This window comes from Colwellia sp. 75C3 (genome assembly GCF_002836255.1).
Classification (GTDB): Bacteria; Pseudomonadota; Gammaproteobacteria; order Enterobacterales; family Alteromonadaceae; genus Colwellia.
This window is the reverse complement of the sequence record NZ_PJAU01000032.1, coordinates 346030-403700: the sequence shown is the minus strand read 5'-3', so window position 1 is coordinate 403700 and position 57671 is coordinate 346030. Positions and strand designations below refer to the sequence as shown.

Here is a 57671-nt window from a genome sequence, read left to right as displayed (position 1 = left end):
GTAAGCCAACTTTCTCAGAAACCAGGATGTTAGTATTTTTGGGACTTATATTGGTTCCTTCACCAGCGACGAGTTCAATATCATTACCGGGTTCTGGAGATAGGGGAGTAGCAGTAACAGTGTAACCTTGTACACCTTGCGTTAAAGGCACTTTTTTTGCGAGCGGATCGCCAACTTTGACACAGATGATATCGCCTAAATCACGCATGTCGACACTTCCATCTTCGCATTTTTTAGGCTGTAATATCCTTGTTTGTGCGCTTTCTACTAAAGGTTTTATTAAAGCATCTTTACCATTAACCGCTATTTTTCCTGAAGCAATTTGCATATCAACGGGACTATTAGGGGCTTCTCTTGCAGCAAGTTGTGCTAGCTGAATCAAATGCTCTTTACTAAAACCTTTTTTTACGCCTGCTTCTTGTGCTGCGGTTAATATAGCTTTTGCAGATAGGTGTTTACCCCCTTGAGCGCTAGTAATTTCGGCATTAGCACCCATTTCGTCTGATTCTATTGTTATATTAATTGTCGCATCCACGCGTTCAAGCACTTGGTAGCGAATAGTTCTACCGGTATTATTCTCTTGCAGAGGTTTTAAAACGTCATTTAACTCGGCGACAGCATTTTTAACATTACCATTATTAATACGAAGTTTTATAAATTCTGAAGCGTCAATTAGCTCTTGAATGCTCAAGGCTGAGATAGTCTCACCACCTTTGATCGGCTCTAAGACTAAATCAATATTATTTTTATTATTACAGACTAAACTGGCTTTGGTCATTGCAAAGGCTCCCCCTAACCGTTAAGTACTGCTGAGCCAAGTAACGGTAAGGTGCTGTTCTTTTTTATAATTATTATGTGTATGTAAGCTAGATATTCTGTTACATATAATGATTTTGATGAATTTTGATAAAGCTACTACTGCCTTCTTTAGAGTAATCTATTTTATACTCTATTCCATCAAGGGCTTGCACAAACAATAATGTCTTTTCTTCACCAAATAATTCAGCAGAGGAAATATCGACAATATCTTGGTAAGCTTTTTTGGCAATGGAGCGTTTTTCCGGAATAGCACCTTTATATACGCCTATGCCGCGATGGCTAACAATAACAACGGCTTTATCACCATTAACTATAAGTAAATCGAATTTTTTTACTTTATGAATTACCGTATTACGGCCACTTGTTATAAAATTTTTCTCTATCAAAATAAGCTCCTGATATAAATTTATCGTTTCTAGTTTTTATTAGTCTTAATATATAAATATTTACTAAACTAAGCAATGACTAAGCGTCGGGTTATCCGCTTATATTCTTATTCTAGTTCATAATTTTGTTAATGTTTTATCTATTCTATTAACTCTACTGATCAAAAAAGGCTCTTTCTAGGACATAGTTCGGTATCGTCGTTGAGTTTTGTTGATAACGACGAAGTAAATCTATGCCTATTGCCGCGACATACTGTTGAAATTGAACTCTTTTGTAAGGTAATAATAAGCATTGAGTTTGAATGTTATCAATACTACCCCAAGCGAACCACACGGTACCTACTGGTTTATTATCACAGCCACCATTAGGTCCCGCAATCCCTGAAACGGCAATGGTCAGGTCTGCGCTAGATTTTTGTAGTGAGCCTTTTGCCATCGCAATAACGACAGCTTCACTTACCGCCCCATATTGTTCAAAAAGCCTAGTGGGTACATCCAACATTGCGGTCTTCATTTCGTTGCTGTAGGTGACAAAACCGGCTTCAAAACTTAACGATGAACCACTCACTTCGGTCAACTTGCTAGCAATTAGGCCGCCGGTACATGACTCCGCAGTAGTTACTTTAAGGTTAAGCTGCTGCAGTTGGTTTAAAAGGTGATCTGCAATTGACCTAGGTTTTCCTTGAATTTCAGCGATTAAGTGATCACCAAGCACTCTAGTTAGCTTCTTTTTCCATAGGGATTTAAGTGCTAAGCCTTGCTTAGTTGTAATGGTTAATTTGACTTCAAGTAACGGCATTCCTGCACGAAAGCCTAATTCAATTTCTGTAGGCCATTCGGATAGTTGCTCATCAATTATTTTTTGTAAACTTGACTCGCCAAGACCAAATACCTGTAAGCGTGTAATGTCTGTGGTCACATCTAGCGGTAAATCCTCAGAGATCGCTGGTATGATTTGTTCTCGAAGCATTGTTTTTAGCTCATGAGGAACACCTGGAGTACAATAAATATCGCAATCTTGATATCGCACTGAAAAGCCAACAGCACTACCGCTTCTATTTTCTATTATTTGGCAACCTTCTGGTAATACGGTCTGCTTTAAATTGGGAGCATTTAACTCTGCGCCTCGTTGTTGACACCAACGTGTTAAATGATCAAGAGCTTGTGAGTGTTGGCTTAACTCTTTTCCTATGGCAAGAGCGAGCGCTTGTGCAGTTAAGTCATCTACCGTTGGTCCTAGGCCGCCATTAATAATTAGAATGTCGCTTGTACTTGCCATATACGTTATTTCACTGACAAGTAGTGCTAAATCATCGGCGACAGTTACCTTGCGATTAATACCAAGACCAATGTCTTTTAATACTTGTGCCATCATGGCTGAATTACTGTCAACAATATCTCCAGTCATCAATTCATTACCAGTTAATAACAACTGTACTTTTGGAACTGACATCGTTCACTTTCCTAAAATTTTTTAATTGTCGATAAATTTAAACCTTTTTGCCTAAACTTACATCTAATTTTTTTGTGAAGGTAGCAATAATTAAAATATAGGGAAGAACCAATGAGTAAAGTAATTAAAAACAGTCTGTTAAGTTTAGTGGTGTTCACATCATTTAATTTACTTAGCTTGCAAGCATCAGCACAAATTAATGAAGAAATAGAACGATCTTTTGCGGTAGTAAGCCAAAGTGATTTTAGCCTAAATAACATTAACGGCACTGTCACCATTAATAGTTGGCAGGAAAGTAATATAAAAGTGCTGGCAAATATTAGCGCCCAAACGCAAGAGTCTCGTGATGACATGACCATTAATATGGCTCAGCACGGACAAAAAGTAACAGTCAGTACTGATTATAAAGAAAATGGCTATCGCCAAAATAAGCAGTCGGCTAAAGTTGATTATCAAGTATGGCTGCCTGCAGATTCCAACCTATCTGATATCGAACTTATTAACGGTAGTTTGATTATTAGGGATATCAGCGGAAAAGTTGAAGCACAAGTGGTTAATGGATCGATCAAGGCGAGCGGGTTAAGTGGTAATAGCGCTATAAGCTCTGTTAATGGTAGTGTCGATGTTATCTATAACCTAGATTCTACTAATGTTAATAACATCGAAGTTGAAACCGTGAATGGTAGTATTAAATTGTACCTTCCTGAAACTATAAATGCTGATATTACCGCAGATACTATGCATGGGAATATTAACACTGCTTTTGATTTGGAATCTAAAAAGAATAGCTTTTTTGGTCGTAACCTACGTGGAAAAATTGGTAGTGGCGGCAGTCAAGTTAATTTAGATAGTGTTAATGGCAGTATAAATGTGTTGAAAAGTGAATAGAAAATGACGGGAGTTTACTAGTAATAGCTAATGATAAGTCCTGATAACTAGAATATCTTTTCATATAGCCAGTTTTTACATTAAAATAACCACAAGCTTATTAATAAAGTTTGTGGTTTTTTTATGACTAATCGGTTTGATATAAGTCATAACTTATAATTATCATTCCACATGGCAAAACTTAAGGAAAAACAATGGTGAGTAAATCTAGTTACCCTCGAGCGTTACTTTTTGGCCGCTGGTTTCGAAATGATATTGATGAACAAGGTAATGAAACCATTGAATACGCTGAACTTAGTATTGATGGTAGTTTTGAGTTTACCTTTATAACCCTAGGCATAAAGGGGGAGATTATTGAACAAATCACCGAGTTAGGTGATTGGGGGCTAGTGGGTGATATTCATTTTACTATCACTAAAAATGAACTTATTAATGATGAACTCTATGCTGCAGACTTAAACAATGATGATAACTATCAAGCATATACGGTGTTAGCGTTGGATCATCAACAATTCCATTATCAACATAGGCTAACGAATGAAGAATATATCATGAGACGGGTTGTTGATACCCCCGGTCATTGTTAGAATGTTCGACAAGAATTTACCGTTTTTCCTTATTGAAGTTAAATAAAAGAATTAGAGATAGTTAATGAAGCGATTAAAAGCAGCAAGTTTAATTACCGCAGTAAAAACTCCTTATACTGAAAAAGGAGAGGTTTGTTTAAAAACGTATGATTTCTTAATAAAACAACAAATTGCTGCTGGCGTAGACGGCATAGTCGTTGGTGGTACTACCGGTGAAGGGCATTTACTTAGCTGGGAAGAGCATTTAATGCTCATTGCTCATTGTGTACATAATTTTGGTGAACAGCTCATTATTGTGGGTAACACGGGCAGTAATAATACGCGCGAAGCAATAAAAGCTACCGAAAATGGTTTTGCCATAGGTATGGATGCAGCACTACAAATCAACCCTTATTATGGTCGTACATCACTTAAAGGTGTTAGCGAGCACTTTAAGCGCGTGCTAGATATTGGTCCTGCTTTTATCTATAACGTACCAGGTAGAACGGGACAAGATTTAACACCAGCAGTGATTGAGCCTTTATCAACCCATAAAAACTTTATCGGCGTGAAAGAATGTTCAGGTAATGAGCGCATTGCTTATTATGAAAAACAAGGTATTGCTTGTTGGTCAGGTGATGACGAGGGGTGCTATGTGGGTCGTCACGCACATGGGTCTCACGGTGTTATTTCTGTTACCTCTAATATTATCCCTGGTTTAATGCGCAAATTAATGGATAAAGATTATTCGGTAAGTGAGTTAGAAGAAACAGCTAAGTTGAATGATAGTTTACAGGGGTTGATGAACTGGCTATTTTGTGAGCCTAACCCTATTGCCATCAACACCGCTTTGATAATGACAGATGCAGTGCCTAATAACTTCCGCTTACCTTATTTAGCGCTGACTCTAGAGCAACGTCAAGTTGGTTTTGAATTATTAAAAGCAGTAGCAACAAAAGATTTGGTTGGCGATAAGTTATCTCTACTTGAAGATAGTGACTTTAACTACTGTATTTAGCCTTTTAATTACGCGCTTTTCTCCTTTATGAATAATTTATAAAGTAGGTTATAAAGTGCGTTTATAAATAAGCTTATCTATAAATTTAAAGCCTCAGTGATAACTGGGGCTTTAATGTTTCTGGTAACTCAAAAAAACGTTCTTGTTCAATGACAGGCTTATCACTTGCTGGCGTAACTTCAGTTGTCAGTGGGCAAATAAAACGTAAACTAACCGCACACAACTGCAAATTACACTGCTCATTTATATCTGCCACACCATGTAATCTATCTCCAACTACAGGCATACCAATACTTGCCGCGTGCAGTCGTATCTGATGCTTTCTGCCACTGTCTATCTTTACTTTAATTAGCGAACGATCTGTACCGTTATCATAGGCCAAGCAAGTAAAAGTACTACGGGCACTTTTTCCATCAACGTCACAGTCAATAACTTCTGGCTGAGGCCTTTCATTATGATTGCCATGGACAATGATGTGATAATGTTTTTCTAGTTGATGAAATTCAAACATATGGGACAAGGCTCTTGCTGCTGTTTTACTGTGGGCAACAATAATTAAGCCCGTCGCTGCTCTATCTAATCGATGCACAATAAAAGCTGGACGTTCATTAGGTAAGTTTTGCTGAGCGAAACGAGCGATGGTGCAATGGTCACTCCATTTAGAGCCTTGTGATAACATACCGTAGGGTTTGTACCAAACACTGTAATCAATTAAATCGGCAATTAATAATGCTTGTGGAACAGGTGCTGAGAGTACAGCTTTATTGAAATAAAAGTGCAGTTCATCACCTACTAACAACTGTTTTTTTACTCGACGCAGTCGTTGTGTTTGTTTCTTATTTTTAGCGGGCGTTAACCATAATGCACCTTTGCTTATTGCTTGCTTTAATTCAGCTTTTGACAACGAAATATTTTGCTCATTAGCATAACTGACTAATAAGGTAATGGCAGTACAGTTTGCTTGTTCAGAGACATTTTTATCTGTGATAATAATATGCCATTCAAACTTTTCATGGCTTTGAGTTGGGCTTTGACCTTGCGTGTCTGAATAGGTTTGATCTACAGGCATATTTCAAATGAGTAACGTGGACTTTGTCGTTATTTTACTAGGTTTATTCACTTAGCAAAGCTAAAATATCGAAATGAGGATAATAATCCTAAATAATATTAAATATAAATAAATGAGAGTAACTATGACACGTGATTTAGCGCTTTACCCGGATGATGAAATTGGCAACACCCTTTGGCAGATGCAAGAAAGTGGGGAAGATTTAATAAATGAGCGTGAAATTGAATTCTCAGTATTATTTCCAGAACAGGAACTCGCGCTTAAGTTCGGTCAGTTATTATTAGAAAACAATCAAAAACTGTCTTTTACTCCATCAGAAGCACATGCCGATTTACCCTGGGAAATTACTGCTTACCCACAAATGCCGGTGAGCTATGAAAATATTAGCAGTTACCAAGAGCTGTTAGAGTCAAGCGCTGCGCCTTTAAAAGGTCAATTTGATGGTGTTTATTTTGTTGGCTAATGCCAATGCAAGATGAATGAAAAATGAAGTCACACTCTATAGGTGTGGCTTCATTATTAATGACTTCACTTTAGTGAGCTCCTATTAGTAAGTAATAAAGATTATGAATATTGATATTAAACAATTCGCCGCGTTACAAAAGGCAAGTAAAGAATCATTCTTTAAGCAACAAAAGTTACTTAAACAAGTTATGTCAGGGAAAACTGTGCCGTGTAGTACTTGCAAGCAACCATTAACCCTTTATACGCCAGAGCAAGGTGAGCTTACGGGTATTCGCTGCGCAAAAGGTTGCACCGATATAGCATTAGATTTTGCCTAGTTAAGGCTATCTATTACTCTATAAGTGCTTATTCTCTCTTATAGAAAAGTAGCTATATCGGCTAAGCTCTTTTTCACCTGCGCATGTGCAGGAACAGTAGCATCTTTACTCGGGTAACCGGCAATAAGTAACATATAAGCACGCTCATTATCACCACGTTGACAAACCTTGTTTAAAAAAGACATAGGTTTTGGTGTATGCGTTAAAGTGACCAAGCCAGCATTATGCAGTGCGGTAATCAATATTCCTGTGGCAATACCAACTGACTCATGTACGTAATAATTAGTATTTTTATCATCTTCAGTAATACCGCCTTTCTTTTGACTAAAAATAGCGATCAACCAAGGTGCATGCTCTAAATAGGGTTTGTTAGCATCAGTCCCTAAATCTTTTAAAGCACCAAGCCACTCTTCTCCTGCACGACCTTCATAAAAACCTCGTTCGTGAAATTCAGCTTGCTCTCTAATTTGTTTCTTTATATCGGCAGAGTTAACCGCAACAAAATGCCAAGGCTGATGATTCGCACCACTGGGTGCTGTTCCTGCGGCTTTTAAACAGTTTTCAATAACTTGTTTATCAACGGCTCTATTACTAAAGCTACGTACAGAATGACGACGTTTTACGACATCATAAAAATCTTGTGATCGGGTAAGCATTTCTTTTTTGGGATACTCAATGAAATCTGATAAGGGAGAGCTGTCATGTTCTTGCATGGATGAGATCCTTTTATTCTTGTTATTGATTAAATCGGCTTGTGGTAACAATATTTTAACATTGAAAAAAAGGCAATAAAAAACCGACAACTTGTGTCGGTTTTTATGCTCATTAAATTAATAAGTAAAAACTTACCAATCAATGTCCTTGAAGCTAGTTAAGCTAAGTTAGCGGAAAAAGCACGGAGCTGATGACTGTTATTCAATGGCATTATGAAAATGACAGGCAATAAAAAACCGGTAAATCTCTTAACAGAAACTTTCCGGTTTTATTTTATTGTTTATCTTGCCGCAGGTTAGGTCTAGTTCGAGGAGGTAGCGCGGAGTTGACGCTAGTCAATGAGCACTTCCGACAACGAAATCGACCTTATCAGCAAAAAGATTAGCCAATAAAGGCACGAGCGTTACGGAACATGCGAACCCAAGGTGAATCTTCACCCCAGCTATCTGGATGCCATGAGTTAGCAACCGTTCTAAATACACGCTCAGGATGTGGCATCATAATCGTTACACGACCATCAGTGCTTGTTAATGCCGTTATACCATCAACAGAGCCGTTAGGGTTCGCTGGGTATGTTTCAGTCACATCACCGTAGTTATTAATGTAACGCATTGATACCGTACCTGAGTTATTCGCAGCATCGATTGCTTCATCAGAGCTAAATTCAGTGTGACCTTCACCATGTGAAACAGCGATTGGCATACGTGAACCAGCCATGCCTTTAAACAATACCGATGGGCTTTCTTGAATTTCAACTAATGAGAAACGTGCTTCAAAACGTTCAGATTTGTTTTGTACAAAACGAGGCCAATGTTCAGAGCCAGGGATGATGTCTTTTAAGTTAGACAACATTTGACAACCGTTACACACACCTAGCGTGAAAGTAGTGTCACGTTCAAAGAATGTTTTGAACATTTCACGTGCGTTGGCATTAAATAAGATTGATTTTGCCCAACCTTCACCAGCACCTAAAACATCACCGTAAGAGAAACCACCACAGGCAACTAAGCCATTAAAATCAGCTAAATCAGTACGACCAGATAAAATATCAGACATATGAACGTCAACAGCAACAAAACCAGCTCTATCGAACGCTGCTGCCATTTCAACGTGTGAGTTAACACCTTGCTCACGTAAAATAGCAACACGTGGGTTAGTTATACCATTTGCAGAGTTCTGTGCATCTTTTACGATTAAATCTGCAACAATGTCTTCGTTGATATCAAAAGTAAGCTCAGTGTTTAAGCCTGGATCTTCAGTATCAAATTTAACATCATGTTCTTGTTGTGCACATTCTGGATTATCACGAAGTGACTGCATTCTGTAAGTTGTTTGTGCCCAAACAGTACGGTAATAAGTACGAGAGTTCTCTAGTACAACGTCACCATCACGAGTGAAACGAATAGTATCTTCGTTGTTAAGGTTACCAATGTCAGTGCAGTAATCAAGTACACCGTGCTCTGCTAGAATAGTGTTAATTGCTTCAACGTCGCTTGCACGTACTTGAATAACACCACCTAACTCTTCATTAAATAGCGTTGCTAAATCATCACTTGCACCGTTTGAAATCTTACTGATGTCAATATCAACACCGGTATGACCAGCAAAAGCCATTTCAGTAACCGTAGTAAATAAACCACCGTCTGAAATATCATGGTAAGCAATCACTTTTTCAGCGCGAACAAGTGTCTGCATCGCGTTAAAGAAGCCTTTTAAGGTTTCTGCACTATCAACATCAGGTGTTTCACTACCAAGCTGTTTGTAAACTTGCGCTAAACAAGAACCACCTAAACGTTTTTTACCTTGAGATAAGTCGATAGCAATAAGGCGAGTATCGCCTTTATCGGTTCTTAGCTCTGGTGTAACTGTTTTACGAATATCTTCAACAACACCAAATGCAGTGATAATTAAAGACATCGGAGACGTTACAGACTTTTCTGTACCGTTCTCATCCCATTTAGTTTTCATCGACATAGAGTCTTTGCCAACAGGAATAGTTAAACCAAGGGCTGGGCAAAGCTCTTCACCGATCGCTTTAACTGCTTCGTAAAGACCTGCATCTTCACCAGGGTGACCTGCTGGAGACATCCAGTTAGCTGAAAGCTTAATACGGTTTAAATCACCGATATCAGTACCGGCAATGTTAGTTAGTGATTCAGCTACTGCTAAACGAGCAGAAGCGCCAAAGTTTAATAAAGCAACAGGTGTACGTTCACCTAATGACATTGCTTCGCCGTGGTATGAATCAAGTGCAGATGCAGTAACACCACAATCGGCTACAGGAACCTGCCAAGGACCAACCATTTGGTCGCGGTTAACCATACCTGTTACGCTTCGATCACCAATAGTAATTAAGAAGGTTTTTTCTGCAACAGTCGGTAGACTTAAAATTCTATCTGCAGCATCGGTTAATGTTACAGTGCTTAAATCTAAAGAATCACCTTCAGCTGTTGCTGTTTTAACGTCTTTATAAATTTTAGGTGTTTTACCTAATAATACGTCAAGTGGTAAATCAATTGGTGTATTTAATTTTTCATCGTTAGCGAAATGTTCATCAGTAACGGTTAAGTGTAATTCTTCAGTCGCACGACCTACAACAGCATAGGGTGCACGTTCACGGGCACATATTTGTTCAAAAACAGCTAAATTCTTGTCTGATACGGCAATAACATAGCGCTCTTGAGATTCGTTACACCAGATTTCATGAGGCGCCATGCTGCGCTCGTCATTTGGTACTTTACGAAGTTCGAATACACCACCACGGCCGCCATCAGCAACTAATTCAGGGAAAGCATTAGATAAACCACCAGCGCCAACATCATGAATGAAAGCAATTGGGTTCTCTTCTCCTAGCTGCCAACACTTATCGATAACTTCCTGACAACGACGTTCCATCTCTGGATTCTCACGTTGCACTGAAGCAAAATCTAAGCTTTCAGCTGATTGACCTGAAGCCATTGATGAAGCAGCACCGCCACCTAAACCAATGTTCATTGCTGGACCACCTAAAGCGATAAGGTTAGCGCCAACGATGATCTCACGTTTTTGCACATGCTCATCACGAATGTTACCTAAACCACCAGCAAGCATAATTGGCTTGTGGTAACCACGTACTTCTTTTCCGTTAAACGAGTTAACTTCTTCTTCATACGTACGGAAGTAACCTAAGATAGCTGGGCGACCAAATTCATTGTTAAATGCTGCGCCACCTAATGGACCTTCCATCATGATATCAAAAGCAGTAACTATACGGCTTGGCTTACCAAAGTCAGTTTCCCAAGGTTGTACGAAGTCAGGAATACGCAAGTTAGATACAGAGAAACCCACTAAACCCGCTTTTGGTTTAGAACCAATACCGGTTGCGCCTTCATCACGAATTTCACCACCAGAGCCTGTTGCAGCACCAGGGTATGGAGAAATTGCCGTAGGGTGGTTATGGGTTTCAACTTTCATCAATATTTGAATGTCTTCATGGTTGTAACCATAAACATTCGTTTCAGGGTTAGGGAAGAAACGTCCACCTTTATTACCTACCATTACAGCAGCATTATCTTTATAAGCGCTTAGTACGTAATCAGGGTTGATTTCGTGGGTATTACGGATCATTTTAAACAAAGATTTTTCTTGTTTAACGCCGTCAATTGTCCAGTCTGCGTTGAATATTTTATGACGACAATGCTCTGAGTTTGCTTGAGCAAACATGTAAAGCTCAATATCGTGTGGATTACGGCCCAGTTTAGTGAAGTTTTCAAATAAGTAATTCACTTCATCTACTGCTAAGGCTAAACCTAATTCAATGTTAGCGTTAACTAGTGCTTCTTTTCCGCCATTTTCGATATCAATAGCCGTTAATTTAGCTGGCTCACTGCTAGCAAACAGCAAACTTGCCTGATCAAAGTCATTAAAAATACTTTCCATCATGCGGTCGTGTAATAAAGCGTTTAATTGTACTTCTTGCTCAGTGCTTAATTGTGCATCGCTATTTAATGATACGTAATACGCAATACCGCGCTCTAAACGAACCACTTTAGCTAAACCACAGTTATGCGCTATATCGGTAGATTTTGATGACCAAGGGGAAATAGTACCCGGACGAGGAGTCACTAATAAGAACGAACCAGTAGGTTGATGCTCTTCAATTGTTGGACCGTAAGTAAGTAATTGCTGTAAAACATTCTCTTCGCTTGTACTTAACTCTTCATTAAGTTGAGCGAAATGGGCAAATTCAGCATAAATATCATTTACTGGCAGTTGTAACTGTTCACATTGAGCTAATAGTTTTTTAACTCTAAAGTCAGAAAGTGCTGGAGCGCCACGAAGGTTTTTAATCAACATCGTCATAGGGTAATCACCAAGTTTTATGTAAGGCTTTGATTGGCTTTTAATTGCTAAATTTGCATAGTAAAAGCTAACCGAAAATTTCGCGCATATTATAGTTGAAAATAACGCTTTTGTTAACGGAAAAAATGAAGTAATAACTTGACAGAATGGTCAGGTAAAAAGTACTTGGCTAATAGATCAATACACGACACAATTGAGGACATGACAAAATATTTATCTTTTTCAATAAAATCTAAGTTCTTTACTATGTTAGAGAGTACGTTAGCGCGTAAGTTAGTGACTAAATTCACCTCGTTGCTCTTGGTTATTTTTGTGACCTCGTTGTTGAGTGCTTGTGATAAAAAAACTGATACGGCAAGTTTATCCCGCATTTTGGAGAGAGGTTATATCAACGTAGGCACTATTTTCGGCCCAACAAACTATTACACCACCGCAAATGGCTTTGCTGGTTTTGAATATGAGCTAGCAAAAAAGTATGCTGATTCGCTTAATGTGGAATTACGCATTGTCCCTACTTATAGTATTAATGAGCTTTTCATTAAATTAAATACCGGTGAAGTTGATTTACTTGCGGCGGGATTATCAATTACTGATAAACGTTTACAACGTTTTAGATTTGCTCCTAGTTATGAAACTATTAGCCAAAAGTTGGTATTTAAACAAGGTAACATTAGACCTAGGGAAGTGGCTGATTTAACGGGTACGTTAATGGTTACTTCTGGCTCAAGTTATGTCGAAAACCTTGAGTATCTGAAAAAAACAAATAGCGAATTGGCTTGGCAAGAAACAAGCGAATTTGATAGCGAAGAATTACTAAAAAAAGTATTAAGTGGCGACATAGATTATACCATTATTGACAGTAACAGCTTAGCCATCAATCGCCGTTACTTCCCTGAGATAAGTATTGGTTTTAGCATTGATAAACCAGAGCCTTTAGCTTGGATGGTAAGTCAAAATAGCCCGGATGACATTTTAGCAAGCTTGGTGGAATTCTTTGGTACGGTTCATCACGATGGCACTTTACTCGCTTTAGATGATAAATATTATGGACATATTGAGCAGTTTAATTATGTCGAAACACGGACATTTATTAAAGCGGTAGAAAGTACGCTGCCTAAATATAAACATTTTTTTGAAAAGTATGCACAAGAGCTTGATTGGCGTTTATTGGCCGCCATTAGCTACCAAGAATCGCATTGGAATCCCACAGCACGTTCATATACCGGTGTTCGCGGTATGATGATGCTTACATTAGCAACAGCGAAACAAATGGGTATAAAAAGCCGTTTAGATACCGAGCAAAGTATTAGAGGGGGCGCAAAATATTTTAAACGCATGATTGCAATGATGCCGGATAGAATACCGACGCCTGATCGTATTTGGTTCGCGCTAGCTTCTTATAATATTGGTTTTGGTCATTTAAATGATGCACGAATTATCACACAACGCCAAGGCGGTGATCCTGATCGTTGGGTAGAAGTTAAAACTCGTTTGCCGTTATTACAACAGAAAAAATATTACAAAAAGACTAAATATGGTTATGCCCGTGGCGAAGAGCCCGTGCATTACGTCGATAATATTCGCCGTTATTACGACACATTAAGTTGGTTAGATGAGCAAGCTAAAGAGCAGGCTATTGCTTTGAAGCTGGCACAAGAAAAGCTAAAAGCAGCATCGCTCATGAATGTGGTACTCATTGATGATTCATTGATTAATGAGCAAGTAGTGGAACAGTCATCTGAACAAGCTATTTCTCAGGAAAAGCCAAGCGAGATTATTTTAAAAGAAGGTGAAGAGAAAGCGAAAACGGTTCAATAAAATATCGGTAATTAGCTTTCATCAGCTTAGAATTTTCAATGTCATAAAACTGTCACTATAGCAGGCTATAGTGATCAGACTATTAAAAAGACAATTGGAATAATTAAAATGAAAAGATCATTAAAAAACAATCAACGTAAAAAGCAACTAAGCCGTCAGCATCATAAAATGACGTCACGTAGACAGTCTCACTTTAACCAAGTAATAAATGAGCTATGTGAATCGCAAGCCACTAGCCAAGTTCTCTCGTGAACTTAACTAATAATAATGGCGGTTTCATCAAGGTTAGTTGATTCTTTATCAATTAATTGAAATTGATTAAACCCTATGGTGACCATGTCATCATGATTGAGCTTTTCACGAGATACCTTACTACCATTTAATTCGATACCGTTGGTACTGGCAAGATCCTCTACATAAGTAATCAATTGACCCTCAATGAATGGATCCAGCTCTGTTACTAAACGCGCATGTTTTGAACTAACAGCAGCATCATTAATTTGAATATCATTACTACTTGCACGGCCTATATGTAAAACCCCCTCAACTAGTTGCCATTTATTAATGATTACATCTTCAACACTTAAGGCTAAGTAAGCCATATAAACTCCTAATTTACTTATGTTTGTTTTATTTATTTGGTTAAATTAATTAGACCTACCGTGAGGTTATCTCTACTATTTTGAGCTATCGCTTGGTTGATCATGTCATCACAAATATCTTTTTTAGTCGAAAATTCAGTTAGGTAGTGGCTAATTTCTTCTTCCGCTAAATAGTCATGTAAACCGTCGGTTGATAACATAATGGTCTCACCACACTTTATTGCAATAGTTTTAGTATCAACCGATATTTTTTCTCGAACGCCAATCGCTTGCGAAAGTAAATTTTTAGTATTGGCATTTTTTGCTGTTTCAGCGCTGATAGCACCTTTATTGACTAATTCTTGCAGCATGGTGTGATCAACCGTTTCTTGCACTAACTTCTTATCTTTTAAGCTGTATGCGCGAGAGTCACCTACCCAACCAAGGTGGCATTTATTATTTTCTATTACCATTAATACACCAGTAGTGCCCATTCCTTGTTGGCCTGCTGTGTTTTTTGCTTGCTTAAGAATGTTTGAATTTGCGGTGGTAAGTTGCTCTGTTATCCATGTCAGCCAATTAGCTTGGTTAGTTATAGATACTTTACCCCAAGCAGATTTGATATGGTCAACTAACATGCCGCTAGCAACTTCTCCTGCGTTGTGCCCGCCCATGCCGTCGGCAATTAGCATCCAAACGACATCTAGCTCTTTATGAATGCCATAACTAATAGCATCTTCATTATTGTCTCGGATTGCGCCCTGATGACATAGGGATTTTATGTGATAATTCATTGGGTAACTGTTTTCACCTTGCTCTAATTATGATGCGTAGCTCTTTAATCGATAATATTCTTGCTTGCTCTACTTGTTAGTCTGTCGTCACCTTAAAGTCTCTTTTAAGCGCACTTGTTAATGCGAACTTAAATTCAGCCATGGTTTGGTAACGTTTTTCAATATCTTTATGCATAGCCTTATTACAAATACGCATCGCACTTGTTGGCAGGCTTTTATTGTGTTGATTGACAGCAATAGCTTTCGCTTTGGTAATTTGATAAGCAACAGTAGCGATAGACTCGCCTTCAAAAGGTAAGTGGCCACACAGTAATTGGTAGAAAGTTACACCTAAGCTGAAAATATCGCTACGGCCATCTACCTTTAAACCCAATATTTGTTCTGGAGACATATAATATGGGCTGCCCATAATAATACCTGTACGGGTTTTACTGTTATCACTGACGTAGGCTATACCAAAGTCAGTGACGGTAACTTTGAGCAAGTCATCATCATAAATAATGTTGGCTGGCTTGATATCACGATGCACAACATTTTGTTTATGAGCATAATCGAGAGCATCTGTTATCTGAATTAATAATTGATAAACTAATGGTGTCGGCAGTGTTTGTCCCGGTTGGGTAAATAATGATAAGGGAGCGCCTGTAAGTAAATCCATGGCAATGTAACCTAAGTGATTGTCTTCACCGACATCATAAATAGTAACTATGTTGGCATGGCTCAAGCCACCAGCTGTTTGGGCTTCTCTAAAGAAACGTTCCTTAGCTTCACCAAATTCTGGGGAATCAATATCATCGCTTAGTTGCAATGTTTTTATAGCAACATGACGATTTATTTTAGGGTCGACACCCTGATAAACAATGCCCATAGCACCTTTTCCTAAAATACCTTCAACTTGATAGCGACCAAAATTTCCAACCGTAAGGTGATGACTGATGTTAGCCTGGCTCTGTACTTTATTTTGCACTCTATTTTTTACGGGGCTATCCAGTATGACTAAGGTTTGTTCAAGTTCATCTTCACTTTCATCGACTGATTGAGGGGATAACTGACTTACCGATGATTTGTGGTCATGACTTGCTGTAATACTTTTTTCTTGAAGTAATGAGGTACTTGTTTGAACTTGAGCAAGTTGCTCCTTTTTGTTGCTGGATGCATTGTTTGGCCTAGATGTATTTGCTCTGTTTAAAGGACCTTGATAATTAAGCGCAACGACAAAGTGCCTATATTCTTTTTGATAAGCAAAGAGTAAAAGCCATGTACCCATTATCGTAATGACCACTGGCAAAACTTCAAGCCATTGCTGCTGATTAAACAAAAAATATTGCAGCGTAAAAATGACTAAGGTGAAACTAAATACACTTATTAATTGCTGCTTTATAGGCAAATGACGAATAAACCAAGTTAAGATAATACCTAACAACAACAGAACCCAAGCTAATAATAAAACGAGGATACTCTGAGATACGTAATCGTGTTGAAGTAATTTACTGAGTAAAGGTGTGATTATTTTATCGTGTGCGTATTGATTATCGGTAATGATGATAACTTTATAATCATCATTTGAGTTAATCTGAGAGGCTGAAGAGTATTGTTGAATAAACTGACTGACAGAACTTAACCGAGATAAGTTAGAGGCTGACTTATCTCGGTTAAGTTGGTTTATTTGGCTTTCTTGAATTAATTGATGAACCGTGGGTAAGTTTTCTGAAATAAACACTTCACCGAAAAAACCCAAAGATGATTTTTTAGGTATTGAGGTGTTTCCTTGGCTTATTAAACTTAATTGCCAATCTTGTTTGATGAGTAGTTCAGTATTTGAGCTGAGTTGCTTTAAAATTTCGCCGGGTAAACTGAGGTGCATTTTACCTTGCTGGTGCCATACTAACGGAAAACTCTGTCGTTCGTTTTGTAGTAAAGGTGTAAAAATAAAGTACTTAGATCTTAAAATCTCAGCATTAGCTTTTGAAGGAAAGCGAAACCAATTGAGTAGTGGTGAAAAAGTCATGGTAGCTTGAGACTTTAGTGGCGGAGCTGAGGTTATTTGGCCTGAGTCGATAACAATTTTATTATTACGCGGTGTTAAGGATAAATACTGCTCAAGCTTTGTTATAAAAGCGTCTGATTGATGACCTAAAAGAGTTACCTGGCTATTCGGATGATATGTCAATAGTGTTGTCACTGATGTTACATCTCGTTCATTGAATCCAGATTGTAAGGTTAAAACATCCGTAGTCTTTAAACCCTGATTTTCTCCCGACAAAGTAGGTGACTGCTGAAGCTGACTTAGCCAATGAATATTTAATTGATTTAGTGGATTTAGACCGCCAATGGAGACATACCAATAGCTAAAACCCCAGAATAATAGAAGTAGATAAAACCAACCCGTTTGATAAATGGGTAGAATACGTTTGATCATATTTAGTGAAAACCTTTAGCTATTTTTTATTATTATTATTTTGCTGGTATTACCCTCTATTAATACCTTAATGTGCTTGGTATATCAAATTTAAGCTAACAAGTTATTAGCAGTAAAAGTAATTTTATTTTTTATAGTCACGGCCTAAAGCCATTAATATTCAATTATTTATAGTTAACTATCGACAACGTTCTCGTTGAGGCTTTGTTTTAATTCTTGTTCAAGTAATTGATAACTTAATTTCATTGCTTGGAATAAAGTTTCTACTTTATTTTTAGCCGGATCTGATTCTTTTACATATTGATTAAAGTCTTTGGTGTATTGCAGTAACACATGAGCACTTAAGTTTGCGGACATGCCTTGAATTTTATGACTAATTTCATGCTGAAGTGTATTATTTTCTTGTTCTATACTTTTAGCTAGTTCGTTAAGTTGTTTAGGTGTTTCTTCCAAAAATAATTCAACAAGTTTATGTTGAATTACCTGATTGTTATTTAAACGTTTACTAAACTCGTCCCTTTGCCATATAACCAGTTGCTCTGCTTCCGAATCTGTTTCATCAACAGGGGCGTTAACAACCGCGACAGTTGAAGCTGTTACTTCTGCTTTTGATACTTTAATCATCGTTTTTGTTTCTAAGGCTGGTCCTGAGTGGCTAATGCCCAGTTCATTTACACTCGTTTGTCCAAAGTACTGAGATAGTTTCTCTTTAATTCTTGCTGGGTCAATAGGTTTACTTAAATAATCCGTCATACCTGAGGCTAAGCACTTCTCTTTATCACCCTTCATCGCGTTGGCCGTCATAGCGATAATGGTTATCGCTTTATTATCTTCTCCAGCCTCACCATTTCGAATGGCTTTAGTGGCTTGATAACCATCCATTTCAGGCATTTGGCAATCCATTAAAATGATATCGTAGCTTGTTTTACTTCTGGTATTTTGTCCCTTTGTTGATTGAAGTAGGGTTAATGCCTCCAAGCCATTAACGGCAACGTCAGGGACTATGTCAAATTCAGCGAGAATGTGGCGAGCAACTTCTTGATTAATACGATTGTCTTCTACCAGTAATAACCGGCATTGGCTGAAATCTTTATTACTTATTTCCATGTCTTCAGGTTCAACTTCTTTTAAATAGTGGTGAGTTATTAGGGGAATACCTTGTGATAAAGCGTCACTATCTGATAAACACAAGCTTAAGGTTTTAAATAAATCTTTTGTTATGGCTGGTTTAGGAAAATAAGCAGCAAACCCCAATTCCATAAAGTAGTTAGCATCTCCACGAGCAGCCATAGAAGTCATCATCACTAATTTTATCTCTTTTAAGTGCTGATTGTTTTTGACGTTTTTAGCTAGTTCGGCTCCATCCATGTGGGGCATATGCATATCAAAAAAAGCTATTTGGATATTATCTTGCTGCTGTTCTAAAGCATTATTTTCAAGAACAGATAAAGCAGTTAAACCACAATCAGCTTCATAGACAATAGCGCCCCAATGCTCTAATTGAGCTTTCAATACGGATCGATTTGTCATATTGTCATCAACGATTAGCATGGGGACATTATTAATATCGACATTAGGTAATACAATATGTGCTTGGGAGCTTTTGGCTAAGTTAATGGTAAATGAAAAATTAGAGCCTTTGCCTAAAGTGCTGGTAACTTTTATATCTCCCTGCATTAATTGGCATAACTGTTTACAAATCGCGAGTCCTAACCCGGTACCACCATACTTTCTTGTTGTAGAGGCATCTACCTGAGTAAATGATTGAAATAAGCTAGAAATTTTATCTTGAGGGATACCTATACCAGTATCACTTACACTACATTCTAAGCTTAACTGATCATTTTCTTCTATTAATATTGCGGTAATAACAATTTCACCTTCTTGGGTAAATTTAATCGCATTACCTGTTAAGTTATTAAGAATTTGTCTGATACGCCCAGGGTCACCTTTAACATGACTTTGTTGGATGCCTCGGTCGTCTAGAATAATCTCAATGTTTTTTTCTTGGCTCTTTAACGCAAGTGATTCACTAAATTCTCCAAAGAGTTTTCTTAAGTCAAAATCTATTACCTCCAAGTCAAGTTTACCTGCTTCTACCTTAGAAAAATCGAGAATATCATTGATCAAATTAAGTAACGCTTCTGCACTTGAGTTAGCCAGTTCGACCCTATGCATTTGCTCTTCACTTAAGTCATTTCTTAGTAATAATCCTAACATGCCAAGAATACCATTCATTGGTGTACGAATTTCATGACTCATACTGGCAAGAAATTCAGCTTTATGTCGAGCGGTATCCTCTGCTAACTCTTTGGCGGCAATGTGTTCTTGTTCTACCTCGATGCGTTCGGTAATATCAAAGTTAACACCTGTAATTTCTACGGCGTTACCTTGGCTGTTTTGTTTTACTAATGCCATGGTTTTGATGTGTTTTATAGTACCTGTAGGGGTTATTATCCTAAACTCACTATCTAAACTCGATTTCATTGCTATGGCGTCGTTTATGGCTTTAGTCGCCGATTCAACATCCTCAGGATGAACGGCTTGCTGCCAATCATTAATCTTGCCAGTAAAGTCCTGTGGTAATGTGGCATAAATTTTATGCATCCATTTATCCCAAGTTAGCTTGTCATTGGCTATTTCATATTGCCAAATACCTATACTTGCTGCATCCGTGGCGAGGCTTATGCGTTCATTCACTTCCATCAATGATCGTTGATTTTTTTCTTGCTCTAATTCGAGTAATTCTTCTTTTGATATGTCACGAACAATTCCAGTAAAAACAATCCCTTGCTCACTGGTGACTTTTGAAATGGATAAGTGAATGGGAAACTTTTCTCCTGATTTTTTTTGTGCTTTCAGCTTTCTGCCAACACCCATAATACTAGCGATACCTGTGTTCTTATAGTCATTAAGATAGCCATCATGTTTTGAGCTTTCATTCAGTGGCATTAACATATTAATATTTTTATTGAGCGCCTCCTCTTCACTGTAACCAAACATTTTTTGGGCTGCTTGATTGAAAGAGATAATACCACCACGTTCATTTATCGTAATAAAGCCTTCTGCAGCGCTGGAAAAAATGGCACTTATTTGTTCCGAGCTTTGTTTTTCAAGTAGTGCGGAATGTTCTTGCTCTCGCAATGCAAACTGCATCTGTGCAAATAAATTATTAAAGCTGCGCGCGATCACGCCAATTTCAGTACTGCTTTGGATCGGCAGCTCGCCAAGTTGATTAGAGTTTTCATAGTTTTCTAGACTAAGCGTTATTTGCTGTAAAGGATTAGCAATGCGCCTTGCTGCTATGATTGCAATTGCTAGGGCAATTAAAGCCAAGGTACTACCAAGTAACAAACTACGCATTCTATAGGCTGCTAAGGTTTCTTCCATTTCGGTACTATTTTTGAGTACTAATAAGTTAAGTTGATGAAGACTATCGAAATGTTTTAATTCAACTTGTTGATAATGACCTAAGTACTGATTGTCATCAATGATGACGTTGCCAAGGTCATATTCTTTAATTTGTTTATTCATAACCGTTGATAGACTGGGGAACTCTTCTTGGATTAAGTACCGGCGCTGAAGATCAAAGCCAAAAGTCTTATTATTATCGGGATGTGATAAAAAATCGCCGGACTTATTGGCCAAGTAGAATGATAGTTGGCTCAACTCTCTTGTTTTCAATTGTGCGATAAACTCACCAAAATTCAAATTAATAATAATTAATCCAAAGATATTGCCGGTAACAGGATCGTATATTGGCGTTGCAATTCTTAATACTGGTTTGTGAGGTAATTCAACTTTACCATAATTTTTAGCCAGCTCTATTTTTGAAAAATATACTTGCCCAGGGTCTTCATCAATAGTTGCATTAAAGTATGGTCTTGCAGATTTTTGTTGTAAACGAGAGCTGGGAATGACAATGCTATAGTTATCGTTACGCACATTAATAAGCTCTTGGCCATTATTAGCTACCCCGATGTAACGAATTTGATAATAAAAGGACTTATTAATAAGGAACTGACTAAATATTTGCTCCATACGGCTTTTCCATAACTGATAGTTATGAATATCACCATTACCAGCTGACTTTAGCATGCCTTGAATGGGTGGAGTGCGACTAAGAAATAATATATCAGAATGAGCCTGGCTATAAAGTTGCTCGATCATTGGCTCAACTAAATTACTTTCAATGGCTACTTCATTACTAATTTGCTGAGTTAACAAGCGTTCTGTTTCAAAATAGAATAAAAAGCTCACTAGTGTGGCAACACTTAAGACTAAAAAAAAGGCAGCAATGGGGATTTGCATACTAATTGAGTGTCTAGCGTGGCCAACGGTTAATAATTTACTATGAAGTGCTTTATCTGGTTCTTGTTTGATACTGTTACGTAAAGCGGGCTGTGTAACGGTATTTTCTATCGAGTTGATACGGCCAACGCCTGTTTTATTTAAATCAAATAACACACCAAAAAATGCACAGCCATAGGCTAATATTTTCAAGCTATGGGCAATATTAAAATGATTATCAAACGATGCCGTGGAGCCGAATCCCATATGAAGTTGTGTGGTGATTGCGGGAATTAAACTAAGCAATAAACCATATTTTGCGAATGTGGGAAACTGTTTATATAAATGAATGACTAAGCTGGCGGAAAAAATAAAAAGTCCCAAAGGAAGTACGTCATAAGGCCGAGTGATTAAGGCGTGTGAAAATTGGATTTGAGGAAAGTTAGTACTATTAGCAGTAGCATAAATTGATACGTAAGCCATTGTAAAAAAAACAAAGCCTATAAATAATAATACCTGAATGTTTTTTTTATGCTTGCCCCTTTCTAAACCATTATTTTGAGATATGTACGTACTCAGTTGTCGCTTTTTGGCATATAAAACAAAGCAAGTGAGAGTACTAATAACCATAATTGAGGCATTAAAAATACGTGATAAAGCCCAAGTAAAGGGGATGAAGTCATTATTAATCACTTCAGTGGTAATCATTTTTGTCGCTGCCAATGCATGAAAAGCATCAACAAACCCTGAACACAAAATAGTGATACCCATAACAGGGATGGCAATATCATCATGAATCCGATAATGCACTAGCGCTATGACAAAGGTGAGTAAAGCTAATAGTACTGCTGACCATTCTAATAAAGCATGCTGAAGCGTACCTAAAATCGCATTAGATGCATTGTTTACTTCAACAGGAAATGAAGGGGGAAGTTTAATCACCGTTGAGGAAAAGTCGATGCCAAGAATATTGAGAATACTGGGTATTAAACAAAGAATTAATATTGAGAATAAAAAGTTTTTTTTATTTTTATCAAAAACTGGTTCTGGGACGGTAATATAAGAAGATTCTTGTATGGGGGAGGGTTCTGCGTTACTAGCTAAATTCGCCGACATAGGGTTCTTTCCATGAGCCAGGTATATAATTGATAACTTTTTAATTATTAATTAGTTATAGAACAAGAATAACCAATAATAAAAGGGATACTTATAAGTTAGCACAATGTTCAATATTCGCCATCAATTTAACAACTATTCCTAATCGTAATAGTTGATGACGATATTTAGCTTAAATTACGGTGTTGTTAGCGGCTTGTTTGGCTTGTTTCTTTTCTTTTCTACGTCGTTTAAAAAAGGAAGAAAGTAGCTGACTACACTCTTCTTGCAATATGCCTGAATGTACTTCTAATTGATGATTTAACTGTGGGTTATTAACTAAGTTAAAAGCACTGCCAGCTGCACCCGTTTTAAGATCGCTACACGCATAAACTAAGCGATTGATTCGACTATGTACCAGTAGGCCTGCACACATAGGGCAGGGCTCTAACGTTACGTATAATGTGCAGTCCAGTAATCGATAGTTATGAATAAACTCACCGGCCTGTCTGATGGCATTCATCTCAGCATGACTTGATGGGTCGTTAAGCATGATTGACTGATTAAAACCTTCACCAATAATTTTTCCTTGGTGTACTACAACAGCGCCAACAGGTATTTCATCATGTTGTTCAGCTTGTTGTGCTAATTCAAAGGCTCTTTGCATAAAAGCTAAATCAAGCTGACTTTGTTCTTCTGTGCTGACCGTCAATAGTGAATTTTCAGAAGACGGCTCTATCATAAGAATATTTCCAACAAGTCATTTAAATATCGTTGTCCTGTTTGAGTTACTAGCCAATGCTCTTCATTGTCTATCACTTCACAAACCATCAGTTCTCTTTGTTGCGCTTTTTTAAGCAAAGGTAATACCGAGTTTATATTAAGACCCGTACTGTTTTGAAACTGCCCAATACTAAAAGCACTGTGCAGTCTTAGTTGGTTCATCATGAACTCAAAAGGGCGTTCACTTTCATCAACTTCAGATAATTGATCTAAGAAATCACGGCTTGGATCTAAATAACCTTTAGGATGCTTTACTTTAATTGTACGCATTATTTTTTGTGTTCGACTATCGGTGATTTTTCCATGAGCACCGCAACCAATGCCAAGGTAGTCACCATATTGCCAATAATTTAAATTATGCTGACATTGATAGCCGGGTTTAGCGTAGGCAGAAATTTCATACTGCTGATAACCCGCCTCATTGAGTAGTTTGACACCCTGATCTTGAATCTCCCATAAAATATCATCTACCGGTAATTTAGGCGGCTTAGAATGGAAAATGGTATTAGGCTCAATAGTTAATTGATACCACGAGATATGATTAGGATTGAGACTGATAGCTGTTTTAAGATCATCAAGGGCATTATCTAATGATTGGTTAGGCAAACCATGCATTAAATCTAAATTAAAACTGGTTACGCCACTTTCAGTTGCTAATTTTGCTGCTACTTTAGCTTGGTCACTATCATGGATCCGACCTAGTTTAATTAATTTATCAGAAGAAAAACTTTGTACGCCGATAGAAAGCCGGTTAACCCCCGCATCAAAAAAACCAATAAATTTATCGGCTTCAACAGTACCAGGATTTGCTTCTAGAGTGATCTCTATATCTACTTTATGGTCAAATCGACTAAGTACCTGCTTTAGTATACTTTTAATCGAGGCAGCCGAAAATAAACTCGGTGTTCCGCCACCAATAAATATGGAATGTAAAGGTCTATTGCTTAAGCCAAAACGTTCAATATCTTCATCTAAATCGGCAATTAAGGCGGCGACATAATCCTGCTCAGGAATAGCACTTTTAACGGCATGTGAATTAAAGTCACAATAAGGGCACTTCTCCACACACCATGGAATATGAATATACAGCGAAAGGGGCTGATTTTCTAACAGTTCTAACATAAGTAAATGGCTCGGATTCTCTTTTATAATGCAGCTAGCGCTAGTTTTTCAACCAACTTAGCTAATGCTTGACCACGATGACTTAACTTGTTTTTCACTTCACGCGATAACTGTGCAGAAGACATTTGTAAATCGTTTTGCCAAAAAACAGGATCATAGCCAAACCCTTGTTCGCCTTGTTTGCTTCTAGAGATAGAGCCTTGCCATACACCGTGACAAATAAGAGGTGTTGGATCATTTTCATGTTTCATATAAACGAGGACACAATGAAAACGAGCCGTTCTTTGACCATCAGGGGTATTGGCTAATGCAGCCAATAACTTGTTGGTATTGTCATCATCTGTTACTGGACCTTCAGTGATATCTGCGGCGTATCTCGCTGAATAGACACCAGGTGCACCATTTAGCGCATCTACTTCTAAACCTGAGTCATCAGCAATAGCAGGTAAGCCGGTAATCTTTGCCGCATGACGGGCTTTAATAATGGCATTTTCTACAAAGGTAGTGCCAGTTTCGGCAACTTCAGGCACATCAAACTCACTTTGCGGTACTATTTCGATTGATTGCTCAGCGAGTAAGTGGGCTAATTCTTTAACTTTACCTTGATTTCCGGTAGCTAATACAACTTTGGACATGACGATTACCTGTGGCTATTTCGTGTTTTATTAATGGCGCTATTCTATCCTAGATACCGTTGATTCGCTAAATTTAACAATAAAAAAAGAGCCTGTTAAGGCTCTTTCATCATTAGCAAAAAATCACCTGCGGACTAATCTACATAGAAGGTTTGCGAAAATTTTAATTGTTGCTTTTCTTTGCCATCATTAATCATGATATCAAAATGAAGTGTTTCTTCATTGCTATAGTTGACTTGAGCAAGATAATAAATAGCACCGGCCTCTTTGACTTCTTTAAAGTCTAAATCTTTAAATTGTCCTAAGTTATTTTTGGCTTTACCGGTAATGCTAACTGTTTTCGCAGGGTTACCTTTTTGGCTATTATCTAATACGGAAATATTGATTAAACCATTGTAACGACTTCGTGTAATACCGTAGGCTTTAGCAATTTCAGGCGTAAAAAAGGTTGAACCGATAGCCATGTAATGTACATTCATCGAGCCTAGTTTTTTCATGTTTTCAGCGCTAACACTGGCCATAAAAAACACACTAAGGCTAAATGCAATAAGTAGTTTGATGATTGAAGTTTTCATGTGGATCCCCAAAAAAAGTACACAGGATTAGGTACTGCTCTATATCATTACTTTAGTATAGAACAGAGTCAAAAAAAGGTTTTCTATGCTAATACCTTACAACGCGCCCCAATAAGGTAACGAGTTAGAAAGTAAAATATTAATTACATTCATCGCCAAGAATGCCAACAACATGGATAAATCTAAACCACCCATATTTGGAATTATTTTGCGAATAGGATTTAAAAATGGTTCAGTTAATTGGCTAAGCACCATTAACGTTGCATTATAGCCTTGAACAACCCAACTCATAATGGCCATAATAATCATAAGAACAAACAGTAGAAATCCTGCTTGTTTTAATAACACTAATAAACCAATGTAAAAGGCTAAGAAACCTAAGCTTTCACCTGATAAAGCCGCGAGAGTAACAAACTTTAATGTTGCTACGATATAGGCTATTAGAATCGTAGCTAAATCTATACCGCCTAGACCTGGAATGATTCGGCGCAGTGGTATCACTAACGGATTACTTACTTTAACAATAAATTGGCTTAATGGATTATAAAAATCGGCTTTAACCCATTGTAGCCATACACGCATGATTAAAATCATTAACAAAGCATCGAAGGCGAATCTAAGCAAATAAATAAGTGCTTCCATTGTTTTTCCTCTAATTAATTTGAATTATATTAATTTATAACAGATTGTTTAAATTGTTAATTTACAACGTTTATTTAGCCATTTCTTCAGCACGAACAATGGCGGCGTTCATAGCATTTTTAACTATTTCATCTATACCGTCATCTTTAAATTGTTCAATTGCCGCATGTGTTGTACCACCTTTGGAAGTAACATTAGCACGTAAAGTACTTATATCTACATCGGTATTATGTGCAACCATTTGTGTCGAACCAAGTGCTGTTTGCTGTACTAACATACGACTTTCTTCTGGCGTAAAACCTAATTGTATTGCATGTTTTTCCATGGCTTCCATGAATAAGAAGTAATAAGCTGGCGCAGAGCCTGCAACCGCAATAATATCATTAATCTTATTTTCAGTGTCTAGCCAAATACTTTTACCTACCGCATTGGTTATTTTTTCTGCATTGGACTTTTGCTCAGCGTTAACTTCATTTGAAGCATAGAGACCACTCATGCCTAAACCTAGTTGAGAAGGAGTATTAGGCATAACACGTACAACAGGAGCAAGGTTTTTTGTGTTGTCTTTTGCTAAAGCAGATTGAATTTGTTCAACCGTTGTACCTGCCGCAACAGAAATAAATAACTTTCCTGCGATATTAATAGCCTGGCTTATTTGTTGACAAACATCGGCAATAAAGTGTGGCTTAACGCAAAGTACAATAATATCTGCGAACTCACTGGCTTTGATATTATCATCAGTTTGTAAAACGCCGAATTCTTTAGCTAGATTGAGTCTCTTAGCTTCAGAAGGGTTTGCGACTATAATGTCTTGGGGAGTAATGCCAGAGTTCACTAAACCAATAATGATGGCGCGTGCCATGTTTCCGGCACCGATAAAGGCTATTTTATTCATAAGAGATGTTCCTAAACGATTAATTGTTAAATTTTGTTTTCTCTGGCACCAAAAATGGCAGTGCCAATTCTTACCATGGTTGAACCGTGAGCTACCGCGCTATCTAAATCATTAGACATGCCTAGAGAGAGAGTATCAACGCTGGGATATTTTTCTTTAAGTTGGGTAAATAATTGCTGCATCCTTTCATAGCAGGACTTAGGAGCATTTTTTTCGGGAACAGCCATTAAACCCCGTAAGGTGAGTTTATCGCAATTATCAACAACTTTAGCGAGGGCAAAAACCTGCTCAATACTTACACCTGACTTTGAGTCTTCATTGCTAATATTCACTTGTAAACAAATGTTTAGCGGAGTATTGTGGCAATTATCATCTTCGAGGTGTTGATTTAAACGCAGTGCGATTTTCTCTCTGTCAACACTATGAACCCAAGAGAAATTACTGGCAATTTGCTTCGTTTTATTCGATTGAATAGGGCCAATAAAGTGCCAAGTCAGATCGGTTAAATGTGCCAATTCTGCTATTTTTTCTACGGCTTCTTGCAGGTAATTTTCACCAAAATCATTTTGACCAGCTAAATGAGCCTGTTCAATAAGTGCAGATGGTTTAGTTTTACTAACCGCCAGTAGTGATACAGGAGATGGCTTTGATAATTCTGCAGTTGGAATTAATCGGTCACTTTGTTGGCAAGCTTGTTGAATTTGCGCTTTAATTTTATCAAGGTTATTTTTAATGTTTATCATGTGAAGTTGTCTGAAGTTGTCTGAAGTTGTCATGTAAAATATAGTGAACTGTTTTAACTTATCTTATTTTCTGGTTAGTATAACCTATAACATTATTACCTATTAGATTATTACCTAGTAGATTATTACTTATTAAATAATTATCGATAAAAGATAATATGATTATTGTTTTTTATCGCCCTATACAAAGAGGCTTTTATGGATATTACCGAACTACTTGCATTTAGTGTGCAACATGACGCATCAGATTTACATTTATCAACAGGCACACCACCAGCTATTCGTGTTGATGGCGATGTACGTAAACTTAATATTCCGGCGTTTGATGCTAAAGATGTCAATGCTTTAGTATATGACATTATGAATGATCGCCAACGTAAAGAATATGAAGAGAACTTAGAGGTCGATTTCTCCTTTGAAGTACCTAACTTAGCACGCTTCAGGGTGAATGCCTTTAATCAAAATCGAGGCCCTGCCGCGGTATTTCGTACCATCCCAAGTAAAATCCTTTCACTTGATGATTTAGGCTGTCCTGACATATTCCGTGAAATATCCGATACACCACGTGGCTTAGTGTTAGTTACCGGGCCAACGGGCTCGGGTAAGTCAACCACGCTAGCGGCAATGGTTGATTACATTAATGATAATAAAAACGATCACATTTTAACTATTGAAGATCCAATAGAATTTGTCCATGAAAACAAAAAATGCCTAATTAACCAAAGGGAAGTTCACCGTGATACGTTGAGCTTTTCAGCGGCACTACGCTCTGCATTACGTGAAGATCCCGATGTTATCTTAGTCGGCGAAATGCGTGATTTAGAAACTATCCGTTTAGCTATGACCGCAGCAGAAACAGGCCATTTAGTGTTTGGTACCTTGCATACCACCTCAGCACCAAAAACTATTGACCGTATTATTGATGTATTTCCAGGCGAAGAAAAATCTATGGTTCGCTCAATGTTGTCAGAATCACTTCGCGCGGTAATCTCACAATGCCTAATTAAAAAAGTGGGTGGTGGCCGTGTTGCAGCCCATGAAATTATGATTGGGGTTCCGGCTATTCGAAACCTTATTCGCGAAGATAAAATTGCTCAAATGTACTCTGCGATTCAAACAGGGATGCAACATGGCATGCAAACTATGGATCAATGTTTACAAGGGCTTGTTAACCGAGGCATGATCACTAAACAACATGCAATGGAAAAAGCGACTGATAAAAATCAATTTTCAGGATTTTAAGACTCAGTTTTTTAAGAATGCGTGTTTTTGAATGTAGAACTGAATGGAATAGAGGATAATAAATGAATCTTCATGAATTATTAGAAAGAATGGTAAAAAAAGACGCCTCTGATATGTTTGTTACGGCTAAATTACCAGTGAGCGCAAAAATAAATGGTGAATTACAGCCTATAGATGAAGTGGTATTGACTGCTGAGCAGTCATTAGCATTAGTTTATGACGCCATGAATGAAAAACAGATAAATCAATTTGATACGGAAAAGGAATGTAATTTCGCCATTCAAATAGATGATATCGGTCGTTTTCGTATCTCTGCCTTTTGGCAACGTGATATGGCAGGTATGGTTGTTCGTCGTATTGTTACAGATATTCCCGACGTTGATGATTTAGGCTTACCTCCGATTCTAAAAGATGTGGTCATGTCTAAACGTGGTTTAGTGCTATTTGTTGGTGGTACGGGTACTGGTAAGTCGACATCAATGGCATCATTGATAGGCTATCGTAACCGTAATTCCTATGGCCATATTCTTACTATTGAAGACCCGGTAGAATTTGTTCATGAGCATGGTAAAAGTATGGTTACTCAACGTGAAGTTGGCTTAGATACCGTATCATTTGATGCTGCACTGCAAAGTTCTTTACGTCAGGCACCTGATGTCATTTTGATTGGTGAAATTCGAAACCAAGAGATAATGGAGCATGCACTTAGTTTTGCCGAAACAGGGCACTTATGTATTGCTACTTTGCATGCAAACAATGCCAACCAAGCGATTGACCGTATTATGCACCTTGTGCCTGCGGACCAGCATGGAAAACTGTTATTTGATTTAGCGCTAAATTTACGCGGCATTATTGCTCAGCAACTAGTACCGACAAAAGATGGTCATAGTCGAATAGCCGCTATCGAAATTTTACTGAACTCGCCTTATATTAGTGAACTCATCAAAAAAGGTGATATCGGTGGTATTAAAGAGGTGATGGAAAAATCAAAAGAATTGGGTATGCAAACGTTCGATCAGGCATTATTCAATCACTACCAGAATGGTATGATCACCTATGCTGATGCATTACATCATGCAGATTCGCCAAATGATTTACGTTTAATGATTAAATTACGCAGTAATGATCAAGGCGGTACCGGTGGTTTATCTGGTGTAACTTTAGATGGTTTTGATCCTGACGAAAATTAGCGTTACGATGATTTGTAAAGAGTAAATGATTAAAGCTGATAGCGACTTTAGATAAGTGACTATCAGCTTTTTTGTTTTCGGCCATAAAGACAACAATAAATCTAAAAATATTTATTTATCGAATATGTTATGGCTATTATTTTATAGCCAGTTTAAATAGGGCTCAACCAGTGATTTATTTTTTTGGCTGTGAAATATTTCCTACATAATAGAAAATTGTCCATGTTGTCGAGAATAACCCCGAAGTAGGGACTAAGTGTGTTGAAAAGGTGACCTTCTCACTCGGTTTAGCATCATGATTAGTAAAGCTTGTTTTCATACCGTCATCATGAACTCTATTACTTTCCTCTAATGTCCACTTTTCACCTAAACACTCTTGGGTAACTCTTTTAGCACCTTGATAATATCGTTGTGCTGTTTCTTCATCAGGGGCAACTAAACTACAAGAATACGTATGTTGTTTTCCACCCCATGTAAATACTTGGCAATTTTCACCAAAAAGTTGATATTTAGCTTTCCATACATTACTCACTCTACCTTTCATTTTGATCTCTTTTAATTGAGTGAAATCATCATAATAAGCACTTTTAAGTAAGTCGAGCTTGGTGCAAGGGTTTGTGGTGGGCATGATATTAGCGGCAATTTTTGTATTTTGATTCACACAACTTGCTAAGAATATGCTGGAAAGGATAAGGGTATATTTTGTAACTAATTTCATAAAACTATATCAGCCTGACGTAAAATTTTAAGGTGAAAACGTTGTACTAGTGATGGTACAGAGTTTTAACTCTTTTTCCTAGCTAACCTATGAGTATACTTCTAATGCACAAGCGATTAACGACACAATAGAGAAGATAGAATTATAGCTATTTTAGGGGGATGCATTGTTAAAAGAGTATGTTTTTAGTAAGTTAAATAGCTTAAAATAATGTCATTACTTTCTCTATTTAAACTCTTTAGATTAGACCTCATGATGCCCATCCCCCCTTTAAGTAAAATTACCTTAGAATTTATACAAAACAAAATTGACCAAAAAACTAAACCTTTAGGGGCTCTAGGCGCATTAGAGTCCTTGGCTTTACAACTTGCATTGATTACCGAACAAAGACGTCAAAAGCACTCAGGTCTTGATGCTAGTTCATCGGATGAAAGTGCTAACCAAATTAGTATAAAAAAACCTACTATGTTAGTTTTTGCTGGCGATCACGGTATAAATGAAGAGAGTGTCAGCATTGCACCCAGTTCAGTAACTAAACAAATGGTACTCAATTTTTTACACGGTGGAGCAGCGATAAATTGTTTTTGTCAAAGTAATGATATTGCCTTAACTGTGATTGATTGCGGAATCTTACAGCCTATCGATGATGATGAACTGCCTCAATTAGACGGTGGTAAAGAGGCTGGTATTAAAGTAATTAACTTTCTTGAGCAAAGGCTTGGCGCAGGAACAAATAACTTTTCTGTCGGATCGGCTATGTCCATTACTCAGGTAGAACAGGGATTCGAACAGGCAAAACAGTTGGTTAATAGACAAGTTGAACAAGGTGTTGAGATATTATTATTAGGTGAAATGGGTATCGCTAATACCAGCTCTGCCGCTGCCTTAATGTCTGCGTTAACTTCATTTAGTGCGCAGGAATGTATTGGCCGAGGTACCGGTATTACAGATGATCAGTTAACTCATAAAATAGCCTTAATTGAAAAGGCATTACAGCGAGTTAGCTTACCCGATGATAATGTAGAGTACTTAACGGAAGACGATATTATAAGACTCTTAGCTGAGTTAGGCGGTTTTGAAATAGTACAAATGGTCTCTGCTATATTATCTGCTGCATCGGCGAGCATACCTGTTGTTATTGATGGCTTTATTGTCACTGTTGCTGCGTTAGTCGCACTGCGCTTAGATAAAAATGTTGCCAATTACCTTATTTTTTCTCATGTTTCTCAAGAGAAAGCGCATCAAGTATTACTTGAACAGCTCATGGCGGCACAAAGCTTTACCGAGACGAACTGCCAGCCATTATTGAATCTAGGACTTCGTTTAGGGGAAGGTACCGGCGCAGCACTTTCTTTACCCTTGATACAAGCATCAGCCAGTTTTTATAATAATATGGCAAGCTTTGAAAGTGCTGGAGTCACGGTGTGATTTTATCGGTAAGTAAAGATCTAAAAGAAAGAATTAAAACTCAGCTGAATTTATTTTATCTAGCGTTAAGTTTTTTTACTCGCTTACCTGTTCCCAAAACAATGCATTATTCAGAGAGCTTGTTGAATAAAGCGAACCGATATTTCTCCTTAGTGGGATTAGTTACTGGTTTATTGCTTGCATTAAGTTATGTCATTTTTAGCGAATTCTTACCCGCCAATATTTCTGTATTGTTAATGATGGCGATAAGTTTGCTGTTAACGGGGGCTTTTCATGAAGATGGTTTAGCTGATATGGCGGATGGTATAGGCGGGGGCTACACGGTAGAAAAACGACTGCTCATTATGAAAGATAGTCGTATCGGTACTTATGGCGCTGTTACCTTAGTGGTAGCTTTATTATTAAAATTCAGTTTGCTGGTAGAGCTAGCTGAACAAGATAGTAACTACTTACTTTTAGCGATTATATTAGCGGAATGTTTATCTAGAGCTATTGCTGGCAGCTTAATTTCATCTCTGCCCTATGTGACTGATATTGAGCAAAGTAAAAGTAAACCGTTGGCTCAAGCACAATCTTCATCAGAGTTAAGCCTTTTACTGTTAATCGGAATAGCACCGCTAGCTTTCTATTCAAGCGAAATAATCTTTTCATTATTTATAATATTATTGGCTTTTCGCTGGCTATTTAAGCGGTGGCTTATGGCAAGAATAGGTGGTTTTACCGGGGATTGTTTAGGTGCAGCACAACAAATTTGTGAGTTACTTATTTATCTGACACTGGTTTCCCATATCAATAATGATACTTTCGCAGAACTTACCTTTACCGAACTTACTTTTATAGGACCTTTACTTACCGGAGTTGCAGGGTGATTCATTTTGTTTTAGGCGGTGCTCGTTCAGGTAAGTCGCGATTTGCAGAGCAACAAGTACTCGCGTTAGCTGAAAGTAAGAATAAACAGGCGGTTTATATTGCGACAGCAACGGCCATTGATAGTGAGATGGATAGTCGAATAAGCCAACATCAAAATGATAGAGGAGATAGCTGGAAATTAATTGAATGCCCACTAGCTCTCGCTGAAATGCTACCCGGTCTTGATAACAATAATATCTATTTACTCGATTGCTTAACCTTATGGCTGAACAATCAACTTTATGCAGTTCATGAGTCAGGTCGCACAGATCAAGGTCAACATTTAGAAACTGAAATAGCAGTTTTAGCTAGCCAATTAGCGGCTATAAATGTTGACATAGTTATTGTCAGTAATGAGATCGGTTTAGGTGTTGTACCAATGGGTGCATCTACCCGTTTATATGTTGACCACTGTGGCTGGTTAAATCAGAAGGTTGCCGAATTAGCAGATAAAGTCACCTTAGTTACTGCTGGAATTCCGCTTTGCATAAAAAGTAATGATGCGTAATAAAAGGACCTTTCATGCTTGAAATTGATTTAATAAGACATGTTAAAGTTGACGGTAAGCCTGCATTATATGGCTGTACTGATGTTACGCCTATCGCTTCAGAAAATGCTCGTTTACTTGAGTCTTTAATTAGCCAACAACAAACAAATAAAGCCTATCAGAGTATTGTTTGCTCACCTTTAACGCGTTGCCAATTTTTAGCGAAAGAGTTTTCCCGTCGATGTGACTTACCCTTAGAAATATCACCCAATTTACAAGAGATGAACTTTGGCCGCTTTGATGGCATTGCCTTTGATGATCTTTATTTTGAAGATTGTTTTTTTGAAGGGAATTCGGTTAAAAATGAGCAACACCATAAAGTTAAAACTGAATTGCATTGGTCACAACTTGAAGCGTTTTTTCAGGCACCTGCTGAAATTGTATTACCAGGAGCAGAGGCGTTGTCAGATTTCAATCATCGAGTGGTAAAGGCTTGGCAGGATCTGATCGCAGAGCAAGTAACTATTGTTACAAAGAAAAAAGAATCGGCAATAGCTAAACGAATTTTAGTTGTTGCTCATGGCGGCGTTATTCGTATGATTTTAGCGCATATATTACAGCTCGATTGGCAAAAAGCCAGCTGGCATCAAAAATTACAGATTGGTCATGGCAGTATGTCTCGCATTATTATTAGTCAACCTTATCAATATGAACAACTACATCAACAAGTGACTAGCATTGCTATGCCATTTCTTGAGGAATTATAGAATGGCAACTAAGCCAAGTAACATTAACACTACGCAGAGCTCTTTTGAGCAAGATAAGACTGAGTGCTCTTTTGAGCCGATTAAAGCGGAGCAAGGCAAAGCACAATGTAAAACACTTATGGTACAAGGTACAACATCTGATGCGGGTAAAACTACCCTAGTTGCTGGCTTGTGTCGTGTGTTTGCTGATTTACACATTAAAGTGGCACCTTTTAAGCCGCAGAATATGGCGCTTAATAGCGCGGTTACTCCTTGTGGTGGTGAAATTGGGCGTGCACAAGCGCTACAAGCTAAAGCGGCACGTTTAGCGTTAGATGTCGATTTTAACCCTATATTACTTAAACCTAATAGCGATACTGGCGCGCAAGTTATTGTACACGGCAAGGCACTTAAGCATAAAACTTCGTCGAACATGGAAGCCAGCGAATATCAATATTATAAAAAAATTGCCATGCAAGCCGTGCTTAGCTCGCATCAACGATTAACACAGCAATATGACTTAGTGGTCGTTGAGGGCGCAGGAAGTCCCGCAGAGATAAATTTACGCGAGGGTGATATTGCTAATATGGGCTTTGCTGAAGCCGTTGATTGCCCCGTTTTAATTATTGCAGATATTGACAAAGGTGGTGTTTTTGCGCAGTTGGTGGGCACCCTAATGCTGTTGTCACAATCAGAGCAAGATAGAGTAGTGGGCTTTGTCATTAATCGCTTTCGCGGTGATATTAAATTACTTGAATCAGGGCTAACATGGTTAGAGGAAAGAACAAATAAACCCGTGTTAGGTGTTTTGCCGTATTTGCATGGTTTAGATATTTCCTCAGAAGATGCTTTAGTAACCAAACAAGCGGCCGTTGAAGGCAGTTCGACTTCAGAAAAAGTACGCATTGTTGTCTTAGTTTATCCGCACATGAGTAATCATACTGACTTTGATGCCTTACGCCATCATGAAGATATTGATTGCCAGTTCCTTTTTGCTAAGGGATCGAAGGACGAAAGTAACCCTGAAAAAATAGCTATTCCGCCTTGTGACCTCATTATTCTACCAGGCAGTAAAAATGTCCGTAGTGATCTCGATTTTTTACGTAAACGAGGTTGGCATGATGATATTGCTAAACACTTACGCTATCAAGGTAAGGTGATAGGCATCTGCGGTGGTTATCAAATGTTAGGAGAACTGATTGATGACCCTGAAGGATTAGAAGGGCAATCAGGAATGAGTAGAGGGCTTGGTTACTTTGCTATGAAAACAGTGTTAAAGGCTGACAAAACCTTAACAAATGTTTCAGGTATTTTGCAGCTTGCAGGAAAAACAGCTGAAATTAAGGGCTATGAAATTCATGCTGGGCAGAGCACTCTGACGGTTAAGGACACGGATAAAGAAACAAAATCCACTCACTTACTTAATATTCAAGGTGAGGGGCAGGGGGTGTTAAGTGGTGATGGACAAATAACCGGTTGTTATCTACATGGATTATTTGATCAACCCGAAGCATTACAACTCTTTATGTCGTGGCTTGGACATGACGTAAGCAAAGCGCCGAGTGTTGAAGCGCTTGAAGAGCAAGCGATTGAACGTGTGAGTACCGCCTGTCAAACACACTTAGATATGGTTAAAATAAAAAAAATAGTTACCCAATGGTACAATTAACCACACAATATAGATGGGTATTATTTGTTGTAGTGATCTAAATCAATTCTTAGTTATTTTTACTTGTTAAAATGCTTCTATTGGTAATGTTGCCAGCTAATCGGGTAACTAATAAAGTAGCTAAGGAGTGACTTTAATGACGAATTTACAAAAAAACATTCAAATAAATAATGACAATACAAAGGGTAAGCCAATAGTTTATTCTTGCTCTGGTTGCTCAAACCTCGCACAAATGGCGCATAATATTTCATTAACCCTCGATGGTGATGGTATTGCTGATATGTCTTGTATCTCAGGCGTAGTTGGTAATGTTAAACCAATAATGGAGCTAGCCAAGTCAGGGCGAACTATTATTGCCATTGATGGTTGTGAATTAGGCTGTACTAAAGCTTGCTTGGATAAAAGCGGTATCAAAACGGATCATTATTTTAAAATTAGCGATTTAGGGTTTGATAAACGCGATAAGTGGAATGATTCTCTTACCGAGAATACCGTTGCGATGAAAAGTATCTACGCTGATTTGATAAAGGCCGGTATTGGTTTTACTCAATAAAGGCAAATGTAAAGGTAAAGCCTTTGCTAAGAAGCGACTCTACTAAAGAGTACTTTGTTAATGAGCCTAGATAATAGGTGATAATTACAAAAAAGCTGCCAATGTTAATTGAGCAGCTTTTTTTGTATCTGGTAACTCTACAATATTACGCTGAACGCTTATTTAAGCGTCTTTGTCTAAGAAAGGTGCGTATTGATTGTTCTTTCCAAGTACAGCTTGGCTGCCTTTAAGAGAAAACTTATAACCGCATAATGAGAAGTTGCCACGAAAAGCCAGTGCTTGTATTAATTCACCACTATCAAGAGGAGAAAAACTAGCAAAATATTCACTACCATTTTCAACCACAACAGCCAAAGGGCGAATAGCTGAACCTTTATTAAAGCTTATGCTTTGACAGCTTTTATCACCACTGGCAGATACTTGCGACCAGAGTTCGCCATTCGAAACTTGATCTGCCTGCCAATGAATAATAATGCCTCGATACTCTGATAAGTATAAATTGAAATTATCAGGCATGGCTAATAAATGTTCTTTATTGGCAAGAGTAGTAGTCACGAGATTATTAGACAAAACCTGCGGCTCACTCAACTCAGTATTATGGATATCGGTACTTTCCTGGTTGATAGCGTTAAAGGCACTATTGATAAATACCGCGATAAAAACAAATGATATACCCACGATAATACCAAGCTGTAATTTACGGTTACTTAGGAACTTTAAGCGAATAAGTTCGCCAATATCAGTTTGTTTACTGCTAGTTTCAAATTCTGATTGCTTATCGAAAGTGGTACTTTGCGCTTCTACTGCTTCATTAATATAAAATTGCTCGTTAGTCCCATGAGTAACTAATGTAGGTTCAATGCGTTGGTTATGAGATTTCATCACCACAGGACCTTTTATATAAAGACTTAGGTCAATAGGACCGTAATAGCCTAATATATGATTTTTTTGATTCTTACTTGGATAAGTGAGTAAAAGCGCGATACTTAAGGTCGGTAATATTAATAAATAATAGCTGCTACTGTTTTCAATAAATAAGCTCAGTACACCGGTAAGTAAAAGTAAACCACCGGGCACTAACTGCCAGTTTTTATTCAGTTTAGCGTCATGTAAACGGCGCTTGGTGCTACAGGTGAGTACTGCGGTCAATAGTAATAAGATAACAAAGCTTACCGCCCAATAGCCGGAAAAAATTGCAGAGAAAAAGATAAAACCCAACAGAGAAATTATTGCAGTGGCAAAAAATCGACTACGGTCATCAAACCCTTTTAGACAAAAAACTGCTTGTAAAAATGGCACAAAAGCTCCAATAAATAGATTGAACTAGGTAATTGTTTTTATTAACTTAACACCTAATTGATGGTACATAAAACTTCCCAATAACCATAGTGATGGGTTTAATTATACAGGTCAGTACTAATTTACACGGTAAGCGGGTAATTCGACTTGCTCTAGCTTTAAGCCAAAAAGCGTGAGGGAGCCTTGGTTATTTGACTCACCGTCACCGCTAAAATCAAAATCAAAAGTACTATAAATGCACAAACCATGTTTCTTGGTAAATTTCACTCTACTTGAGCGCCTAGCCAATGAAATAAACTGTAAACCACCGTCTTTACAGTAACGATTCACATGACATTTAGCGGCTTCAGATACTTGTCTTAAGTAAACAAAATACCAGCAAAATAAAAAAAAGAATAATAAATAATAAATGTTTTCCATAAATGGTAATTCCTACGTTTGACTAAATAATTGCCCTATAGCTTGTGCTAGTTTTACAGAGCGATTCTCACTGCGTATACATCCAAAGGCGATGGGTCTTATTAATGGAATAGTTACCAAATCTTTAAAAATACTGGAAAACAGCGTTAAGTCATTATTACTGAGTAAGTGTTCAAAATAACTCATGAGAATTTTTTCATCAGCTAATGCTTGCCAGCATCGACTAGATAAAGTAATAAGTAATTCGTTATTTACGTGAGGGTTACTCAACAGTTTTTCAACCATGTTTTTAACATTAATATGGTGACTACTGGCTGCGAGTGCTCGTAATAACTGTGCTTTTTTTGCATTGGTTGGGGTGTTTTCCAGTGTTGTTGTAAACAAACTTACCAGTGCATCAACTAACGCTACAGGATATTGTTCATTTTCTAAAGCGCTACAAACAGGCGACAAGACTTCATCAGGTAAATTAGGTAGTGCCTTGAGAAGCAACTCACTGTGGTTATCATGCTTTATTCGAGCAATAAAATCTGTAATGCCCTGCACGCCAACACTTTGCCAGTTACTCCAATCTGAAGTATTGCTAAGGTATTGCTTAAAAGGTGAAAAATATTCACTAGGTGGTTGCTTTAAATCGACTTTTATTTTGCTGTTTAAGCTAGCAAGTTTATATTGAGCGGGCGTAAATAGATATGGGTTACTGCTCAGTAACTCTTCTTGTTTTTTGGAGGTTTCTTGGGTTAAGTCAGCACCTAGGGCTTCGACAATAATAGCGATAAAATGATTTCTTGCCCCTTGGTTTAATAAGCCGCGCTCATCAAGGGGTAATTTTAATAGCCATAAGTAAGGCTGTGATGATTTTTTCTGCCAAAAGGCTATTGCAATACAAGCACAACCTTGAGCCGGGGTAGGGTAAGGTAACTGATTTAATTCAACCTTTTCAAACTGTTCTTTAGGTAACTTACTGACAAGTCGACCAATATCATAAAGGCGATATTGTGAGTCTGAAAGTTTAAGTAATTCTGATAGGGTTGCTATGTTTGTTGCTGGTGCTGTGTCAGTCATAAAGCCAAAATTATTGTCGCTTGTTATAGCAAGTTATTATAAGGATAATGACGCCATTAACATAGTAAAACTATGTAGCTAAAATAATTGACCTAAAGTAATACCTATTTCATTAAATTATTGTCACTTGTGCGGATTAAAATTCTCCAAGTCAGCATTGCTCTCAATCTCAATAGCCCGCTATTACTCAATCGAGCGCTATGTCCTAATTTATTTTCCGGTGCACAACCAGATAAAAGCGTAATGTAATGGGTATAATCACCTTAAAGAACCGAGCTTAAGTAATTACAAATGATAAAAACAAAAGATATTGAACCTATCACTGCCTTGCTTGATACGTTAGCCGGTGAGCTGAAATCACTTAATCTCTGGCAAACGAGTCAGCCGAGTATTGTTGAGCTTTCAAGTAGCGCACCTTTTTGCTGTGATACCTTAACATTTGAGCAATGGCTACAATTTATATTTATTCCCAAGATAACGACGATGATAAATCAACAACAAACGTTACCTACAAATATATCAATAACACCCATGGCTGAGGAGGCTTTTAAGCACTTATCAGTTAATGCGAAACCTTTATTTGATGTTATCCAAAAAATAGATAAAACCTTAACTGAACAAGGTAAGTAACCGATGAATGATATGAATAGCTCTATGGTGGATATGGCACTTGTTGGGGATATTGAACCGGAAAAACCGGTACTCACTATCCTCTATCAAGATGAGTTTATGGTAGCGGTTGATAAACCTGCTGGCTTATTTGTACATCGAAGTTATATGGATAAAGATGAAATTTATTTTGCTTTGCAGCTAGTACGTGATCAAGTGGGGCAATATGTTTATCCCGTTCATCGTTTAGACCGACCGACTTCAGGGGTACTGATTTTTGCCTTAACAAAAGAGGTTGCCACTAAGTTAAATGAGGCTTTTGCCAATAAGAGTAGTCAAGCAGCGCCTAAGTCAGAGCTGAATTCGGAGGTAAGCTCAGAGTTAGAGGCAGAGTCTGAACATAGGGTAGTTCAGCAAGATAATACCGGAGAACTGGACACTAATAAAAGTACTGATACCTGTGATTTAGCCATGGTGAAAACCTATTACGCTTTAGTACGTGGTCATTTAGCCGTACCGACAGACTTAATTGATCATGCTTTGAAAGAAAAGCTAGATAAGCTGGGAGATAAAAATGTTAGCCGTGACAAACCAGCACAATCTGCTCAAAGTTATTATCAAGTGAAAAAGCAAGCGAGTTTGCCAATAAAAGTCGGCAAGTTCGATAGTGTGCGATATTCTTTAGTGGAAGTGCGTCCTATCACTGGCAGGCGTCATCAAATTCGCCGTCATCTGGCACATTTACGTCATCCAATTTTAGGAGATATCAATTATGGTGATAACAAACAAAACCCATTTTTTATTGAACACTTTGGCTTTAAACGGTTAATGCTACATGCTAAGTCATTGGAGTTTAATCATCCTGTTAGCAATGAAAGGATTAAAATATCAGCGCCTTTTGACGGGCAATGGCAACAGGTTTTTACTGCATTTGAATGGCCACTATTCTAAGGCGGTTATCTAGTGAATACTTTTAGTACTATCTAAATAAAAAGATAGTTTTTATTCGGTGTGATTATTTCAGGTAAGGGAATATCCCAACTCTCTACTGGAACCTGTGCTACGCGTTGGCAATCATGAGCCAAACCAAGAGGATAAAGCTTAGTTTGCTGCCAGTGAACTAGGCTTCGGTCATAAAAACCACCACCCATGCCTAACCTTGCGCCCGTTTCATCAAACGCTACCAGTGGCGTACAAATAATATCAAGCTGCGCTAAAGGGGAAACCTTAGTGACATCTAATAGTGGCTCTAAAATACCATAAATATTACTAATTAGTTTGGTCTCTGGTCGGTAATGTAAGAAGAGTAAATTACCAGGGCTGAATGGATGTACTACCGGTAAGTAAACTTCTTTATTATTCAGCCAACACCAGTCAATAAAGTCCTTAGTCGACAGTTCGCCATCATTACTTAAGTAGATGGCAATACGTTTTGCTTGTTGGATTTTATTATGAGTAGACAATCTTTCAGTTAAAGCAATCGATGCATTATGCTGCTGTGTTACTGATAGTGCGTTACGGCGTTGTCTGACTTCTTTTCGTAATTGTGAACGTATATTCATTATAATTATCTTATGTCATCTTATCGTTGGCGCGTACTGTTTATTAAGCATAAAAAAAGCTGGACGATTGCTCGTCCAGCTTAATACTATTCTTGTAACTTGTACGAATTAGCTACGTGTTTCAGTAATACCTTCATGAGTACCTGTCACAGAAATTTCTTCTTCAATTTTAGCTTCTAAATCATGGCTGCTATCACCTTCAGCGCCATGCATCCATTCAACTAATTTACCAGCTGAAAGATAGATGATAAAACCGGTAATTAAAGCGCCAATACCAACACCCATAAAGATGTTTGCGGCATTATTGACCATCTCTTCACCTTCACCAACAAATGAGCCAATAAATGCAGCTAACCAGTTTGATAAAGCGGTAAAGAAGAACCAAATACCCATTAATAATGAGGTAAATTTAAGCGGTGCTAGTTTAGTTACCATAGACAAACCAATTGGTGATAAACATAATTCACCCAATGTGTGGAATAAGTAAGCAAAAACTAGGAACAACATACTTACTTTCACCGCGACATCGCCGCCTTGAACCATAGTAGCCCATAACATCACAAAGAAACCTAATGCTAAAAACAACATCGCCAGTGCGAATTTCTTCGGTGAGGTTGGTTCATTTGAACCCATCTTAACCCAAGTAGAGGCAACAAAAGGTGCTAATAAAATAATGAACATCGCATTCAATGATTGAAATGATGAAGCGGCAATTTCAAAACCAAAGAGAGTACGATCAGTGAAGTCAGAGGCATAAATAGTAAATAAACCACCCGCTTGTTCAAAACCAGCCCAGAAAATAACCGAGAACATGCTCATAATTAAAATAACTTTCATGCGGTCCATATCTTGGGGCGTTAACGGTGCATCTGCTTTTTGTTCGCCTTTTGTACGTTTAGCTGATGGCTCGACACCAATATCACCTAAATATTTATTCGCTAAAGTCAGTTGTAAGGTTAAACCAATTAACATACCACAGCCGGCTAAGATAAAGCCGTAATGCCAGTTAACAGTTTCGCCAAGTACACCTACAGTAATAGGAGCTAAGAAAGCACCTAAATTAATACCCATGTAGAAAATAGTAAAAGCGCCGTCACGTCTGTGATCGCCATCTTCATAAAGCTCGCCCACTAAACTTGAAACATTGGCTTTAAATAAACCGTTACCAATAATAATAAGTGCTAAACCGAGATAAAATACCGTTTCTTCCATGCCGACAATCATCGACTTAGGGATACCTAAGGTAAAATAACCCAAGGAAAAAATCATTCCGCCCCATATGATAGCTTTACGTTGACCGATATAGTTATCAGCTAACCAACCACCGATGACCGGTGTTAAATATACAGCCATAGTGAAGAAACCATAGAGTCTTAATGCTTCTTGGTTAGTCCAGCCAAAACCGCCGTCTTGTGTTGAGGCAATTAGATACAATACCAATAAGGCCCGCATACCGTAATAACCGAAACGCTCCCACATTTCAGTACCAAATAAAAGGAACAGTCCTTTAGGGTGGCCAAACAGCGTACCCGCATTAGGTTGAGTCATATAATAATCCTAGATTTTATTTTTTATAATCGTTAGCGTTAGTTTTTTACTGTAACATTTTAAGTTAATGTTTTTTAGTAAAGGGGTGTTATACCTGCGTGAACAAATAAAGGCAAGCTTTGCTACAAATCAATGGTTACCGTGCTTTGGAGGTTGTAGAGAAATGTTTCCTAGCACTTACTAAGTGCTAGGGCAATAATATGGAGTGACAAGGTTAGTTAACATATTGTTTGCATCACCTTATACTGGTAAACTTCGTCGTCACTAATTTTAGTGATTAAACTTGGTGTTCTTAGGACTCGGAGTTAGGAATGAGGTTATGATATTTTTCATGGATAGGTATGAACCTTGTTTTAAATGTATTACCGCACAGGCTTTATAGGAATTTTGCGACAATGATAAGCGCCATAAAAAATTTTATGAATAATCACAATGTTAATTTGTTAAGTCCATTTGTTGGCGCTTTGCTAATATTGACTTTTTCTCTTGCCAGTTTGCCAATGAAAGTCTTAGCCAATGGTGAGATAAGTCAACAGCAATTAGAGCAATTTAAAAAATTGCCACCATCACAACAAGAAGCGCTTGCTAAAAGCATGGGCGTTGATCTAAATAGCATAAAAGGGCAGTTATCTAATAACGGCTCTAGCGAAGAAAAAACGAACACTGAAGTTTTTCCTCGTGGTACTCAATTTGATGCGCAAGGTAACCCTATTCTAGATGAAGAAGAACTAGAAGAGCTTGAAAAAAGTGATGAATTAAAAGCTTTTGGTTATGATGTTTTTGCTAACTCCCCACAAACCTTTGCCCCGACCATGGATATAGCCATTCCTGCCGATTATATCATTGGCCCAGGCGATAACGTTTCTATTCAAATATTTGGCAAAGAAACAGATGAACTGGAGCTCGCAGTGAACCGCGAGGGACAAATAATTTTCCCATCTCATGGTCCTTTTACCGTTTCAGGTTTGTCATTCAACGAAATGAAGCGCTTGTTAACCGCACGCATTAAAGAAAAAGTCATTGGTGTTGATGTGGTTGTAGGCATGGCTTCTCTTCGCTCTATGCGGATTTTTGTTTTAGGCGATGCTTTTAAACCAGGTCCTTATACTTTAAGTTCATTATCAAGTATTACCCATGCCATTTTTGCTGCTGGTGGTATTAGTGATATCGGTAGTTTACGTAATATCCAGCTTAAACGTGCCGGTAAGCTAGTTACTACCTTAGATTTATATGACCTGTTGATTAGCGGCGATTCAAGTAGCGATGTGTTATTACAATCGGGCGATGTGGTTTTTATTGCGCCTAAAGGTAATACTATCAGCGTTGAAGGTGAAGTTAGACGCCCAGCTATTTATGAATTAAATGACGATTGTAATTTTAAAGATATTTTGACAATGGCTGGCGGTCTATTACCAACAGCCTTTGCAAAAACAACCCGTGTTGAGCGTTATAATCAAGACGCCTTACGCACAGTAGTAAACATAGATTTAACTAAAAGCCGTGATTTAGCTAAAAAAGCGCAAGCAGGTGATGCCGTTCATGTTATGAAGGCCGCTGAAATGTTTGAGCATTCGATCACCGTTATCGGCGCAGTAACTCGCCCTGGAAAATATCAATGGCAAACAGGCCAACGTATTACCGATATTTTCCCTAATATCGACTCTCATTTATTACACTCGGCCGATCTTAATTACTCCATTGTGGTGCGTGAAATAGATATTGCCCGTAATATTGAAATACTTCAATTTGATTTATCTAAAGCTATTTCTGCACCTAATTCAAAAGATAACATTATTTTAGCAGGCAACGATAAGATTTTAGTTTTTGCTAATATTGTCAAATTAGTCGACAGTAAAATTGATTTAGACGCTCTGGCATTCACTCAAGATAATCTTTCTAAAAAAGAACAAGAACTAGCTAAAGATAAATATAAACAAAAGCAGTTTTGGCTAAAGTATGGTGATGAAGAGCATCTTGCTCAATTTGATAGCGAACAAGCTGCTGAGGCTAAATTGATTGAAAAATCCATTGCCCAATTTAGTGGTGGCGAGCTAGAAGAAGAGCTTGACCTTAAAGAGCTTACCATTTTCTCTCGCCAACGCTTGTTAATGCCAATTATTGAAAAATTAAAGCGTCAAGGTAAGTCAGGCCAACCTATCCAGTTAATTGAAGCGGATGGAGAAGTGAAATTCCCTGGGGTTTACCCATTAGCTAAAGGTGCCCGTGTTGCTGACCTTATTGCTGCTGCAGGTGGCTTAACAGAATCTGCCTATGTTGTGCGTGCTGAAGTAACTCGTAATCAAATTGTTAACCACATGGCACAACAAACTTCTGTTGCAGTAAGTTTAAGTGCCGCGCTTGCGGGTGATGAAAATGATAATGTTTTATTAAGCTCGAAAGATCGATTGAACATCCATCAGATTCCGGCATGGAGCCAAAATAATGTCGTTGAACTTAGAGGTGAATTTGTCTTTCCTGGAAAATACACCGTTCGTCGTGGTGAAAGCCTAGCTGATTTAATTGCTAAAGCGGGTGGTTTTACCCAATTTGCTCATCAAGAAGGTTCCGTTTTTACCCGTGTACAATTACGTGAACTTGAACAACAGAACTTATTGAAATTGACCGCTGATTTACGTATAGAAATGGCGTCTAAATCGATGACAGACCAAAATTACTCGCAATCCTATGCTGAAGTACAGCAAATGCTAGCGGATATGGCGAATGTCCAGCCAGTCGGACGTTTAGTGGTTGATTTACCTAAGGTCATTAGTAATACACATTATGATGTTTTACTTGAAGGTGGTGATGTACTTTACGTACCTACCATGAAAAACTCTATTAACGTTGTTGGTCAGGTACAAGTGACGTCATCACATATTTACGACATTAACTTGTCAGCTGAAGATTACCTAGCGCAAAGTGGTGGTAGTAAAAAACGTGCAGATGTAGAAAGGGTTTATATTATCTCTGCCAATGGCAGCATTAAGATGATGGCCAGTGGTAATTGGTTTACCAGTGATGCCGGAGATAACTTAAAACCAGGTGATACTATCGTTGTACCACTCGATGCTGAATACATGAACAACTTAGCATTATGGAGTAGTGTAACGGGCATTATCTATAACTCAGCCGTAGCAATAGCCGCTATCAGCGGTATCTAGTAAACGTAATTCATGAGGTAATGACAGACTTTTGTTGTTACCTCGACCAATTAATAGAATTTATTAGTAAGACAATAAATCATAAACAAAATAAATGGACCTAGTATGTTGAACTCATTAGAAAATGTGAAACTAGGCATTATCGGCTTAGGTTATGTTGGTTTACCTTTAGCGGTAGAGTTTGGTAAAAAATACCCAACGTTGGGCTTTGATATTAACACCAAACGAGTTGGAGAATTAAAACAAGGCCATGATTTCACTTTAGAAGTATCAAGTGAAGAATTAGCTGACTCTGAGTTTATTTCATATTCAGCAGAGGTTGATGATTTAAAAAACTGTAATGTTTATATTGTTACTGTGCCAACGCCTATAGATAACAATAAGCAACCTGATTTATCACCATTAATCAAAGCGAGTGCCATGCTTGCCAAGGTGATTAATAAAGACGATATCATTATTTACGAATCAACAGTATATCCAGGAGCCACCGAAGAGGTTTGTTTGCCGGAAGTCGAGCGTCACTCAGGTCTCGTGTTTAATAAAGATTTTTATGCAGGTTATAGCCCTGAACGTATCAATCCGGGTGATAAAGAGCGTCGAGTAACTAATATTTTAAAAGTTACTTCTGGTTCAACGCCTGAAATTGCTGATTTTGTGGATAACCTTTATAAATCAATTATTACCGCAGGAACTTATCAAGCGTCAAGCATGCAAGTGGCTGAAGCGGCAAAAGTGATTGAAAATACTCAACGAGATTTAAACATTGCTTTAATCAATGAACTGGCGGTGATTTTTAATAAACTAAATATCGATACAGAAGAAGTATTGAAAGCCGCAGGAACTAAGTGGAATTTCCTACCGTTTAGACCAGGTCTTGTCGGTGGTCACTGTATTAGTGTTGATCCTTATTATTTAACGCACAAAGCACAAGCTATTGGTTATAACCCTGAAGTGATTCTTGCAGGTCGTCGTATTAATGACTCTATGGGAGAATATGTGGTTTCACAATTAGTGAAAACCATGCTTAAAAGAAAGTTACCTGTTAATGGTGCTAATGTACTTGTTATGGGGTTAACTTTTAAAGAAAATTGTCCAGATGTTCGTAATACTGGAATTATAGATATTTTAGCTGAATTAGCTGAATTTGATATTAATGTTGATGTTTATGACCCTTGGGTAAACCCAGAGGAAGCTAAGCATGAATATGACGTAGATTTAATTTCAGCCCCTAAGCCAGGTCATTACGACGCGGTAATTTTTGCGGTAGCGCATAATGACTTTAAAGCACTATCTGCTGCTGAGATTAAAGCAATGATGAAAAGTGAACATGTCATTTATGATCTAAAGTATATGCTTGATGCTGAGTTAGCTGATATTCGCCTATAATCTACTTTAAGCGGTATTCATACCATAAAACCCTTGTGTGATCCGTCAGATAAGGGTTTCCTTTTAAATGAAAATTTAATAAATGGAATCAGCTTAAAAAATTAAGCTAGTGATTTTCAATTCACCCACAGCGGAACATATCATTAGATATTAAATTTTGGTGGTAATCGCTAACGAAATAAAGCCATAAAATCACTTCTAAAATATAGAAAAGCAGCACTCACAGGGAAGCTGCTTTTTTATTTCTTTTACTTCTTTTATACCCGAGTAATTTTATAGCTATTTTAGCGCTGTAATAAAATTGTCACATAACTGACTTATACTTGCCTCATTATTATATCGTAGTCTCTATATTGGATAAGCTACTTGATAGTTTATTGAAGATAAGGTTAATTAAGTGGCAACTCTTATTAGTTCGAACCGTAGTCGTGGAATAAAAAACTCTTTAGCAAAATGGTTAATCACCTTAGGTGGTATAAGTGTTTTGTTTACTCTTGTATTGATATTCATGTATTTACTGTATGTGGTAAAACCAATTTTTGAATCAGCGAAAATTGAGCAAACAGTTAATATTAGTATTGATTCTACAAGTAATGGAGAAGTATTAGGTAGTGGTATTGATGAGCTGAAAGAATTGGCCTATCAAATAACTGCAGCCGGCAATATTGATTTTTATCATTTAAAAGCCAGCGACCCTAAAGCTGAAAATCAGTTTTCTGTTGGTGATAACTCGCTTTCAACGTCTTTATTTGTAAGTGACGACTTTAATCAAGAGCAGGTTGTTAAAGTAGTTAACTCTTTTTCAGAGAATAAATTACTGCATACAGCCAAAGGGAAAACGTTATTAATTCAGCCAAGCTTTTATGCTACCTACGCGAATGATACCCGTGAAATAATCCCACAAGTCAATTATCCTCTCGGTCAAGAGTCACTGATAATTGATGAACAACAAATACCGCTTTCTCAATTAGCTTTTGCAATGGATGATGAAAGAATCGTTTTTGTTGGTTTTACTAAAGATAAACGTCTAATAAAAACCAGCTTTATTGCTGAAGATGATTTTAGTTCTTCTAGCGATGGCGATGATGTTGAATACGAAACTATTTTTCAAAAAGTTGAGCTTTTTGATGGTCTTTCTGAAGGCGTTATTGATGAAATAAAAGTAACACCAGATTTAAGTTTAGCTTTTATTCGAAGTGCTTCAATCGTGTATGTGTATTCGTTAAATGATGACGAAGACGTTAGCCTTAAAGCAACAATTAGACCGACACTAGATAATGATAATACTTACCTTACTTCAATGGGATTACTTTCAGGTAGTAGTTCAGTATTGCTAGGTGACAGCAGTGGACGAGTCAGTCAGTGGTTTGAAGTCGCAACAGATGAAGGTCGCCAATTTAAACAGATTCGAAGCTTCAAGTCAGATGATGATCAGAATAGCTCTAATAATAACAGCCAAACATCAAACGCGATAACTGCTATTTATACTGAGCAATATAGAAAAAGCTTCTACACTATGACACAAAGTGGCATGGTCAATGCCTTTTATACCACGAGTGCAGCGCACTTATGGCAAGGACAGTTAACTTCAACTCAACCTGAAACGTTTACTATCGCCCCTAGAGCTAATGGTTTAATTGTTATTGTTAATGATGCACTTGATACTACGAAGAAAAGTTTACAAGCTTTTAGTGTTCATAATGAGCATCCGGAAGTTACTTGGCAGGCATTATGGCAAGAGGTTTGGTATGAAGGTTATCCTGAGCCAGATTATGTTTGGCAATCAACATCAGGCTCGGATGATTTTGAAGGCAAGTTTTCTTTAGTACCGATTTCATTTGGTACCATCAAAGCTGCTTTATATGCGATGTTATTTGCAGTACCTATTGCCTTAACTGCTGCGATATATACCGCATACTTTATGACACCAGGAATGCGTAAAAAAGTTAAACCTACCATTGAGATGATGGAAGCATTACCTACCGTTATATTAGGTTTCTTGGCAGGCTTATGGTTAGCGCCGTTAATGGAAGAGTATTTACCAGCAATATTCCTGTTATTTATTTTCTTACCTTTAGCAACACTAATAACTGCGTTTTCTTGGCATAAATTACCAAACCAGCTCAAAGACAAACTGCCAGAAACATTAGCACCCATTTTGTTAATTCCTGTGATAATACTAGCCACCTATGCGGCGTTTTCTTTATCACCACTGCTCGAAGATAGTCTCTTTAATGGCGATATGCGCCAATTCCTAACCAATGATTTAGGTATAAATTTTGACCAACGTAACGCTTTAGTTGTTGGTATTGCGATGGGCTTTGCTGTTATTCCTACCATATTCTCTATGGCTGAAGATGCAATTTTTAGTGTACCAGGTCACCTAACTAGCGGTTCATTAGCATTAGGGGCAACACAATGGCAAACATTAATCGGTGTGGTACTGCTAACTGCCAGTCCCGGCATATTTTCTGCTGTGATGATGGGCCTTGGTCGCGCGGTTGGTGAAACAATGATTGTCTTGATGGCAACGGGTAATACACCTATTTTAGATTGGAGTATCTTCCAGGGGATGAGAACACTTGCAGCAAACATTGCGGTAGAGATGCCTGAGTCGGAAGTGGGCAGCTCTCATTACCGAATATTATTCTTGGCAGCCTTTGTACTCTTTATCTTCACCTTTATTTTCAACACAGTAGCAGAGTTTGTTCGTCAAAGATTAAGAGAAAAATACAGCTCAATGTAGTAGATAATATTTTGAGTTTCAGATACATCAAACAATTTTAAGAAAAAGTGGCTATTCAGCTTTAAGCTAGATTGCTCAATTTGAAAGAAAAAGCACGGAGTTGATGACTATCAATGAGTACTTTTAATGCATAAATTGGGCGCTCTAGCGACAAGTTAATAGTTACTTACTAATTAAGAGTTTTTTATGAATAAATGGTTTAGGTCGGGTTCACCGTGGATATGGTTATCGGCAGGTGGCGTAAGTATCAGTTTAATTTCAGTGTTAGGCCTTTTATGGCTTATCGCATCACGTGGCTTGTCATATTTTTGGCCAAGTGAGTTATATCAATTTGATCTTACCGATCAACATGGCGCTAAGAGTGTTGTTATTGGTGAAATCTACGATAGAGAGCAAATTCCGGTAAGCCAATTAGCACATTTAAATTTGGCGCTTGATCCAGAACAAGAAATATTAGAACGTCTGTTAATCAAAACAGGTAACCGCGAGCTGGTGAGTTTAGATTTTCGTTGGTTGTTAAGTCATAACATTCAAAAGACACAAACACCAAAAGATTTAGTTGTCGTTGAACGTCGTACTCATGGTAATTTTTACGGTTTTATTGAAAGTGTCGTGGTTGATGGAAAAGAAGTAGATAAAAACAAGTTGGATGAATTATTAACGCGTGTTGATAATTTTCAAGACCAGATCGATGATTTACAAAAGTCAGATATTGGTGCTATCAACTATCAACTAGAACGTTTGCGATTAAAAACGCGTAAATATCAATTGCAAGATAAGCTAACCGCTGAGTTACAAGTAGAAATTGATAGCGAAATAGCGGCACTGAACCAGGACTACGAAATACTAGAAAAAGAGCTGATGGGATATCGAGAGCAGATATCACGTGATCATATCGTGATGCGTGCTATGGACGGTCAACTTGTTACTATTAACTTTGAATATATTCTTAAAGTCACATTTAACAACCAACTTAATACCTTTGATAAAACGTTATTATTTTTTAGCCATATTGGTTCATTTCTCATCGAAGACCCTCGTGAAGCTAATACAGAAGGCGGTGTATTCCCTGCTATTTTTGGTACCGTGCTTATGGTGTTATTAATGACAGTCATTGTTTCACCGTTTGGTGTTATCGCGGCTATCTACCTACATGAGTATGCCGGTAAAAATGCATTTACTAAGCTGCTACGCATTGCGGTTATCAACTTAGCCGGCGTACCCTCTATTGTTTACGGGGTATTTGGTTTAGGGTTCTTTGTTTATATGGTGGGTGGTTCACTCGACCAACTATTTTATTCAGAAAACTTACCTAGCCCTACCTTTGGAACTCCAGGTGTTTTATGGTCAGCATTAACATTGGCGATATTGACATTACCTGTAGTGATTGTGTCAACTGAAGAGGGCTTATCACGCATTCCTTCAGCAATGCGTCACGGCTCTTTAGCTTTAGGTGCAACCAAAGCTGAGACCTTATGGCGTATAATTTTACCTATCGCGAGCCCTGCTATTATGACGGGTATCATATTGGCGATTGCTCGAGCAGCAGGCGAAGTAGCCCCGTTAATGCTGGTTGGTGTTGTTAAAATGGCACCTAATTTACCTTTAGATGGTAACTTCCCATTTTTACACTTAGATAGAAAGTTCATGCATTTAGGCTTTCATATTTATGATGTTGGTTTCCAAAGTCCCAATGTTGAAGCCGCACGTCCATTGGTTTTTGCAACAGCCTTACTATTAGTGACTATCATTGTTGCTTTGAATATGACCGCCGTTTCAATTCGTAATAAATTACGTGAAAGATATAAGATGCTAGAGCACTAGTTTGCTCGGACCATATTTAGTCATGAGTAATGTTTAAATTACTTATGACACTTAGTAATTAGTAAATAAAGATTAATCAAAAGTAATTAGAGAAACAACTATTATGATTTCTATTAGCCCAAAAGCGTTAGCGCCTGGCTCAGATACATCCTTTGAAAAAAAGTTAGATTTAACCAATTTAACACCAGAACAAGTTGCCTTAGATATTAATCAATTAAATTTATTCTATGGTAAAAAACAAGCGCTAAATAATATTACTATGTCTATTCCCAAAGGGCAGGTAACAGCGTTCATTGGTCCTAGTGGTTGTGGTAAATCTACGCTATTACGCTCTATTAATCGTATGAACGATTTAGTTGATAATTGCCATATAACGGGCGAAATAAATCTTCATGGTAATAACATTTATGACAAACATGTAGATGTTGCCGAGCTAAGACGAAAAGTCGGTATGGTGTTTCAACGACCTAACCCTTTCCCTAAAACCATTTATGAGAATGTGGTTTATGGTTTACGCATTATGGGCGAAAATAACCGCCGAAAACTTGATGAAGCGGCAGAGCAATCATTACGTAGTGCGGCGCTTTGGAATGAAGTAAAAGACAGGTTGCACGAAAGTGCCTTAGGCCTTTCTGGTGGTCAGCAACAACGTTTAGTGATTGCCCGTGCTATTGCTATTCAACCCGAGGTATTATTGCTTGATGAACCTACTTCAGCACTCGACCCTATTTCAACTTTGACCATTGAAGAGTTAATCAATGATCTTAAAAAGCAGTTTACCGTGGTAATCGTTACGCATAACATGCAACAAGCAGCACGTGTATCAGATCAAACTGCATTTATGTATATGGGTGATTTAATAGAGTACAGTGATACTAATACTTTATTTACCACGCCACTGAAAAAGAAAACTGAAGATTATATTACTGGCCGTTACGGTTAATAGTTAACGATTGATTAAGTAAATACTTATTAAAGGACATCCCATGGATAATGTACAAATTGGTCGTCATATTTCAGGCCAATTCAATGAAGATTTAGAACGCGTCATTAATAATGTCATGCATATGGGCGGTTTAGTTGAGAAGCAATTAACTGATGCACTCGCTGCTGTTGAACAAGCTGACGTTAGCTTGGCTAAAGAAGTATTAACTAACGACTATCAAGTTAATGCTTATGAAGTCAGTATTGATGATGAATGCACACGTATTATCGCCAAACGACAACCAGCTGCTGGCGATTTACGTTTAATTATGGCCGTTGTAAAAACCATTGCTGATTTAGAACGAATAGGTGATGAGGCTCAGAAAATAGCGAAAGTTGCGCTAGAAAGCTTCTCTTCATCACAGCAAGATTTACTGGTTAATCTAGATAACTTAGGTCGACGTGTATTAGAGTTTTTGCAAGCAAGTCTTGATGCTTTTACTCGCATGGATTGTGACGCGGCTATTAAAATTCATCAAATGGATGACAAAATAAACCGTGAGTATGAAGCGTTAATGCGTCAACTTATGACCTATATGATGGAAGACCCACGCTCCATTCCACAAGTGATGACGGTTATTTGGTCAGCGCGAGCACTAGAGCGTATTGGCGATCGCTGTCAAAACATCTGTGAATACATCATTTATTTTGTTAAAGGTAAGGTTGTACGCCATACCACAGCAGAAGATATAAAAAACTTATAACATATTTAAATTAGAGTGTTCATTCAAAATCACAATAAATTCAAGTGATTAGCTATGCACTATACTAGTGCCTAGCAAAAAAACATTTACACGGTTACGGTTAGCTAATAAAGACAACAATTTAACCCTATATTAGCGTTTAACATTAGAAGTTAAATGGGGTACTATCCGCGACGAATTGCAATGACTAGAGTTATACTGACTGGAAACACAATTATGGCTAAAAATTCAATCTTAGGTGTATTTGCAAAATCACCGATAAAACCGTTAGAAAAACATATTCAAATAGTTGTTAAATGTAGTAAACAACTTATTCCTTTTTTTGAAGCATGTACTGCAAAAGACTGGAGTGAAGCGGCAAAAATTCGTCGTAAACTTTCAAAATTAGAGCAAGATGCTGATACCCTTAAACGTCAATTACGTCTAGAGCTTCCCGGTGGTTTATTTATGCCAGTTGATAGAGCTGACTTACTTGAATTACTTACCCAACAAGACAAAATAGCAAACAAAGCAAAAGATATCGCTGGTCGTGTATTAGGGCGTAAGCTTGAAGTACCTGTTAGCTTACAAGCTGAGTTTTCTATTTATTTAGAACGCTGTATTGATGCGACAGAAAAAGCAGCAGAAGCGATTAATGAATTAGATGATTTATTAGAAACGGGCTTTCGCGGTCGTGAAGTAGCATTGGTTGAGAAAATGATTAATCAATTAGATGCTATAGAAGATGACACCGATGGCTTGCAAATTATTTTGCGTAAAAACTTGTTAGCGATTGAAAAGGATTTGAATCCAATTGATGTAATGTTCTTATATCAAATTATTGATTGGGTTGGCGACTTAGCCGATCTTGCTGAACGTGTAGGTGCACGTTTAGAAATTCTTCTGGCTAGAAAATAAGGCTTAACTGATGGAAATTATACTTAACTCAGGCAGCACTTTTGTAATCCTTGCTGCCGTAGTTGGCTTCTTCATGGCATGGGGTATTGGTGCCAATGACGTAGCGAATGCGATGGGAACCTCTGTAGGTTCAAAAGCATTAACAATTAAACAAGCCATTATTATTGCGATGGTGTTTGAATTTGCCGGTGCTTATCTTGCCGGTGGTGAAGTTACCTCAACTATACGTAAAGGCATCATTGATGCTAGTTACTTTATTGATACACCAGAGTTACTTGTTTACGGCATGATCTCTGCACTTTTCGCTGCAGCTACTTGGTTATTAATAGCCTCAGCTTTAGGTTGGCCGGTATCTACTACGCATTCTATTGTTGGTGCTATTGTTGGTTTTGCTGCCGTAGGTGTTAGTGTTGAGGCTGTAGAATGGGGCAAGGTAGTTGGTATCGTTGGTAGTTGGATTATCACACCGCTTATATCAGGTATTATCGCCTTTATTATTTTTAATAGTGCGCAAAAACTTATTTTTGATACAGAGAAACCACTACAACAAGCAAAACGTTGGGTTCCTGCCTACATGTTCCTAGCTGGTTTTGTTTTATCACTGGTTACTATCAAAAAAGGCCTTAAGCATATTGGCCTAGAAAATATTGATTTAGGTTTTGTTAACTTTGAAATTAAAGGTGCAGGTGGTTTCTACTTAGCCGCTATTGTTGCTGTTATTGTTGCTGCAATTGGTAAATTCTTTATTAGCCGTTTAAAGTTTGATGAGACACTTGCTAAAGAAGCCCATTACGCCAATGTTGAAAAAGTATTTGCGGTGCTTATGATTGTTACTGCTTGTGCAATGGCTTTTGCCCATGGTTCAAATGATGTTGCCAATGCGATTGGTCCATTAGCTGCAGTAGTAAGTATTGTTGAAAATGATGGACAGATTGCTGCTAAATCAGCGATTGCTTGGTGGATATTACCACTAGGTGGTTTTGGTATTGTTGCTGGTCTAGCCTTATTTGGTCATAAAGTTATTGCAACCATCGGTCAAGGCATTACACACTTAACGCCAAGTCGTGGTTTTGCTGCTGAATTAGCTGCGGCTAGTACGGTAGTTATTGCTTCTGGTGCAGGTTTACCTATCTCTACAACGCAAACCTTAGTTGGTGCTGTGTTAGGTGTGGGTATGGCACGTGGTATCGCAGCGATTAATTTGACTGTAGTACGTAACATCGTTGTTTCTTGGGTAATTACCTTACCTGTAGGTGCTGGTTTATCTATCATCTTCTTCTGGATTATGCAGGCTACATTTAGTTAGTCGGTATTATACCAAGTACATTAATTAATTGACGACTTAGCGAGAATTAAAAGGCTTAGAGGCAAGGCATTGATTGAAGAGAATGGTTATTCCCTTCTCAAAATTAATAACGCCGCATACAAGCCTTTTAAACTCGCCCTTTGGGAGTTTATTAGCAAACTAATAACTGCTCAAAATTAAAGAAATATAGAATAACTATGTTTAAGTAATTTTGCTTGTTCTAAGCTCGCTAATACAACTCTAAGCTGATCAATTTATTAGTGTAATTGGTATTACCTAGAAAACATCCAGATAACAGAATCAAAAAAGCCGCAACTTGTTGCGGCTTTTTTATTCTATTTAAGAAGTCTAGCTTTAATAATAGAGCTTTATTAAATCGAGGCGCCTGAAGCGCTTCTATTTAATCGCAGCTTAGTCACGTGCTGTAACTTCTAATAAATGGTAACCAAACTGAGTTTGTACAGGACCTTGTACTGTATTTAAAGGCGCTGAAAAAACAACTTTATCAAATTCAGGAACCATTTGACCTGGGCCAAAGCTACCTAAATCGCCGCCTTGGGCATTTGATGGGCAGTTCGAATGCTCTTTAGCAACATCAGCAAAGTCTTTACCTGCTTCAATTTCAGCTTTTAAGGCTAAACATTGTTCTTCTGTATCCACTAAAAGGTGGCGTGCACTTGCTTGAGACATACTTCTTCCTATTTCTGTAATGTGAAATTATATTTATTATGAAATATTTATAATTGAGCAGACGTACATTAACGCATCTAATTAATAATTGAAAGTCAGG

49 protein-coding genes (1 of these 49 running past the window's edge) are annotated in these 57671 nt (G+C 37.8%); 25 read left to right on the top strand and 24 right to left on the bottom strand.

The features are described 5' to 3' along the window. The 3 genes from CXF85_RS03655 to CXF85_RS03645 form a co-directional block, all read right to left on the bottom strand. Positions 1-778: the start of a DUF342 domain-containing protein gene (locus tag CXF85_RS03655; RefSeq protein ID WP_101227149.1), read on the bottom strand. Its footprint begins 911 nt before the window's first position; only the first 778 of its 1689 coding nucleotides appear in the window; its start codon is at positions 776-778; its stop codon lies beyond the left edge, outside the window. A 100-nt stretch (positions 779-878) separates the two neighbouring features. Next, positions 879-1205 (bottom strand): hypothetical protein, encoded by a 327-nt coding sequence (locus CXF85_RS03650; protein WP_101227148.1) that lies wholly within the window; start codon positions 1203-1205, stop codon positions 879-881. Positions 1206-1359: 154 nt separating this feature from the next. Next, positions 1360-2658, bottom strand: coding sequence for a CinA family nicotinamide mononucleotide deamidase-related protein (locus CXF85_RS03645; protein WP_101227147.1), 1299 nt, complete (start codon positions 2656-2658; stop codon positions 1360-1362). Between the two features lie 111 nt (positions 2659-2769). Between CXF85_RS03645 and CXF85_RS03640 the strand changes: the two genes are divergently transcribed. The 3 genes from CXF85_RS03640 (at position 2770) to dapA (ending at position 5130) form a co-directional block, all read left to right on the top strand. Beyond that, positions 2770-3546, top strand: a complete 777-nt coding sequence (locus tag CXF85_RS03640; protein WP_101227146.1) for a DUF4097 family beta strand repeat-containing protein — start codon at positions 2770-2772, stop codon at positions 3544-3546. Positions 3547-3740: 194 nt separating this feature from the next. Beyond that, positions 3741-4133 (top strand): hypothetical protein, encoded by a 393-nt coding sequence (locus CXF85_RS03635; RefSeq protein WP_101227145.1) that lies wholly within the window; start codon positions 3741-3743, stop codon positions 4131-4133. A 64-nt stretch (positions 4134-4197) separates the two neighbouring features. Continuing rightward, on the top strand, positions 4198-5130 hold the full coding sequence (gene dapA / locus CXF85_RS03630; RefSeq protein ID WP_101227144.1) for a 4-hydroxy-tetrahydrodipicolinate synthase: 933 nt from the start codon (positions 4198-4200) through the stop codon (positions 5128-5130). Positions 5131-5215: 85 nt separating this feature from the next. On the opposite strand, the gene CXF85_RS03625 is transcribed toward dapA, so the two are convergent. After that, positions 5216-6199: a pseudouridine synthase family protein gene (locus CXF85_RS03625; RefSeq protein ID WP_101227143.1), complete on the bottom strand. Its 984-nt coding sequence runs from the start codon at positions 6197-6199 to the stop codon at positions 5216-5218. A 124-nt stretch (positions 6200-6323) separates the two neighbouring features. Between CXF85_RS03625 and CXF85_RS03620 the strand changes: the two genes are divergently transcribed. Next, the gene (locus CXF85_RS03620) at positions 6324-6662 is read left to right on the top strand and encodes a ribonuclease E inhibitor RraB (protein WP_101227142.1); all 339 of its coding nucleotides are present in this window, start codon (positions 6324-6326) and stop codon (positions 6660-6662) included. A 103-nt stretch (positions 6663-6765) separates the two neighbouring features. Beyond that, positions 6766-6981, top strand: coding sequence for a hypothetical protein (locus tag CXF85_RS03615; RefSeq protein ID WP_101227141.1), 216 nt, complete (start codon positions 6766-6768; stop codon positions 6979-6981). A 38-nt stretch (positions 6982-7019) separates the two neighbouring features. Here CXF85_RS03615 and CXF85_RS03610 read toward each other — a convergent pair whose 3' ends face one another. Then, positions 7020-7694, bottom strand: a complete 675-nt coding sequence (locus CXF85_RS03610; protein WP_101227140.1) for a nitroreductase family protein — start codon at positions 7692-7694, stop codon at positions 7020-7022. Between the two features lie 382 nt (positions 7695-8076). Continuing rightward, positions 8077-12036: a phosphoribosylformylglycinamidine synthase gene (gene purL, locus CXF85_RS03605; RefSeq protein WP_442871857.1), complete on the bottom strand. Its 3960-nt coding sequence runs from the start codon at positions 12034-12036 to the stop codon at positions 8077-8079. A gap of 246 nt (positions 12037-12282) precedes the next feature. Here purL and mltF point away from each other — a divergent pair, with 246 nt between their 5' ends. Further along, entirely contained in the window at positions 12283-13854 is a 1572-nt protein-coding gene (mltF, locus tag CXF85_RS03600; protein ID WP_101227139.1) for a membrane-bound lytic murein transglycosylase MltF, read from the top strand. A gap of 108 nt (positions 13855-13962) precedes the next feature. Next, entirely contained in the window at positions 13963-14106 is a 144-nt protein-coding gene (locus tag CXF85_RS22940; protein ID WP_198555475.1) for a hypothetical protein, read from the top strand. Positions 14107-14108: 2 nt separating this feature from the next. Here CXF85_RS22940 and CXF85_RS03595 read toward each other — a convergent pair whose 3' ends face one another. From CXF85_RS03595 to CXF85_RS03545, 11 genes are all read right to left on the bottom strand, one after another. Then, the gene (locus CXF85_RS03595; RefSeq protein WP_101227138.1) at positions 14109-14456 is read right to left on the bottom strand and encodes an FHA domain-containing protein; all 348 of its coding nucleotides are present in this window, start codon (positions 14454-14456) and stop codon (positions 14109-14111) included. Positions 14457-14488: 32 nt separating this feature from the next. Then, positions 14489-15229, bottom strand: a complete 741-nt coding sequence (locus CXF85_RS03590; RefSeq protein WP_101227137.1) for a PP2C family protein-serine/threonine phosphatase — start codon at positions 15227-15229, stop codon at positions 14489-14491. Positions 15230-15305: 76 nt separating this feature from the next. Then, positions 15306-17648, bottom strand: a complete 2343-nt coding sequence (locus tag CXF85_RS03585; protein WP_101227136.1) for a serine/threonine-protein kinase — start codon at positions 17646-17648, stop codon at positions 15306-15308. A gap of 174 nt (positions 17649-17822) precedes the next feature. Next, positions 17823-23054 carry a response regulator gene (locus tag CXF85_RS03580; protein ID WP_101227135.1) on the bottom strand — a complete coding sequence of 1744 codons (5232 nt, stop codon included), beginning with the start codon at positions 23052-23054 and terminating at the stop codon, positions 17823-17825. Positions 23055-23226: 172 nt separating this feature from the next. Continuing rightward, the gene (gene tadA, locus CXF85_RS03575; protein WP_101227134.1) at positions 23227-23775 is read right to left on the bottom strand and encodes a tRNA adenosine(34) deaminase TadA; all 549 of its coding nucleotides are present in this window, start codon (positions 23773-23775) and stop codon (positions 23227-23229) included. Then, positions 23772-24938, bottom strand: a complete 1167-nt coding sequence (gene hemW / locus CXF85_RS03570; protein WP_101227133.1) for a radical SAM family heme chaperone HemW — start codon at positions 24936-24938, stop codon at positions 23772-23774. The genes tadA and hemW overlap by 4 nt, the downstream gene beginning before the upstream one ends. A 23-nt stretch (positions 24939-24961) precedes the next feature. Then, positions 24962-25573: an RdgB/HAM1 family non-canonical purine NTP pyrophosphatase gene (rdgB, locus tag CXF85_RS03565; protein ID WP_101227132.1), complete on the bottom strand. Its 612-nt coding sequence runs from the start codon at positions 25571-25573 to the stop codon at positions 24962-24964. A 134-nt stretch (positions 25574-25707) separates the two neighbouring features. Then, entirely contained in the window at positions 25708-26148 is a 441-nt protein-coding gene (locus tag CXF85_RS03560) for a DUF4426 domain-containing protein (RefSeq protein WP_101227131.1), read from the bottom strand. A 96-nt stretch (positions 26149-26244) separates the two neighbouring features. Continuing rightward, positions 26245-26790, bottom strand: coding sequence for a YggT family protein (locus CXF85_RS03555; RefSeq protein ID WP_101227130.1), 546 nt, complete (start codon positions 26788-26790; stop codon positions 26245-26247). 70 nt (positions 26791-26860) lie between these two features. Then, complete coding sequence (proC, locus tag CXF85_RS03550; RefSeq protein ID WP_101227129.1) at positions 26861-27685, bottom strand: pyrroline-5-carboxylate reductase; 825 nt, start codon at positions 27683-27685, stop codon at positions 26861-26863. A 26-nt stretch (positions 27686-27711) separates the two neighbouring features. Then, entirely contained in the window at positions 27712-28428 is a 717-nt protein-coding gene (locus CXF85_RS03545) for a YggS family pyridoxal phosphate-dependent enzyme (RefSeq protein WP_101227338.1), read from the bottom strand. A 198-nt stretch (positions 28429-28626) separates the two neighbouring features. Here CXF85_RS03545 and CXF85_RS03540 point away from each other — a divergent pair, with 198 nt between their 5' ends. Further along, positions 28627-29670 carry a type IV pilus twitching motility protein PilT gene (locus tag CXF85_RS03540; RefSeq protein ID WP_101227128.1) on the top strand — a complete coding sequence of 348 codons (1044 nt, stop codon included), beginning with the start codon at positions 28627-28629 and terminating at the stop codon, positions 29668-29670. 62 nt (positions 29671-29732) lie between these two features. Further along, a complete protein-coding gene (locus CXF85_RS03535) occupies positions 29733-30860 on the top strand; it encodes a PilT/PilU family type 4a pilus ATPase (protein ID WP_101227127.1) in 1128 nt (375 codons plus the stop codon). 175 nt (positions 30861-31035) lie between these two features. On the opposite strand, the gene CXF85_RS03530 is transcribed toward CXF85_RS03535, so the two are convergent. Then, positions 31036-31521, bottom strand: a complete 486-nt coding sequence (locus CXF85_RS03530) for a hypothetical protein (protein WP_232771059.1) — start codon at positions 31519-31521, stop codon at positions 31036-31038. A 309-nt stretch (positions 31522-31830) separates the two neighbouring features. Here CXF85_RS03530 and cobT point away from each other — a divergent pair, with 309 nt between their 5' ends. The 6 genes from cobT (at position 31831) to CXF85_RS03500 (ending at position 37370) form a co-directional block, all read left to right on the top strand. Further along, on the top strand, positions 31831-33006 hold the full coding sequence (gene cobT / locus CXF85_RS03525) for a nicotinate-nucleotide--dimethylbenzimidazole phosphoribosyltransferase (protein WP_101227337.1): 1176 nt from the start codon (positions 31831-31833) through the stop codon (positions 33004-33006). Further along, the gene (locus CXF85_RS03520; protein ID WP_101227125.1) at positions 33003-33875 is read left to right on the top strand and encodes an adenosylcobinamide-GDP ribazoletransferase; all 873 of its coding nucleotides are present in this window, start codon (positions 33003-33005) and stop codon (positions 33873-33875) included. The genes cobT and CXF85_RS03520 overlap by 4 nt, the downstream gene beginning before the upstream one ends. Beyond that, positions 33872-34423, top strand: a complete 552-nt coding sequence (gene cobU, locus CXF85_RS03515; protein WP_101227124.1) for a bifunctional adenosylcobinamide kinase/adenosylcobinamide-phosphate guanylyltransferase — start codon at positions 33872-33874, stop codon at positions 34421-34423. The genes CXF85_RS03520 and cobU overlap by 4 nt, the downstream gene beginning before the upstream one ends. 14 nt (positions 34424-34437) lie before the next feature. Continuing rightward, on the top strand, positions 34438-35169 hold the full coding sequence (locus CXF85_RS03510; protein WP_101227123.1) for a histidine phosphatase family protein: 732 nt from the start codon (positions 34438-34440) through the stop codon (positions 35167-35169). Between the two features lie 118 nt (positions 35170-35287). Next, positions 35288-36817, top strand: a complete 1530-nt coding sequence (locus CXF85_RS03505) for a cobyric acid synthase (RefSeq protein WP_232771074.1) — start codon at positions 35288-35290, stop codon at positions 36815-36817. 136 nt (positions 36818-36953) lie between these two features. Continuing rightward, positions 36954-37370 carry a putative zinc-binding protein gene (locus CXF85_RS03500; protein ID WP_101227121.1) on the top strand — a complete coding sequence of 139 codons (417 nt, stop codon included), beginning with the start codon at positions 36954-36956 and terminating at the stop codon, positions 37368-37370. A gap of 162 nt (positions 37371-37532) precedes the next feature. On the opposite strand, the gene CXF85_RS03495 is transcribed toward CXF85_RS03500, so the two are convergent. From CXF85_RS03495 to CXF85_RS03485, 3 genes are all read right to left on the bottom strand, one after another. Next, complete coding sequence (locus CXF85_RS03495) at positions 37533-38669, bottom strand: hypothetical protein (protein WP_101227120.1); 1137 nt, start codon at positions 38667-38669, stop codon at positions 37533-37535. A 117-nt stretch (positions 38670-38786) separates the two neighbouring features. Next, a complete protein-coding gene (locus CXF85_RS03490) occupies positions 38787-39089 on the bottom strand; it encodes a DUF3301 domain-containing protein (protein WP_101227119.1) in 303 nt (100 codons plus the stop codon). A 12-nt stretch (positions 39090-39101) separates the two neighbouring features. Further along, positions 39102-40154: a DUF3549 family protein gene (locus tag CXF85_RS03485; protein ID WP_101227118.1), complete on the bottom strand. Its 1053-nt coding sequence runs from the start codon at positions 40152-40154 to the stop codon at positions 39102-39104. A 291-nt stretch (positions 40155-40445) separates the two neighbouring features. On the opposite strand from CXF85_RS03485, the gene CXF85_RS03480 reads away from it, so the two are divergent. Continuing rightward, complete coding sequence (locus CXF85_RS03480; RefSeq protein WP_101227117.1) at positions 40446-40784, top strand: YqcC family protein; 339 nt, start codon at positions 40446-40448, stop codon at positions 40782-40784. Between the two features lie 12 nt (positions 40785-40796). Continuing rightward, positions 40797-41714: a tRNA pseudouridine(65) synthase TruC gene (locus CXF85_RS03475; RefSeq protein WP_101227336.1), complete on the top strand. Its 918-nt coding sequence runs from the start codon at positions 40797-40799 to the stop codon at positions 41712-41714. A gap of 32 nt (positions 41715-41746) precedes the next feature. Here the strand turns inward: CXF85_RS03475 and CXF85_RS03470 are convergent, their stop codons facing one another. Both CXF85_RS03470 and CXF85_RS03465 read right to left on the bottom strand, forming a co-directional pair. Beyond that, positions 41747-42325 carry a 5-formyltetrahydrofolate cyclo-ligase gene (locus CXF85_RS03470; protein WP_101227116.1) on the bottom strand — a complete coding sequence of 193 codons (579 nt, stop codon included), beginning with the start codon at positions 42323-42325 and terminating at the stop codon, positions 41747-41749. 108 nt (positions 42326-42433) lie between these two features. Next, on the bottom strand, positions 42434-43873 hold the full coding sequence (locus CXF85_RS03465) for a peptide MFS transporter (RefSeq protein ID WP_101227115.1): 1440 nt from the start codon (positions 43871-43873) through the stop codon (positions 42434-42436). A 419-nt stretch (positions 43874-44292) separates the two neighbouring features. Between CXF85_RS03465 and CXF85_RS03460 the strand changes: the two genes are divergently transcribed. From CXF85_RS03460 to CXF85_RS03425, 8 genes are all read left to right on the top strand, one after another. Further along, entirely contained in the window at positions 44293-47034 is a 2742-nt protein-coding gene (locus CXF85_RS03460) for an SLBB domain-containing protein (RefSeq protein WP_232771058.1), read from the top strand. Positions 47035-47139: 105 nt separating this feature from the next. After that, the gene (gene tviB, locus CXF85_RS03455; protein ID WP_101227113.1) at positions 47140-48420 is read left to right on the top strand and encodes a Vi polysaccharide biosynthesis UDP-N-acetylglucosamine C-6 dehydrogenase TviB; all 1281 of its coding nucleotides are present in this window, start codon (positions 47140-47142) and stop codon (positions 48418-48420) included. Positions 48421-48817: 397 nt separating this feature from the next. Beyond that, a complete protein-coding gene (locus tag CXF85_RS03450) occupies positions 48818-51166 on the top strand; it encodes an ABC transporter permease subunit (protein WP_101227112.1) in 2349 nt (782 codons plus the stop codon). Between the two features lie 186 nt (positions 51167-51352). After that, positions 51353-52990, top strand: coding sequence for a phosphate ABC transporter permease PstA (pstA, locus tag CXF85_RS03445; protein WP_101227111.1), 1638 nt, complete (start codon positions 51353-51355; stop codon positions 52988-52990). A 103-nt stretch (positions 52991-53093) separates the two neighbouring features. Continuing rightward, positions 53094-53933 (top strand): phosphate ABC transporter ATP-binding protein PstB, encoded by an 840-nt coding sequence (gene pstB / locus CXF85_RS03440; RefSeq protein WP_101227110.1) that lies wholly within the window; start codon positions 53094-53096, stop codon positions 53931-53933. A 43-nt stretch (positions 53934-53976) separates the two neighbouring features. Beyond that, positions 53977-54678: a phosphate signaling complex protein PhoU gene (gene phoU / locus CXF85_RS03435; protein WP_101227109.1), complete on the top strand. Its 702-nt coding sequence runs from the start codon at positions 53977-53979 to the stop codon at positions 54676-54678. A 216-nt stretch (positions 54679-54894) separates the two neighbouring features. After that, positions 54895-55575 (top strand): TIGR00153 family protein, encoded by a 681-nt coding sequence (locus tag CXF85_RS03430; RefSeq protein ID WP_101227108.1) that lies wholly within the window; start codon positions 54895-54897, stop codon positions 55573-55575. A gap of 10 nt (positions 55576-55585) precedes the next feature. Further along, positions 55586-56881 (top strand): inorganic phosphate transporter, encoded by a 1296-nt coding sequence (locus CXF85_RS03425; protein ID WP_101227107.1) that lies wholly within the window; start codon positions 55586-55588, stop codon positions 56879-56881. 411 nt (positions 56882-57292) lie between these two features. On the opposite strand, the gene CXF85_RS03420 is transcribed toward CXF85_RS03425, so the two are convergent. Further along, entirely contained in the window at positions 57293-57571 is a 279-nt protein-coding gene (locus tag CXF85_RS03420; RefSeq protein WP_101227106.1) for a peptidylprolyl isomerase, read from the bottom strand. Between the last annotated feature and the right edge of the window lie 100 nt (positions 57572-57671).

What these genes read in the sequence shown, in the direction of transcription:
- CXF85_RS03475 (WP_101227336.1), top strand. Translation starts at nt 40,797, where the DNA reads ATGAATAGCTCTATGGTGGATATGGCACTTGTTGGGGATATTGAACCG.
- pstB (WP_101227110.1), top strand. Translation starts at nt 53,094, where the DNA reads ATGATTTCTATTAGCCCAAAAGCGTTAGCGCCTGGCTCAGATACATCC.
- CXF85_RS03425 (WP_101227107.1), top strand. Translation starts at nt 55,586, where the DNA reads ATGGAAATTATACTTAACTCAGGCAGCACTTTTGTAATCCTTGCTGCC.
- rdgB (WP_101227132.1), bottom strand. Translation starts at nt 25,573, where the DNA reads ATGTCCAAAGTTGTATTAGCTACCGGAAATCAAGGTAAAGTTAAAGAA.
- dapA (WP_101227144.1), top strand. Translation starts at nt 4,198, where the DNA reads ATGAAGCGATTAAAAGCAGCAAGTTTAATTACCGCAGTAAAAACTCCT.
- CXF85_RS03560 (WP_101227131.1), bottom strand. Translation starts at nt 26,148, where the DNA reads ATGAAAACTTCAATCATCAAACTACTTATTGCATTTAGCCTTAGTGTG.
- CXF85_RS03555 (WP_101227130.1), bottom strand. Translation starts at nt 26,790, where the DNA reads ATGGAAGCACTTATTTATTTGCTTAGATTCGCCTTCGATGCTTTGTTA.
- mltF (WP_101227139.1), top strand. Translation starts at nt 12,283, where the DNA reads ATGTTAGAGAGTACGTTAGCGCGTAAGTTAGTGACTAAATTCACCTCG.
- CXF85_RS03590 (WP_101227137.1), bottom strand. Translation starts at nt 15,229, where the DNA reads ATGAATTATCACATAAAATCCCTATGTCATCAGGGCGCAATCCGAGAC.
- CXF85_RS03540 (WP_101227128.1), top strand. Translation starts at nt 28,627, where the DNA reads ATGGATATTACCGAACTACTTGCATTTAGTGTGCAACATGACGCATCA.
- CXF85_RS03480 (WP_101227117.1), top strand. Translation starts at nt 40,446, where the DNA reads ATGATAAAAACAAAAGATATTGAACCTATCACTGCCTTGCTTGATACG.
- phoU (WP_101227109.1), top strand. Translation starts at nt 53,977, where the DNA reads ATGGATAATGTACAAATTGGTCGTCATATTTCAGGCCAATTCAATGAA.
- CXF85_RS03610 (WP_101227140.1), bottom strand. Translation starts at nt 7,694, where the DNA reads ATGCAAGAACATGACAGCTCTCCCTTATCAGATTTCATTGAGTATCCC.
- pstA (WP_101227111.1), top strand. Translation starts at nt 51,353, where the DNA reads ATGAATAAATGGTTTAGGTCGGGTTCACCGTGGATATGGTTATCGGCA.
- CXF85_RS03545 (WP_101227338.1), bottom strand. Translation starts at nt 28,428, where the DNA reads ATGATAAACATTAAAAATAACCTTGATAAAATTAAAGCGCAAATTCAA.
- CXF85_RS03500 (WP_101227121.1), top strand. Translation starts at nt 36,954, where the DNA reads ATGACGAATTTACAAAAAAACATTCAAATAAATAATGACAATACAAAG.
- CXF85_RS03420 (WP_101227106.1), bottom strand. Translation starts at nt 57,571, where the DNA reads ATGTCTCAAGCAAGTGCACGCCACCTTTTAGTGGATACAGAAGAACAA.
- CXF85_RS22940 (WP_198555475.1), top strand. Translation starts at nt 13,963, where the DNA reads ATGAAAAGATCATTAAAAAACAATCAACGTAAAAAGCAACTAAGCCGT.
- CXF85_RS03615 (WP_101227141.1), top strand. Translation starts at nt 6,766, where the DNA reads ATGAATATTGATATTAAACAATTCGCCGCGTTACAAAAGGCAAGTAAA.
- CXF85_RS03580 (WP_101227135.1), bottom strand. Translation starts at nt 23,054, where the DNA reads ATGTCGGCGAATTTAGCTAGTAACGCAGAACCCTCCCCCATACAAGAA.
- CXF85_RS03535 (WP_101227127.1), top strand. Translation starts at nt 29,733, where the DNA reads ATGAATCTTCATGAATTATTAGAAAGAATGGTAAAAAAAGACGCCTCT.
- CXF85_RS03470 (WP_101227116.1), bottom strand. Translation starts at nt 42,325, where the DNA reads ATGAATATACGTTCACAATTACGAAAAGAAGTCAGACAACGCCGTAAC.
- CXF85_RS03490 (WP_101227119.1), bottom strand. Translation starts at nt 39,089, where the DNA reads ATGGAAAACATTTATTATTTATTATTCTTTTTTTTATTTTGCTGGTAT.
- proC (WP_101227129.1), bottom strand. Translation starts at nt 27,685, where the DNA reads ATGAATAAAATAGCCTTTATCGGTGCCGGAAACATGGCACGCGCCATC.
- tviB (WP_101227113.1), top strand. Translation starts at nt 47,140, where the DNA reads ATGTTGAACTCATTAGAAAATGTGAAACTAGGCATTATCGGCTTAGGT.
- CXF85_RS03640 (WP_101227146.1), top strand. Translation starts at nt 2,770, where the DNA reads ATGAGTAAAGTAATTAAAAACAGTCTGTTAAGTTTAGTGGTGTTCACA.
- CXF85_RS03460 (WP_232771058.1), top strand. Translation starts at nt 44,293, where the DNA reads ATGAATAATCACAATGTTAATTTGTTAAGTCCATTTGTTGGCGCTTTG.
- CXF85_RS03505 (WP_232771074.1), top strand. Translation starts at nt 35,288, where the DNA reads ATGGTACAAGGTACAACATCTGATGCGGGTAAAACTACCCTAGTTGCT.
- CXF85_RS03485 (WP_101227118.1), bottom strand. Translation starts at nt 40,154, where the DNA reads ATGACTGACACAGCACCAGCAACAAACATAGCAACCCTATCAGAATTA.
- CXF85_RS03430 (WP_101227108.1), top strand. Translation starts at nt 54,895, where the DNA reads ATGGCTAAAAATTCAATCTTAGGTGTATTTGCAAAATCACCGATAAAA.
- cobT (WP_101227337.1), top strand. Translation starts at nt 31,831, where the DNA reads ATGATGCCCATCCCCCCTTTAAGTAAAATTACCTTAGAATTTATACAA.
- CXF85_RS03510 (WP_101227123.1), top strand. Translation starts at nt 34,438, where the DNA reads ATGCTTGAAATTGATTTAATAAGACATGTTAAAGTTGACGGTAAGCCT.
- CXF85_RS03625 (WP_101227143.1), bottom strand. Translation starts at nt 6,199, where the DNA reads ATGCCTGTAGATCAAACCTATTCAGACACGCAAGGTCAAAGCCCAACT.
- tadA (WP_101227134.1), bottom strand. Translation starts at nt 23,775, where the DNA reads ATGATAGAGCCGTCTTCTGAAAATTCACTATTGACGGTCAGCACAGAA.
- CXF85_RS03595 (WP_101227138.1), bottom strand. Translation starts at nt 14,456, where the DNA reads ATGGCTTACTTAGCCTTAAGTGTTGAAGATGTAATCATTAATAAATGG.
- CXF85_RS03635 (WP_101227145.1), top strand. Translation starts at nt 3,741, where the DNA reads ATGGTGAGTAAATCTAGTTACCCTCGAGCGTTACTTTTTGGCCGCTGG.
- CXF85_RS03620 (WP_101227142.1), top strand. Translation starts at nt 6,324, where the DNA reads ATGACACGTGATTTAGCGCTTTACCCGGATGATGAAATTGGCAACACC.
- hemW (WP_101227133.1), bottom strand. Translation starts at nt 24,938, where the DNA reads ATGTTAGAACTGTTAGAAAATCAGCCCCTTTCGCTGTATATTCATATT.
- CXF85_RS03645 (WP_101227147.1), bottom strand. Translation starts at nt 2,658, where the DNA reads ATGTCAGTTCCAAAAGTACAGTTGTTATTAACTGGTAATGAATTGATG.
- purL (WP_442871857.1), bottom strand. Translation starts at nt 12,036, where the DNA reads ATGACGATGTTGATTAAAAACCTTCGTGGCGCTCCAGCACTTTCTGAC.
- CXF85_RS03465 (WP_101227115.1), bottom strand. Translation starts at nt 43,873, where the DNA reads ATGACTCAACCTAATGCGGGTACGCTGTTTGGCCACCCTAAAGGACTG.
- CXF85_RS03585 (WP_101227136.1), bottom strand. Translation starts at nt 17,648, where the DNA reads ATGATCAAACGTATTCTACCCATTTATCAAACGGGTTGGTTTTATCTA.